We start from the raw sequence: 56,454 nt of genomic DNA on the forward strand, positions 1-56,454 counted from the left end.
GGTCGAACACAAGAAAGACGTGGTGATCCTGCTCGACTCCATCACCCGTCTGGCTCGCGCCTACAACACCGTGATCCCGAGCTCCGGCAAGGTACTGACCGGTGGTGTCGATGCCCACGCCCTGGAGAAACCGAAACGTTTCTTCGGCGCCGCACGGAACATCGAAGAAGGCGGCTCGCTGACCATTATCGCCACCGCGCTGGTTGAAACCGGCTCGAAGATGGACGAAGTGATCTACGAGGAATTCAAAGGCACGGGCAACATGGAACTGCCTCTGGATCGCCGCATCGCTGAAAAACGCGTTTTCCCGGCCATCAACATCAACCGTTCCGGCACTCGCCGCGAAGAGTTGCTGACCGCCGACGACGAGTTGCAGCGCATGTGGATCCTGCGCAAGCTGCTGCACCCGATGGACGAAATCGCTGCCATCGAGTTCCTGGTCGACAAGCTGAAAACGACCAAGACCAACGACGAGTTCTTCTTGTCGATGAAGCGCAAGTAAGACGGTTTTCCAACCGCTAAAAATGGCGTCCTTCGGGGCGCCATTTTTTTTGCAAAAAAAAAGGGAGGTTTACGACTAGGGTTGGTCTGTAAACAAACGAAATGGGTCGACGAGCCCAGAACTTTAATCTGACTGGCATTTTCTGTTTATGAGCACACTTGCTTATCGAAGGGATATCGACGGCTTGCGGGCAATCGCCGTGATCGCGGTGGTGTTGTTCCATTTTGGCGTTCCTGGCTTTACCGGCGGCTTTGTCGGTGTTGATGTTTTCTTCGTGATTTCCGGTTACCTGATCACTTCGATCATCTGGAACCAGCGTCAGGCCGGGCGTTTCAGCTTTGTCGATTTCTGGGCGCGACGTGCCCGGCGGATCCTGCCAGCGCTGTTTGTGATGATTCTTGCGGTGCTGGCGGTGGGCTGGTTCCTGTTGGCGCCCAAGGACTATGAAGAGCTGGGGCGCTCGGTGCGCTACCAGGTGATGTTCGTCTCTAACATCTTGTTCATGCGCCAGGATGGTTATTTCGATGTGGCTTCCGACCTCAAGCCGTTGCTGCATACCTGGTCGCTGGCGGTTGAAGAGCAGTTCTACATTGTCTTCCCGCTGCTGCTGACGGTGCTGTCGAGCCGCCTCAAACACTGGCGGCTGGCATTGTTCGGTGTGCTGCTGGTGTCGTTCGGGCTTAGCGTCTGGGCCGTGGCGCACCACCCGGAAAAAGCTTTTTTCCTGTTACCGATGCGCGCCTGGGAGCTGTTGGCCGGCGCCATGTTGGCGGTTGCGCCCAGAAGCCACTGGCGCCTCACCACGGCCGGAGCCCAGGCTGTCAGCCTGTTCGGCTTCGGGCTGATTCTGTTGGCGGTGTTTGCCTACGACAACAGCACGCCATTCCCCGGTGCTGCGGCGCTGTTGCCGACCCTCGGCGTGGTCGTGCTGATCTGGGCCAACGGCCATCGGCAGACGCTGATCGGTGGGTTGCTGGCCAGTCGTGTGCTGGTGGGCCTCGGGTTGATTTCCTATTCCTGGTACCTGTGGCATTGGCCGGTGTTTGTGTTCGCCAGTTATGCCAGCGTCGATGAGTCGGGGCCGGTGGAGATTGCAGGGCTGATTCTGCTCACGCTGGTGCTCGGTTATCTGTCGTGGCGCTTCGTCGAGACGCCGTTCCGCGAGCGCCGGTTGTTGGCGGGACGTCGGCAGATCCTGATGGCGGCCGGTTGCGGTGTGCTGGTGCTCGGCCTGGCCGGCCAGGCATTGCGCTGGACCGATGGCTTGCCTTCGCGCTTGTCGGATGAGACGTTGCAGTACGCCAAGGGCAAGGAATGGCGGCCGGAACTGATGAAGTGCCTGGCCAACGACAAGACCCCTGACGACAAGCTGTTTTGTCACTACGGAACGTCAGCGCCGACGGCCCCAAAAGCCCTGGTCTGGGGCGACAGCCATGCCACGGCGCTGATCCCGGTCTTCGACGATGGCGCGCAACAGCATGGGGTCAGCGTGATTCTCGCCAGTTCCCCGGGCTGCATTCCGGTCGAAGGGCTTGAGCACGATCAGCAATGTGCCCGGTTCAATCGCCGGGTCGAGAAGGCGTTGAAGCCCCAGTCGGTGGCCGATGTGGTGCTGGTCGCGCGTTGGAGCCTGTACCTCTATGGCGATGTGAAGGGCGATCTGGGTCATGCGCTGCGTGATTCCCATGGCCGATATGAGCGTCCCGTCGCCGAGCAGCGTCTGGCTGACGGCTTGCAGGCGACGATTCGGCAACTGCGCGCAGGTGGGCATCGCGTCTGGCTGGTCAAGGAAGCACCGCTGCAACAGTTCAGCCCGCCCTATCGCCTGACGCGCCTGGCCATGTTGCATCGCCCGACCGATGACGTCGGTTTGGCAGTGACCGAGCACTTCAAGCGCCAGGCCTTTATCAGCCAACTGTTCGCTCAACTGGCCGCTGCCAATCCAGGGGTGACCGTGGTGGATCCGGCGCCGCTGCTGTGTGATGACGCGGGGCTGTGCCGGGTCGAACTCGACGGGCATTCGCTGTATACCGACGACAATCACCTGTCGGAGATTGGCGCACGGCTCGTGGCGCCGGTGCTTGAGCCACTGTTCAAGCGCTTGCAGGCCCAAGCCACAGTCGGCAATGGCAACGTGAATGCGGCGAAGTAAGCAGCGATAAGCTGCCAGCGGCCGGCAGAGCAGGTAGGATGTACGCCTATTTTACGGGTGCCATCATCAATGAAATTCAAGGATCTTCGGGATTTCGTGCAGCAGCTTGAGCAGCGCGGAGAGTTGAAACGCATCCATGTCCCTGTCTCTCCAGTGCTGGAGATGACCGAGGTGTGTGATCGCACGCTGCGGGCCAAGGGCCCGGCGTTGCTGTTCGAGAACCCGACCGGCTACGACATCCCGGTCCTCGGCAACCTGTTCGGCACTCCCGAGCGGGTGGCCATGGGCATGGGCGCCGAAGCGGTCAGCGAGCTGCGCGAAATCGGCAAGTTGCTGGCGTTCCTCAAGGAACCCGAGCCGCCGAAGGGCTTGAAAGATGCCTGGTCCAAGCTGCCGATCTTCCGCAAGATCATCGCCATGGCGCCGAAAGTCGTCAAAGACGCGGTGTGCCAGGAAGTGGTCATCGAAGGCGACGACGTCGATCTGGCGATGCTGCCCGTGCAGACTTGCTGGCCTGGCGACGTCGGCCCGCTGATCACCTGGGGCCTGACCGTCACCAAAGGCCCGAACAAGGACCGCCAGAACCTCGGCATCTATCGTCAGCAAGTGATCGGCCGCAACAAGGTCATCATGCGTTGGCTGAGTCACCGTGGCGGCGCGTTGGACTATCGCGAGTGGTGCGAAAAGCATCCCGGCCAGCCGTTTCCGGTGTCCGTGGCCCTCGGTGCTGACCCGGCGACCATCCTCGGCGCCGTGACACCAGTGCCGGACAGCCTGTCCGAATACGCTTTCGCCGGTCTGCTGCGCGGTAACCGCACCGAACTGGTGAAGTGCCGTGGCAACGACCTGCAAGTGCCGGCCACTGCCGAAATCATCCTCGAAGGCGTGATCCACCCGGGCGAAATGGCCGACGAAGGTCCGTACGGCGATCACACCGGTTATTACAACGAAGTCGACAGCTTCCCGGTGTTCACCGTCGAGCGCATTACCCACCGGATCAAACCGATCTACCACAGCACCTACACCGGCCGTCCACCGGATGAACCGGCGATTCTCGGTGTGGCGCTGAACGAAGTGTTCGTGCCGATCCTGCAGAAGCAATTTCCGGAGATCACCGACTTCTACCTGCCGCCCGAAGGCTGCTCGTACCGCATGGCCATCGTGACCATGAAGAAGTCGTATCCGGGGCATGCCAAGCGGGTAATGCTCGGTGTCTGGTCGTTTTTGCGACAGTTCATGTACACCAAGTTCGTTATCGTCACTGACGACGATATCAACGCGCGAGACTGGAACGACGTGGTCTGGGCCATCACCACGCGCATGGACCCCAAGCGCGACACGGTGATAATCGACAACACGCCGATCGATTATCTCGACTTCGCCTCGCCGGTGTCCGGCCTGGGGTCGAAGATGGGGCTCGATGCCACGCATAAATGGCCCGGCGAAACCACTCGCGAGTGGGGCCGGGTGATCGTCAAGGATGAAGCCGTGACCAAACGGATCGATGCCATCTGGAATCAGTTAGGAATAGATTGATGCGTGTAACCTTGCAGCCCTCCGGAGCAGTGCTTGAGATATTGCCCGGCGAGCGGATTCTCGATGGCGCGCGGCGGCTGGGCTATGAATGCCCGCAAAGCTGCCGCAACGGCAATTGCCACGTCTGCGCGGCGTTGCTGGTGGAAGGCCGGGTCGAACAGGCCGGCCATGTGCGTGACCACGGCGAGTTCTACACTTGCATAGCAGAGCCGCTGGAAGACTGCATCGTGCTGTGGGATGGCGTGCTCGCGCTGGGAGAACTGCCGGTGCGCAGCTTGTCGTGTCAGGTCATTGAATGCAGGGACGTTGGCGGGGATACCTTTCGGGTTCACCTGCGGGCACCGGCCGGCAAGCCACCGCGCTATCACGCCGGTCAGTATTTGATGATCGAGCGTGAGAACGGTGAGAAATCTGCGTTTTCCCTGGCCTCGGCACCGCATGCCGGGCGCGACCTGGAAATCCATGTGCTGGCGCGCGAAAGCAGTGCGCTGAGCCTGATCGACCAGTTGCAACGCAACGCCATGGTGCGCATCGAAATGCCCTTCGGCGACACCCACTTGGCCGAGTTGCCGGACGGACCATTGGTGCTGATCGCCGCCGGCACCGGCATGGGCCAGATCCACAGTCTGATCGAGCATTGCCGCGCCACCGGTTTCAAGCATCCGGTGCATCTGTATTGGGGCGTGCGCCGTCCCGAAGACTTTTATGAAATCGAACATTGGGACGAATGGCTGAAACTGCCCAATCTGTTCCTGCATAAAGTCGTCAGCGATCAATGCGGTTGGGAAGGGCGCTGCGGCATGCTGCATGAGGCGGTGTGCGAGGACTTTGCTGATCTGAAGTCGCTGCATGTCTACGCCAGCGGCTCACCGGCCATGGTCTACGGCACGCTGGATGCGTTGGTCGAGGCGGGGATGGATGCGCATCAAATGCGCGCTGATGTGTTTGCGTACGCGCCGCGATCTTGATCCGCGGTCTGATCGTTATAACTCCCTATATAGCCGATCGGTATTTATAGATTTATATAAATACCGGTAGGTTATATGCCATGTAGGCAATTATTTAAGAACTGTGCCATGGCACTTAAATTGCCTTAAAACATATGTGCCTTATTGTTACAGCGGTGCGTTCTATTAAGTAATTCTTTATCCGCGGGGAGCTGAACGCTATTCGCCATGAGCGCCATTGAATCTGCTTTTCTGAACCTGGCTTATCCTCCGCGGCTCGATCTTGGGCCGCAGCTTACGCACGAACAATTGCTCAGCTCGATGCAATCGACCATGGCGCGCCACAAGGGTGGGCCGGTCTGGCTGTTCGCCTACGGGTCACTGATCTGGCGTCCTGAATGCCCGGCGGTGGAGCGTGTTCGCGGTCGAGTGCACGGCTATCATCGCGGTTTGTACCTGTGGTCCCACGAACATCGCGGCACGCCGGAAGTGCCGGGCCTGGTGTTTGGCCTGGATCGCGGCGGCTCTTGCAGCGGTTTCGCTTATCGCCTTCCCGAAGAACAACTCGAAGCGTCGCTCTATGCCTTGTGGCAGCGCGAAATGCCATTCCCGTCTTATCGCCCACACTGGCTCAACTGCCGTCTCGAAGACGGAAGCCAGGTTCAGGCGTTGGGATTCGTTTTGGAGCGGCACCTGCCCAGCTATGCCGGCAACTTGCCGGATCACGTGCTGAGCCAGGTATTCGAAAGCGCTTGCGGGCGTTACGGCACCACTCGCGATTACGTCGAGCAGACCGCCAACGCCCTGCGTAGCCACGCCATGCCAGACAAGAATCTGGAGGCGCGGCTCAAGCGTTGCAAATCAAAAGACGATCAGGCGATCGCCTCGCGGCTTTGACTGGCGACGTTCTTGTGACCCAGCGTGGGTGCCAGGAACGCCATCGCCAGCAGGCAGGCGACAACCAGCAGGATGAAGCCGCCATCCCAGCCGAAATAGTCCACGGTGTAACCCATCAGCGCACTGGCCGCGACTGAACCACCCAGGTAACCGAACAGACCGGTAAAGCCCGCGGCGGTACCGGCGGCTTTCTTCGGCACCAATTCCAGCGCTTGCAAACCCACCAGCATTACCGGGCCGTAGATCAGGAAGCCGATCGCGAAGAGCGAGATCATGTCGATCATCGGGTTGCCCGGCGGATTCAGCCAATACACGATGGTCGCAACGGTCACCAACGCCATGAACACCATGCCGGTCAGGCCGCGATTGCCTCGGAAGATCTTGTCCGACATCCAGCCGCACAACAACGTGCCGGGAATGCCTGCCCACTCGTACAGAAAGTAAGCCCACGAAGTCTTGTCGAAGTCGAAGTGCTTGACCTCCTTGAGGTAGGTCGGTGCCCAGTCCAGGATGCCGTAGCGCAACAGGTAGACGAAGACGTTGGCCAAGGCGATGAACCAGAGCATTTTGTTGCGCAGCACGTATTTGACGAAGATGTCCTTGGCGCTGAATTCTTCTTCGTGGCTGGCGTCGTAGCCTTCCGGGTAATCGTTCTTGTACTTCTCGATCGGCGGCAGGCCGGTCGATTGCGGGGTGTCGCGCATCACAATGAAGGCAAACACGGCGACCAGCAGCGCCACGGCGGCCGGTACGTAGAACTTGCTGTGCCAGTCGTTGAACCAGCCCATGCCGAGAATCGCCAACGGGCCGATCAAGCCGCCGCCAACGTTATGCGCGGTGTTCCAGACCGATACCACGCCACCGCGTTCTTTCTGCGACCACCAGTGCACCATGGTCCGCCCGCTCGGTGGCCAGCCCATGCCTTGCGCCCAGCCGTTGATGAACAACAGGATGAACATCATGGTCACGCTGGACGTCGCCCACGGTGCGAAACCGAAAACGAACATCACCCCGGCAGACACCACCAGGCCAAAGGGCAGGAAGTAACGCGGGTTGGAACGGTCGGACACGATGCCCATCAGGAACTTGGACAGACCGTAGGCAATCGCAATCGCCGACATCGCCACACCCAGTTGACCCTTTGTATAGCCTTGGGCAATCAGGTCCGGGAACGCCAGGGTGAAGTTCTTGCGCAGCAGGTAGTAACCCGCATAGCCAATGAAAATCCCGGCGAAGATCTGCCAGCGAAGGCGTCGGTAGGTGCTGTCTATTTTTTCTTCAGGCAATGGAGCCTGATGTGCGGCAGGACGAAAGAAAGCAAACATTCAAGAGCTCCAGATTTCTTGTTTTGACTGCGGATGCGAATGTTACAGTTTCGTTACCGAAAATAGCACCGGTTCGCATTGGCAAAACAGCGGAAATGTTGGAGATCGCGTGTTCCTTTATGAACATGTCGCTCAGATATAAGTGAAGGACGGTGTGGGAAAGGTTACCGATAGGGCTTCGTGCGGCTGGCGCCTCGAAATAGCACGGCTTTTGCGGAAACGTCCTTCATATAAAGAAGAAGCGATCCAGCCAGTAGTGTCTACCGGCCAGATCGCTTCATCAGGTTCAGCGAACCTGCAACACCACTTTCCCGACCGCTTTGCGCTGGCCAAGATCATTGATCGCCTGCGCCGCATTGCTCAGCGGATACACCTGCGACACCAGCGGCTTCAACTTGCCTTCGGCAAACCAGCCAAACAATTGCTGGAAGTTCGCCGCGTTGTCCTGGGGTTGGCGCTGGGCAAACGAGCCCCAGAACACGCCGACCACCGCTGCGCCTTTGAGCAGGGCGAGGTTGACCGGGAATTCGGGGATGCGTCCGCTGGCGAAACCCACTACCAGCAAGCGGCCGTTCCAGGCGATGGCGCGTACGGCTTGGTCGAACAGGTCGCCGCCGACCGGATCGTAGATCACGTCGGCGCCCTGGCCGTCGGTCAGGCGTTTGATTTCGTCCTTGAGACTGGTTTCGCTGTAGTTGATCAGTTCATCGGCGCCGGCGGCCTTGGCCACGGCGAGTTTTTCCGCGCTGCTGGCGGCGGCGATCACCCGGGCGCCCATGGCTTTGCCGATTTCCACGGCGGCCAGGCCGACACCGCCGGATGCGCCGAGCACCAGCAGGGTTTCGCCCGGTTGCAGGTTGGCGCGTTGCTTGAGGGCGTGCATCGAGGTGCCGTAGGTCATGCTGAATGCAGCGGCGGTGTTGAAGTCCATCGACGGCGGGATCGGCAGCACGTTGTAGCCCGGCACGGCGACCTGTTCGGCGAAGCTGCCCCAACCGGTCAGGGCCATGACCCGGTCGCCAACCTTGAGGTGGCTGACCTTTTCGCCCACGGCACTGACCACACCCGCCGCTTCACCGCCCGGGGAAAACGGGAAGGGCGGCTTGAACTGGTATTTGCCCTCGATGATCAGCGTGTCCGGGAAGTTGACCCCGGCGGCGTGCACGTCCAGCAGGATTTCGTTCTTCTTCGCGACAGGACTGGCGACGTCTTCCAGCACCAGCGATTCGGCGGGGCCGAAGGCTTTGCATAGCACGGCTTTCATCAGGGCTATTCCTTTGGGAGTGATGGCCGATAAGTGTAGGTGTGTGAATCGTTGGGTCAACGAGCATGCCCGGCCCTGATAACCAGCCATAAGCTTGTGCTTGCGCGTCGGGTCGATATGCTAGGCCGCAAACCGGATAAGGAGCGAATTGTGAAAGCGTGGATCATGTTGATGCTGGCCCTGTCTCTGCCCATGGCAGCGATGGCCGAAGAAGCCGCCAAAGAAGGCGAAGCCCCGAAAGTCAGCTACCTGACCCTGAGCCCGCCATTCGTGGGGAACTATGGGTTGGACGGCACGCCGAAGCTGAAGGTGTTCAAGGCTGACGTGGCGTTGCGCGTGACCGGTGAAGAAGCGACCAAACTGGTGAAGGCCAATGAGCCGTTGATTCGCAATCAACTGGTGGCGTTGTTCACCCAGCAAACCACCGAGGCGATGAACACCGTCGAGGGCAAGGAAAAGCTGCGTCAGGAAGCGTTGAAGCAAACCCAGCAAGTGATGAATGACGAAACGGGTAAGCCGGTGGTTGAGGATCTGTTGTTTAACAACTTGATCATTCAGTAAGACATTCGTCGTCCGGGCCGGCCTCTTCGCGAGCAGGCCCGCTCCCACAGGCATCTCCAGTGAACGCGGATCCATTGTGGGAGCGAGCCTGCTCGCGAATGTTGTAGTCGCAATAAAGCTCAAGGTTTCAGCGCAATCACCGCCGCCCACTGCTCGGCGGTCACCGGCATCACCGACAACCGCGACCCTTTCTGCACCAGTGGCATCTCAGCCAGCACCGTCTGCTGCTTCAGATAATCCAGCTTCAACACCCTGGAAAACGTCTCGACATGCGCGACATCAATCGCGCTCCAGGCGTTTTTATCGGCAGTAGCCTTCGGATCGTAGTAATGACTCTCAGGCTCCAGCGCCGTCGGGTCTGGATAGGCCGCTTCAACTATTTTGCCGATCCCGGCAATTCCTGGCTCCGGGCAGCTGGAGTGATAGAAGAAGAACTCGTCACCCACCGCCATCGCCCGCAGGAAATTACGTGCCTGATAGTTGCGAACCCCGTCCCAGCGCGCTTTGCCTAGCTTCGCAAGGTCGTTGATCGAGAGCTCGTCGGGCTCGGATTTCATCAGCCAATAAGCCATGGTTTTTGCTCCTTGCGAGGTGAGTGGGCAAGTTGTCGGGCAATTTTATGACAAACCGACAGTCGGTTGACGCCAGTGTTTGCGTGTCGGTTCACGTTGTCGCAAAATGCCGGCCTTCTAAGCTTGACGCTGCTGCACGGCCTACAACGGAAACCGCTGCTGTCATCGTGTTGATGTGCCTTTGGGGGGCAATCGATGAAACGCAAACCGGATTTACTATGGATTTTGGTTATTTTGTTCGGCCTCGGCGTCGTGACCACCGGCTATGCCCAAAGCTTGTGGAGCAACAAGACGGATGCGCCGATCGAAATCGCGCAGCAACAACAGCCGTCTGCCTTCAAGCGCTGAACCTGTCTTCCGGACGCCGCTGATTCCAGTGGCGTCAGCCTGCGAAATACCACGCCTTGTCGGTCACCGTTCCTTGCAACGGCACATCCCAGCTCGCTTGAGCCAATCGTTCGACCTTCTGACATTCATGGGCCAGCCCCAATAGCGTCGGCTTGCGCCAGGTTTTGCGCCGCGCCAGATACGCCAGGCTGCGGTCGTAGAAACCACCGCCCATGCCCAGGCGTCCACCGACATCGTCAAAACCCACCAATGGCAACAGCACCAGATCGAGCGCCCAGACTTTGCGTTGTCGGGCGACGTTGTGCCGTGGTTCGAGAATGCGGAAGCGGTTGGGTTTGAGTTTTTCGCCGGGGCGAATTCGCTGGAACACCATTTTGGTTCGTGGCCAGGCGCTGAGCACCGGAAGATAAGTCGCCTTGCCCCGGCGTTGCGCGGCACGCAGCAACACCCGCGGATCGATTTCACCGTCAGTGGGCAGATACAGAGAGATATGTTTTGCGCGGCGAAACTGTGGGTGCTGGGCCAATTGCTTATATAGCCCGCGAGCGGCCTGGCGCTGCTGACTGGGTGTCAGTGCGCGGCGGGCCTTGCGCAGCATGCGTCGAAGTTGCGGGCGGGGAAGCAGCGCAGGTTCGGTCATGAATTCAGCTTCGGCAGGACGAATACGTAAAGCGTACTCGTAAAAAAGCCGATGCCGGTATTTAAACCGGCATCGGACTGGAATCAGGCTCCCCGGATGAACCGCTGCTGACTTAGCCCTTGAACCCGAAAGTTCAAGGTGGAAGATGCAGTAGGCTTTAAGGCTTTCCGTCTAGCGGACATGCACACCAGCCCAACGTGCAGCCTCCAGGGTAGTGCGAATCGGCTCAGGGACGTGGTCAACTGGCAAGCACCCCAGGGAGTGACGCGAGTATACCCCAAGCGGTTTCGCGTTTCAGCCCTTGGTGACGTCCGGATCGGTTGCGAGCACCAGATCGACGCGATCGAGCAGGTCGCGAACCTGCTCACGGGTCGAACCGCTGGCCTGTACGTCCGGGCGTTCTTCCTTGTGCAGCAGGTCATGGGTGATGTTCAGCGCGGCCATCACGGCGATACGGTCGGCGCCGATGACTTTGCCGCTGCTGCGGATTTCGCGCATCTTGCCGTCCAGGTAACGGGCGGCACTCACCAGGTTGCTGCGCTCTTCCTGGGGGCAGATGATCGAATATTCTTTGTCGAGGATCTGCACGGTAACGCTATTGCTTGAACTCATGAGTACTTGCTCCAGGGCTTTGAGGCGCGAAATCATCGATTCGACCTTACGCCGGGCGATTTCGTTTTTTTCAATGAGGTGCGCGCGTTCCTCGCGCCAGGTTTTTTCCTGCGCTAATAGGAGTCCGTTTTGGCTCTTTAGTTGCTCGACTCGGCTAATTAGCAGCTCAAGTCTTGCCATCAGCGCTTGCAGATCGGTGTCTTCCATTGTGTCCACTGAATTTGTGTCTGATGGGGGAAAGCTGCGGGACAGCCTTTAATAGTCTTGGCGAGTCTGTCGATGTAGGATACAAGGCCTTCATTCTAGACATAGCGCCGTCTGGCGCCTAGCTGCCCATGCCCATTCAGAATTCCCCGTACCAAGCCTTCTCCACCCTGCTGACTTCCAGCGGTCATAACGTCTCGCCTGCCGAACTGCATGGCCTGTTGCTCGGCCGCAGTTGCGCCGGTGCCGGCTTCGAAGCCGACAGCTGGCTGTCCGACGCTGGCGAGCTGCTCGAAGGCGAACCGCAAGATAACGTTCGCAACGCCTTGATCGGCCTGCAAGAGATGGTCAAGGGCGAGCTGACCGGCGACGACATGACCGTCGTTCTGCTGCTGCCAACCGACGATGCGCCGCTGGCCGATCGCGCTGCTGCACTGGGCCAATGGTGCCAGGGCTTCCTCGCTGGCTTCGGTCTGACCTATCGCGACAACGCGCTGAGCACTGAAGCGACCGAGGTCCTGCAAGACCTGGCCGCCATCGCCCAGGTGCAAGACGCCCTGGAAGAGTCCGACGACGGCGAAAGCGACTACATGGAAGTCATGGAGTATCTGCGCGTCGCGCCGCTGCTGCTGTTCACCGAAACCAAGAAACCTGCCGAGCCGGCCGCTGCCAAACCGTCGTTGCATTAATCGCCTGCCAGGGAAAGCCATCTGCCCATGATTCATATCCCGAAATCGGAATACAGTCGTCGCCGCAAGGCCTTGATGGCGCAGATGGAACCCAACAGCATCGCGATCCTGCCCGCCGCCGCGGTGGCGATCCGCAACCGCGACGTCGAGCACGTTTACCGTCAGGACAGCGACTTCCAGTACCTCAGCGGTTTCCCCGAGCCTCAAGCCGTCATCGTTTTGATGCCCGGCCGTGAGCACGGCGAATACCTGCTGTTTTGCCGCGAACGCAACGCCGAACGCGAGCTGTGGGACGGCCTTCGCGCCGGCCAGGAAGGCGCGATCCGCGACTTCGGCGCCGACGACGCGTTCCCCATTACCGACATCGACGACATCCTGCCGGGCCTGATCGAAGGGCGCGACCGGGTGTATTCGGCCATGGGCAGCAACCCTGAATTTGACCGGCACCTGATGGACTGGATCAACGTGATCCGCTCTAAAGCGCACCTCGGCGCCCAGCCGCCGAACGAATTCGTTGCCCTGGATCATCTGCTGCACGACATGCGCCTGTATAAATCGGCGGCAGAAGTGAAGGTGATGCGCGAAGCCGCACGGATTTCCGCCCAGGCGCATATCCGCGCGATGCAGGCCAGCCGCGCCGGGTTGCATGAGTTCAGCCTGGAAGCCGAGCTTGATTACGAGTTCCGCAAGGGTGGGGCGAAGATGCCGGCGTATGGCTCGATCGTTGCCTCGGGGCGCAACAGCTGCATCCTGCATTACCAGCAGAATGACGCGGTGCTCAAGGACGGCGACCTGGTGTTGATTGATGCCGGTTGCGAAATCGATTGCTACGCCAGCGATATCACTCGCACCTGGCCGGTCAACGGCAAGTATTCAGCCGAGCAGAAGGCGATCTACGAGTTGGTGCTGGCCTCGCAAGAAGCGGCGTTCGCCGAGATCGCACCGAACAAACACTGGAATCAGGCACACGAAGCCACGGTCCGGGTGATTACTACCGGGTTGGTGAAACTGGGCCTGTTGCAGGGCGACGTCGACGAGTTGATCGCCAGCGAAGCCTATAAAGCGTTTTACATGCACCGCGCCGGCCACTGGCTGGGCATGGATGTGCACGACGTCGGCGAGTACAAGGTCGGCGGCGAATGGCGCGTGCTGGAAGTCGGCATGGCGCTGACGGTGGAGCCGGGGATCTACATCTCCCCCGACAACCCGAACGTGGCGAAGAAATGGCGCGGCATTGGCGTGCGCATTGAGGACGACGTGGTAGTGACCAAGACCGGTTGTGAAATCCTGACGAAAGGCGTGCCGAAAACGGTCGCCGAGATCGAGGCCTTGATGGCGCAAGCACGGACACAAGCGGCATGAGTCGAGTCAATCTGGCAATCATCGGTGGCGGCCTGGTCGGCGCGAGTCTGGCGTTGGCCTTGCAGGCCGGGGCCAAGGCGCGCGGCTGGAAGATCGTGCTGATCGAACCGTTCGCCCCCGGTGACAGCTATCAGCCGAGCTACGACGCGCGTTCTTCGGCGCTGTCCTATGGCGCCAAGCAGATCTATCAACGGTTGGGCGTGTGGCAGGAAATCTCCCGTCGCGCCGAGCCGATCAAGCAGATTCATGTCTCCGACCGTGGGCGTTTTTCCACGGCTAGACTGTCGGCGATGGAAGAGGGCGTTCCGGCTCTCGGTTATGTGGTGGAAAACGCCTGGCTTGGCCAATGCCTCTGGCAAGGCCTGGACAAGGACGTGGTCAGTTGGCGTTGCCCGGCTGAAGTCACGCGCATGGAACCGCTGACCGATGGCTATCGCCTGACCCTCAATGACGAAACCACGCTGGAATGCGACCTCGCGGTGCTCGCCGATGGCGGCCGTTCCGGTCTGCGCGAGCAACTGGGGATCGGCATCAAGACGCGCCCGTACAACCAGAGCGCGCTGATCGCCAATATCACTCCGAGCGAAGCCCATAACGGCATGGCGTTCGAGCGCTTCACCGATGACGGCCCGATGGCGTTGTTGCCGCTGCCGGACAATCGCTGCGCCCTGGTCTGGACCCGTCTGGGCATGGACGCGCAACGGCTGGCGGCCCTCGATGAAAAGAGCTTCCTCAGCGAGTTGCAGGGCGTGTTCGGTTATCGCCTCGGCACGTTGAAACAGGTCGGCGCGCGGCATTTGTACCCGCTGACCTTGATCGAGGCCGAAGAGCAGGTGCGTCCGCATCTGGCGATTCTCGGCAACGCCGCTCACAGCTTGCATCCGATTGCGGGGCAGGGGTTCAACCTGTCCTTGCGCGATGCCCAGGCCTTGGCCGATGCGTTGCTGGCCAGCGAAACCTCGCCCGGCGACTTTGCGACGTTGCAGGCTTATCGCGAGCGCCAGCGCATGGATCAGAACCTGACCGTGGGCTTCTCCGATCAGGTCACGCGCCTGTTCGGCAGCACCCAGCCGCTGGTGTCCCTGGGCCGTAATATCGGCCTGCTCGGCCTCGATCTGTTGCCGCCGGCCAAGCGCTGGTTCGCCCGGCAGGCCATGGGTTTGGGTACTCGCCCGGATGCTTAAGTGGCTGACTGCAAAATTCGGCAAGGCGCGGTTGATGCGCTGGGTCATGACGTTCTACCCGCCGTACCTCGGCGCCGGTGTCCGAGTGCAGCACATCAGCGATGACTTCCGGGACATCAAAGTGTCCATGGGTTTGGGCTGGTACAACCGCAATTACGTGGGCACCCAGTTCGGTGGCAGCCTGTATTCGATGGTCGATCCGTTCTACATGCTGATGCTGATGGAAAACCTCGGGCACCGTTACATCGTCTGGGACAAAGCCGCCGACATCGATTTCATTGCGCCGGGCAAAGGCCCGGTGTTCGCCCGCTTCAATATCGACGAGATCTTGCTCGACGAGATCCGCCGGCAGACGGCGAGTGGCGAAAAATACCTGCCGCAGTTGCAGGTCGATATTCACGACGGCGCCGGCACCTTGGTGGCGCGGGTCGAAAAAACCCTTTACGTGCGGCTCAAGCCGCAAGCGAGACAGGCTTAAAGCATGGAAATGCGCGCAGATCTGCTGATTGTCGGGGCCGGAATGGTCGGTAGCGCTCTGGCGCTGGCGTTACAGGACAGCGGGCTGGAAGTCCTGCTGCTGGACGGCAGCCCCATGAGCGTCAAACCCTTCGATGCCCAAGCGACATTCGAGCCGCGAGTCAGCGCCTTGTCGGCCGCCAGCCAGCGCATTCTTGAGCGCCTCTGCGTGTGGGACGGCATCGCCAGCCGGCGCAGCAGCCCCTACACCGATATGCACGTCTGGGATGGCAGCGGCACCGGGCAAATCCATTTTTCGGCGGCCAGTGTGCACGCCGACGTATTGGGCCATATCGTCGAAAACCGCGTGGTGCAGGACGCCTTGCTCGACCGCTTGCACGACTGTGACCTCGGAATGCTGGCCAATGCGCGCCTGGAGCAGATGCGCCGCTCCGGCGATGACTGGCTGCTGACCCTGGCCGATGGCCGCACCTTGCGCGCGCCGTTGGTGATCGCGGCGGACGGCGCCAACTCGGCGGTGCGACGCCTGACCGGCGTCGCGACCCGTGAATGGGACTACATGCATCACGCGATCGTGACCAGCGTGCGCAGCTCCAAACCGCATCAGATGACCGCTTGGCAGCGGTTTACCGATAACGGGCCACTGGCGTTTCTGCCGCTGGAACGGGACGGTCAGCAGGATTGGTGTTCGATCGTCTGGTCGACCACGCCGAGTGAAGCCGAACGCCTGATGGCGCTGGATGACCAAGGTTTCTGCCGTGAGCTGGAGCGGGCCTTCGAGGGGCGTTTGGGTACAGTGCTCAGCGCTGATCCGCGTGTGTGCGTGCCGTTGCGTCAACGGCATGCTAAGCGCTATGTGGCAGAAGGCCTGGCGCTGATCGGCGATGCGGCGCACACCATCCACCCGTTGGCCGGGCAGGGCGTGAACCTCGGTTTCCTCGATGCGGCGGTGCTGGCTGAAGTGTTGCTGCAAGCGGCGGAACGCGGCGAGCGTTTGGCGGATGTGAAAGTCCTCAGCCGTTACGAGCGTCGGCGCATGCCGCACAACCTGGCGCTGATGGCGGCGATGGAAGGTTTCGAGCGCCTGTTCCAGGCCGATCCGCTGCCGGTGCGCTGGTTGCGCAATGCCGGGTTGAAGATCGTCGAGCAGTTGCCGGAGGCCAAGGCGTTGTTTGTGCGTGAAGCGCTGGGGTTGACCGGGGATTTGCCGGCGCTGGCCAAGGCTTGAGATTTTCGCTGGGGCTGATGGCCTCTTCGCGGGCAAGCCTCGCTCCTACAGGGTTGAGGTGATCTGTAGGAGCGAGGCTTGCCCGCGAAGGCGTCAGAACATCGAACGCACATCTCAACCTGTGCAACATCTGGTAACTCACCCGCAAACTGTTCGATTGAGCTGGCAAATGTGAGTCCTTATCATTTGGCCTCATTTTTCAATCGAGACCGCTCCCATGTTGGCACCGAAGCGTCTATTGACCGCGCTGGCCCTGACCCTGATCGGCAGCATCGCCGCCCAGGCCGCCGACGAGGTGGTGGTTTACTCCTCACGCATCGACGAGCTGATCAAGCCAGTCTTCGATGCCTACACCGCGAAAACCGGTGTGCAGGTGAAGTTCATCACCGACAAGGAAGCGCCGCTGATGCAGCGCATCAAGGCCGAGGGCGAAAACGCCACCGCCGACCTGCTGCTCACCGTCGATGCCGGCAACCTCTGGCAGGCCGAGCAGATGGGCATTCTCCAGCCGTTCACTTCCAAGACCATCGACGCCAACATTCCTTTGCAATATCGCGCCGCGTCCCACGCCTGGACCGGCCTCAGCCTGCGTGCGCGGACCATCGCCTATTCCACTGATCGCGTGAAACCCGGCGAACTGACTACTTATGAAGGGCTGGCCGACAAGCAATGGGAAGGTCGCCTGTGCCTGCGCACGGCGAAGAAGGTCTACAACCAGTCGCTGACCGCCACCATGATCGAAGTCCACGGCGCCGATAAAACCGAGAAGATCCTCAAGGGCTGGGTGAGTAACCTCTCCACCGACGTGTTCTCCGATGACATCGCGGTGCTGGAAGCGATCAACGCCGGGCAGTGCGACGTCGGCATCGTCAACACCTACTACTACGGTCGACTGCACAAACAGAAACCGGACCTGGCGGTGAAGCTGTTCTGGCCGAACCAGGGCGACCGTGGCGTGCACGTCAATCTGTCGGGCATCGGCCTGACCAAACATGCGCCGCACCCGGAAGCGGCCAAGGCCTTGGTTGAGTGGATGACCACGCCGGAAGCGCAGAAGATCTTCGCCGATGTGAACCAGGAATTCCCGGCCAACCCGGCGGTACAGCCTTCGGCGGAAGTGGCGAGCTGGGGCAAGTTTGTCGCCGATACCTTGCCGGTGGAAATTGCCGGCAAGCGTCAGGCCGAAGCGATCCGCATGATGGATCGCGCTGGCTGGAACTGAAGATCAAAAGATCGCAGCCTCGTTTCACTCGACAGCTCCTACATTGGGATCGCGTAACCCTGTAGGAGCTGTCGAGTGAAACGAGGCTGCGATCTTTTTGCGGTGTACATACACTTCTGCTGATTCACCCCTGAGAGCTTTTCCTTGGCCCACCCCGCCCAACGCCGCTGGTACCCCCTGGTCTTCGCCATCGCCGCGCTGGTCCTGCTGCCGCTGAGCGTGCTGTTTTTCTCTTGGCAAACCATCGATCAACAAATCTGGTCCCACCTCTGGGACACGCAGATGCCACGGCTGTTGGGCAACACCCTGACCCTGGTGCTCGGCGTCGGTGTCGGTGTGACGCTGTTGGGCGTGAGCCTGGCCTGGCTTACCAGCCTCTGTGAATTCCCCGGTCGGCGCTGGCTGGATTGGGCGTTGATGCTGCCGTTCGCGATTCCCGCCTACGTGCTGGCGTTCGTCTTCGTCGGCCTGCTGGATTTCGCCGGTCCCGTGCAAACCCTGATGCGCGAATGGTTCGGCACCGGGCTGCGCTTGCCGCGAGTGCGATCCACCGGCGGCGTGATTCTCGTGCTGGTGCTGGTGTTCTACCCCTACGTTTACCTGTTGGCGCGCACCGCGTTCCTCGCTCAGGGCAAAGGCCTGATGGAAGCCGCCCGAGTCCTCGGACAATCGCCATGGCAAGCGTTCTGGCGTGTCGCATTGCCCATGGCGCGCCCGGCCATCGGTGCCGGTGTGGCGCTCGCGTTGATGGAAACCCTGGCGGATTTCGGTGCGGTGTCGGTGTTCAACTTCGACACCTTCACCACCGCGATCTACAAAACCTGGTACGGCTTCTTCAGCCTCTCGACCGCCGCGCAACTGGCCAGCCTGTTGCTGCTGGTGGTGATGGTCGTGTTGTACGGCGAGCGCCGCGCCCGGGGCGCCAATCGGGCGAGCAACGAGCGGCCGCGGGTCAAGGCGCTGTATCACCTGCGCGGCTTCAAGGCGTTGGCGGCGATGAGTTGGTGCGGGCTGGTGTTCGCCTGCGCCTTCGTGATTCCGATGCTGCAACTGCTCGTTTGGTTCTGGCAGCGCGGGCGCTTCGATCTGGATGAGCGTTACGCCGGACTGATCGTCCACACCCTGTACCTTGGCGGTATGGCCGCGCTGATCACCGTCAGCGTCGCCTTGCTGCTGGCGTTTGCCCGACGCCTGGCGCCGACCCGGGCGATCCGTTCCGGCGTCAGCCTGGCCAACCTCGGCTACGCCTTGCCCGGTTCGGTGCTGGCGGTGTCGATCATGCTGGCGTTCAGTTATCTGGATCGCGAATTGGTGATCCCGCTGTCGGGCTGGCTCGGCGGTGCGGGCAAGCCGTTGTTGCTGGGCAGCCTGTCGGCGCTGATATTGGCCTATCTGGTGCGTTTCATTGCGGTGGCTTATGGGCCGCTGGAAAGCAGTCTGGCGCGAATACGGCCTTCTTTGCCCGAAGCGGCACGTAGCCTTGGGGTCAGTGGGCCACGACTGTTTTTCAAAGTGTATCTGCCGCTTTTGCTGCCCGGCACGTTGAGCGCGGCGTTGCTGGTGTTCGTCGATGTGCTCAAGGAAATGCCCGCGACCCTGCTGATGCGCCCGTTTGGCTGGGACACGCTGGCAGTTCGCATCTTTGAAATGACCAGCGAAGGAGAGTGGGCGAGGGCGTCGTTGCCGGCGCTGACCCTGGTTTTGGTCGGACTGTTACCGGTCATCGGATTGATTCGACGTTCGGCGCATCGAAACGCCTAGGTGCCAGTCCTACACCTTGCGGCTACAATGCGCGGCATTCGGTGCGGTCCGTCTGACAGATCAGGTAGCTGAAATCGGCTGTAGGCCTTCTATTTCAAGGCTTTCAACCCATGCAGTGCTTGCCCGCACCTTCGCCACGCCCGGAAGGAGAAACCCATGGGACAGCGTACGCCTCTGTATGACCTTCATCTCGCCCTCGGCGCGAAGATGGTCGATTTTGGCGGTTGGGATATGCCACTGCATTACGGCTCGCAGGTCGAGGAACACCATCAGGTGCGCCGCGATTGCGGGGTTTTCGATGTATCCCACATGACCGTGATCGATGTCGACGGCCCCCAGGCCAAGGCCTGGCTCCAGCATTTGCTGGCCAATGACGTCGAACGCCTGCACAGCCCCGGCCGTGCCTTGTACAGCACCATGCTCAACGAGCGCGGCGGCATCGTCGACGACATGCTTGTCTACCGTCTCGAAGAAGGCTATCGGCTGGTGGTCAACGCCTCCACCCGGGATCAGGATCTGGCCTGGATGCAGGCTCATCTCGACGGCTTCGATGTGCACCTGCTTGAGCGCTCCGAGTTGGCGATGCTGGCCATTCAAGGTCCCCACGCGCGGCACAAGATCGCCGAGCTGGTCACGCAGTCCCGTGGCAATCTCATCCAGATACTCAAACCTTTCGAAGGTCAGTTCGACGGTGACTGGTTTATCGCGCGCACCGGTTACACCGGCGAAGATGGCCTGGAAATCGTGTTGCCGGCCAATCAGGCTCCGGGTTTCTTCAACGACCTGGTGGGCGCGGGCATTTCGCCCATTGGTCTTGGCGCCCGGGATACCTTGCGCGTCGAAGCCGGGATGAACCTCTACGGTCAGGACATTCATCAAGATGTCTCACCGTTGGCCTCCAATATGGCCTGGAGCATTGCCTGGGAACCGGCCACGCGCCAGTTCATCGGGCGCGCAGCCCTCGAAGCCGAGAAGGCCAACGGCGTGCAGCACAAACTGGTCGGCCTGGTGCTTGAGGAACGTGGGGTTTTGCGCGCTCATCAAGTCGTCCGTATCGCCAATGTTGGCGAAGGGGAGATCACCAGTGGTAGTTTCTCTCCTACGCTTAGCAAGTCGATTGCACTGGCGCGCGTGCCGATGGCGACCGCCGACCGCGCAGAAGTGGAAATCCGTGGCAAGTGGTACCCGGTCCGAGTGGTCAAACCGACCTTCGTACGCCATGGCAAAACCTTGATCTAAACCTTTTCTGGCGGGCAACGACCGCTGACATTTTTCTTGAGGACACAGAACATGAGCGATATCCCTGCCGACCTGCGTTTTGCCGAAAGTCACGAATGGGCGCGTCTGGAAGCCGATGGCACGGTCACCGTGGGCATCAGCGATCACGCTCAGGAAGCCTTGGGCGACGTGGTGTTCGTTGAACTGACCGAAGTCGGCAAAGTGTTTGCTGCCGGCGATCAATCCGGTGTGGTTGAGTCGGTTAAAGCCGCCTCCGATATCTACTCGCCGATTGGCGGTGAAGTGATCGCGATCAATGAAGACCTGAGCGGTTCGCCTGAAGCGCTGAACACCGACCCGTACGGTGCCTGGATCTTCAAACTCAAGCCAAGCAACCCGGCTGAGCTGGACAAGCTGCTGGATGCGGCGGGCTACAAAGCCGCTATCGGCGAGTAACCTCCCCCCTGCAAAATCCATGTGGGAGCGAGCCTGCTCGCGAAAGCGCAGTATCAGTCGATGTAGATGTTGACTGACACACCGCCTTCGCGAGCAGGCTCGCTCCCACAGGTGTTTATAGCTTCAGCACCGATTTGACCGCCGCCACCGACCGCTCGACATCCGTCTTGGTCATGCTGGTAAACATCGGCAGCGAAACAATCAGGCGACCGACCCGTTCGGCCACTGGGAACATGCCTTCCTTGAAACCGCGCTCGCGGTAAAGACTCAGCAGGTGGATCGGCGGGTAGTGATAGCCGATGCCGACGCCCAGTGCCTGCATCTGCTCCATGAACGTAGCCCGCGCCGGTTGGCCGTCCTTACGTTCAGGCAGCACCAGTTGGAACAAGTGCCAGTTACTGTTCTCGAAATCCGCCGGCGGCAATTGCGCGCCGTACTGCGCTTCGAAATCCGCACCGAAACACGCGAAATAGTGCCGCGCCAGCTCACGCCGATGAGCCGTGATCGCCTCGATATGCGCAAACTGCCCCAGGCCAATCGCCGCCGCGACATCGGTCATGTTGAACTTGCCGCCCAGCACATCCACGTCCAGACCATCAAAACCGTTGCGGGTGACACCCTGCAGACGATACTTCTCCGCCAGCCGCACTTCTTCAGGCGTGTTCAGCACCAGGCAACCGCCCTCAGAAGAGGTGACGTTCTTGTTCGCCTGGAAACTGAACGACACGAATTCGCCGGTGGCGCCGATGCGCTGGCCATTCCAGCTCGAACCCAAAGCTTGGGCGGCATCTTCGACAATCCGCAAACCGTGCTTTTTGGCGATCGCATACAGCCGGTTCATATCCACCGGCAACCCGGCGAGGTACACCGGAATGATCGCCTTGCTGCGCGGCGTGATCGCGGCTTCCAGTTGATCCAGATCGATATTGCGGGTTACCGGGTCGATATCGGCAAACACTGGCGTGGCGCCGACTTCCAGAATCACGTTGGCGGTGGCAACCCAGGAAATCGGCGTGGTGATCACCTCATCGCCCGGTCCGATTCCGGCAATGCGCAGGGCGATTTCCATGGTGCAGGTGCCGGAATTGAAGGTGCGCACCGGACGCCCGCCGAAGAATTCCGAGAGTTGCGCTTCAAACGCCTGGACCTTGGGACCGCTGGTGATCCAGCCCGAACGCAGCACGTCGCCGACCGCGGCAATCGTGGCTTCATCGATGACGGGTTTGGAGAACGGCAGAAATGGCAGTTGGCTCATAAACGATAGACACCCGATAGCGGACGTTAAATAGGCGCCGAACATGATGCTCGGGATTGAGCGAAGCCGCCACGCCATCCGCTCGGGTATCGGCTGCTATGCTGGTTTGACCGTGTTGCATCGACGTTGAGCGCCAGTCAAGAGAGAGCCCGTCATGTCCCAGTTGCCGTCCCTGAGCCAGTTACGCGATCCGAATGCCTTCCTGCGCCGCCACTTGGGCCCCGATGCCGCCGAACAGCAGGCGATGCTCGACAGCCTTGGCCTTGGCAGTCGGGTCGAGCTGATCGAACAGACCGTGCCGCCAGGTATTCGCCTCAATCGCGAACTGGACCTTCCGCCAGCCCTCGACGAAGAAGCTGCACTGGCCAAGCTGCGCGGCTATGCCGAACAGAACCAGGTCTGGACCAGCCTGATCGGCATGGGCTACCACGGCACCCTCACGCCAACCGTCATCCTGCGCAACGTGCTGGAAAATCCCGGTTGGTACACCGCGTACACGCCTTATCAGCCGGAGATTGCCCAGGGCCGGCTCGAAGCGCTGCTCAACTTCCAGCAACTGACCATCGACCTCACGGGCCTTGAACTGGCCAATGCCTCGTTGCTGGATGAAGCCACGGCCGCAGCGGAAGCCATGGCCCTGGCCAAGCGAGTCGCCAAGTCCAAGAGCAATCTGTTTTTCGTCGATGAGAATTGCCATCCGCAGACCATTTCTGTGGTCCAGACCCGGGCCGACGGCTTCGGTTTCGAGCTGATCATCGACACTGTGGATAACTTGAAACAGCACCAGGTGTTCGGCGCGTTGCTGCAGTACCCCGACACCCACGGCGAGATTCGCGATCTGCGGCCATTGATCGATCACCTGCATTCGCAGCAAGCGCTGGCCTGCGTCGCGACTGATCTGTTGAGCCTGTTGTTACTGACGCCACCGGGGGAATTGGGTGCTGACGTGGTGTTCGGTTCATCCCAGCGTTTCGGTGTGCCCATGGGTTACGGTGGACCTCACGCGGCTTTTTTTGCCAGCCGCGATGAGTACAAACGGGCGATTCCGGGGCGGATCATCGGCGTGTCGAAAGATGCGCGCGGCAACGTCGCCCTGCGCATGGCCCTGCAAACCCGCGAGCAACATATCCGCCGGGAGAAGGCCAACTCGAACATCTGCACCGCCCAAGTGTTGCTGGCCAATATCGCCAGTTTCTACGCGGTGTACCACGGCCCGGAAGGGCTGAAACGGATTGCCCAGCGCGTGCATCGGCTGACCTGCATCCTCGCCGCCGGCCTCGAACGCCACGGCATTACGCGTCTCAACAAGCAGTTCTTCGACACCCTGACCCTTGAAGTCGGCGGCGCGCAAACCGCGATCATCGAAAGCGCCCAGGCCGCGCAGATCAATTTACGCATTCTCGGGCGTGGGCAACTGGGCTTGAGCCTGGATGAAACCTGCGACGAAACCACCGTGGCGAAATTGTTCGATGTGTTCCTCGGTGCCGATCATGGGATGAACGTCGACGAACTCGACGCCGAAACCCTGGTTTCCGGCATACCAGACGGCTTGCTGCGCACCACGCCTTACCTGCGTCACCCGGTATTCAGCGCCCATCACAGCGAAACCGAGATGCTGCGTTACCTCAAACAACTGGAGAACAAGGACCTGGCGCTGAACCAGTCGATGATCCCGCTGGGCTCCTGCACCATGAAACTCAATGCCACCAGCGAGATGATCCCGATCACCTGGCCACAATTCGCCAACCTGCATCCGTTCGTGCCGAAAGAGCAGGCCGTGGGTTACGCGTTGATGATTGAAGAGCTGGAGCGCTGGCTCTGCGCGATTACCGGTTTTGATGCGATCTGCATGCAGCCGAACTCCGGCGCCCAGGGCGAATACGCCGGGCTGTTGGCGATCCGCAAATATCACGAGAGCCGCCACGAAGGTGCGCGGGATATTTGTCTGATTCCTTCCTCGGCCCACGGCACCAACCCGGCGTCGGCGCAAATGGCCGGGATGCGCGTGGTGATCGTTGAGTGTGACGAGGCGGGCAACGTCGATCTGGAGGACTTGAAGGACAAAGCTTCGGCGGCGGGGGACAAACTCGCCTGCCTGATGGCGACTTATCCTTCGACCCACGGTGTGTACGAGGAAGGTATCAGCGAAATCTGTGAAGTTATCCACAGCCATGGCGGCCAAGTGTACATGGATGGCGCCAACCTGAATGCTCAGGTGGGTTTGGCGCGGCCGGCGGACATCGGCGCCGACGTGTCGCACATGAACCTGCACAAAACTTTCTGCATTCCCCACGGCGGTGGCGGGCCGGGCATGGGGCCGATTGGCGTGCGTGCGCATCTGGCGCCATTCGTGGCCAATCATCCCGTGGTGCCGATCGATGGCCCGCAACCGCAGAACGGCGCTGTCAGTGCCGCGCCCTGGGGCAGTGCGAGCATTTTGCCGATCAGCTGGATGTACATCGCCATGATGGGGCCGCAACTGGCGGACGCCAGCGAGGTGGCGATTCTGGCGGCGAATTACCTCGCGCAGCATTTGTCCGGCGCCTTTCCGGTGCTCTATACCGGGCGTAACGAGCGGGTGGCCCACGAATGCATCCTCGATCTGCGGCCGCTCAAAGTGCTGACTGGCATCAGCGAAGAGGACGTGGCCAAGCGCCTGATGGATTACGGTTTCCATGCGCCGACCATGTCGTTCCCGGTGCCGGGGACGTTGATGGTCGAACCGACCGAGAGCGAAACCAAGGCTGAGCTGGACCGTTTTATTGGGGCGATGCTGAGTATTCGCGCGGAAATCACCGAAGTGCAAAACGGTAACTGGGACCCCGAGGACAACCCGCTGAAACGCGCGCCGCACACCCTGGCCGACATCACCGGGGTGTGGGAGCGGCCGTACAGCATCGAGCAAGCGGTGACGCCGGATGCGCACACCAAGGCGCATAAATATTGGCCGGCGGTGAACCGCGTGGATAACGTCTACGGCGACCGCAACCTGTTTTGCGCGTGTGTGCCGGTGGATGATTACCGCTGACAACCCCGTCCTACAGATTTATGCAGGCAAAAAAAATGCCGCTCATATGAGCGGCATTTTTGTTCAGCAAAAAGCTTATTCCGAAGCGACGGCATTCTTCGCCAGGATCGCATTCGCCAGTTCCATGTCCGTGGCTTGCAGGCCCGGGTTGTCGGCGCGGACTTTCTGCATCGCGGCTTCCAGGTAAGGACCGCGGATGCCGCCGTCACTGGCGACGAAGCTGCCGGCATCATCCTGCGCCGCGACGATCAGTTTGTGATCCTTAAACGTCAGGTAGGTCGAACCGGTGGTTGCACCGGATGAAATGACGTTACGCCAAAAGCTGTCGGCCATCGCTGAACCAACGGGCAGGGACAGCAAGGCAAGGGTAGCGACAGCAAGTTTGAGACGCATGATGGAGACTCCACTGGGGGTTAACTACGGGGTTGGATCGTCATTTACCCAATCGAGTTCCGTGACCGCTCAGTCAGCCGATTCCACCAGCAGAATTGCGCCTTGCTGACTGACCACGCGAACGCGGCTACCCAGCGCGGTGTCTGGCCCGCGAGCCATCCACACACCATCGGCGACTTTGATCTTGCCGCGACCATCGACAATCGCTCATGCACCACAAAGGTTTTGCCGATCAGTACAAGCTCTGAGCCAATTATCTACTTCTGCTCGCTCTGCGGCGTCACCCGCAACACCTCCTCAATCGTTGTCAGCCCCGCCGCTACTTTCTGCGCGCCGGAGAGTCGCAAGCTGCGCATGCCTTCCTTGAACGCCTGGCGCCGAATCGCCAGTAGGTCCGTATCCGGGGTGATCAGCGCCTTGACGCTGTCGGTCAGTTGCATGATTTCGTAGACCCCGGCGCGGCCGCGGTAGCCGGTGTCGCGGCATTCCAGGCAGCCGATGGCGCGGTGGGCATTGTTGGGGAGCGGTGCTTGCCAGGGTCGGGTCAGGGTTTGCCAGTCCTCTTCGCCCAAGGTCAACGGAGCCTTGCAGTGCGGGCACAAGGTGCGGACCAGACGCTGGGCCATGACCCCGAGCACCGTGGCTTTGATCAGGTAATGCGGCACGCCGAGTTCCAGCAAACGGCTGATGGCGCTCGGCGCATCGTTGGTGTGCAGGGTCGAAAGTACCAAGTGACCGGTGAGCGCGGCCTGGATCGCCATTTCGGCGGTTTCGAGGTCGCGGATCTCGCCGATCATGATGATGTCCGGGTCTTGCCGCATCAACGCGCGCACCCCGGCGGCGAAGGTCAGGTCGATGTTGTGCTGGACCTGCATCTGATTGAAGGCCGGCTCGACCATTTCGATCGGGTCCTCGATGGTGCAGAGGTTGACCTCCGGCGTCGCCAGTTTTTTCAGGGTGGTATAGAGCGTGGTGGTCTTGCCCGAACCGGTCGGCCCGGTGACCAGGATGATGCCGTTGGGCTGGCGGGTCATGTCTTGCCAGCGGCGCAGGTCATCGGCGGAGAAACCCAGTTGATCGAAGTCCTTGAGCAATACTTCGGGGTCGAAGATCCGCATGACCATTTTTTCGCCAAACGCGGTGGGCAAGGTCGACAGCCGCAGTTCGACTTCGCCGCCATCCGGGGTCTTGGTCTTGACCCGGCCGTCCTGGGGTTTGCGTTTTTCCGCGACGTTCATCCGGCCCAGGCTTTTCAGGCGACTGACGATGGCCATGGTCACCTGGGGCGGGAATTGATAGACGTTGTGCAACACGCCGTCGATGCGAAACCGCACGGTGCCTTGCTCGCGGCGCGGTTCGATGTGGATATCACTGGCCCGCTGCTGGAATGCGTACTGGAACAGCCAGTCGACGATGTTGACGATGTGCGCGTCGTTGGCGTCCGGCTCCTGGTCGCTGGCACCGAGGTTGAGCAGTTGTTCGAAGTTGCCCAGGGTGCTGGTCTGTTGATCGGCATTGGTCGCGCCGGTGACCGATTTGGCCAGGCGAAAAAACTCCACGCTGAAGCGCTGGATGTCCGCCGGGTTGGCCACAACGCGCTTGATCGGCAGCTTCAATACGTGGGTCAGATCGGCTTCCCAACCCGTGACGTAAGGCTGGGCGCTGGCCACGGTCACGGCGTCGCGGTCGATGGAGACGGCGAGAATCTTGTGGCGCTGGGCGAAGGCGTAGGACATCAACGGCGTGATGGCCGCGACGTTGATCTTCAGCGGATCGATGCGCAAATAAGGCTGGCCGGCCTGCTGCGACAGCCACAGGGTCAGGCTTTCCAGGTCCAGGTGTTTGCCGGGGCGGCTGAGGTCGTCGAGGTGCTGACTGGCAATAAACTCCAATGGGTGCAACTGGCCATTGGCGGCGTGCCGGCGTCGGGCGTTGAGCGCGAGTTCGGCGGAATCCTGGTTGATAAAGCCTTGGGCGACCAGCTCTCGCAGTAAATCATTGAGATCCAGCCAGCGGTCCTGTGTGGCAAGTTGAACGGACATGCGGGTTCCTTTTGAACAATCCTGCAAACAGCGATCTAGACCGCAGTGTGCAAAGGATAGTCGCGGAGCCGCTGACCGTTGGGCCACTACCCGACGAAGCCGTTTCCAGTTCCTTCAGCCGGCCGCTTGAGCCTGCCCGTCCCACGCCGCATCAGCGCTTTGCAGGTTCACCGAGCAGACGCTGATCAGGTTACGAAGTTTTTCCGCGATCACTTCGGCGCGGTGCCAGCTCAGGCCGTCGATCACGATGTCGATCGACAGCAGATCGTCCATGCGCTGCACGTTGACCTGCTCCGGAGTCAGGAACTGCAAGGCAAACAGGTTGAGTGCGCGGCACAGTAAATCCGGTTCGGCCTCGGCCAGCAGTTGGTATTGCACGCGACAATGGGCGTTGCTGACGTTCCACACATCGGCGCGGGTTGCTGGGGTATTCACGGCTTCTAAATGCGGCATGCTCAGTCTCCAAAATCACTGGAGGAATTTTTACATTCGGTGCCGGGCATTTCTTGGCTATGATCGAGCGTATTGGCGATTTATCGAATCGTTTGATTCAACAAGTGATCATTCAAGGGTTTTTCTATGCACGCCGAGCTGGATGGCTACGACCGCAAGATTCTCGCGTTGCTGCAAGAGGACGCTTCGCTTTCCAGCGCGCAGATCGCCGAACAGGTCGGGCTGTCGCAGTCGCCGTGCTGGCGGCGGATTCAGCGGATGAAGGAGGAGGGGATCATTCGCGGGCAGGTGACGTTGCTCGATCGCAAGAAAATCGGTCTCAACACGCAGATTTTTGCCGAGATCAAACTCAACGCCCACGGGCGTTCGAACTTCACTGAGTTCACCGAGGCGATTCGCGGCTTTCCCGAGGTGCTGGAGTGTTATGTGCTGATGGGGTCGGTGGATTTTTTGCTGCGGATTGTGACGGCGGACATCGAGGCTTATGAGCGGTTTTTCTTCGAGAAGCTGTCGATGGTGCCGGGGATTCAGGAGGTGAATTCGATTGTGGCGTTGTCGGAGATCAAGTCCACGACGAGTTTGCCGGTGATGCGCTGATCATTGTGACAGAGGGCTTTTGTGGCGAGGGGGCTTGCCCCCGTTGGAGTCCGAAGGACTCCCAAAACCAGCCAACGCGTTGAGTCAGATATAACGCGTTGGCTGATTTACGACTGCTTCGCAGCCGAACGGGGGCAAGCCCCCTCGCCACAGGGCATTACATGCGCAGCAACATTTTCCAGGCACGATTCTGATACACGGCGATCGCCTGCTGCTTACGCGCATCCAGGGCTTCGTCGGTGATCGGCTCGTTGGCCAGTTGCGCCAGTTTATTCAGTTCACCGTACAGGCGATCCATTTCCGGGATGTCCAGCACGCCACGGGCGTGGTGCATCCAGGCCTGGATGCGTTCGATGCGCGGCAGTTGCTCGGCCAAGTCTTCCGGCTGTTGCTGATAACGCTGCAATTGCAGGGACGTGGCTTCTTCGCCCAGCAGGCGCGGCAACCAGTTGGCCAATTGTGCAGCGCCCTGGCGATTGCCACGCACGTTGCGATCGGCAGCCCAAGTGCGCGCCAGCAACCAGCGCGACGTGTTCAGCGAGAACAAGCCCCAACGCGGGTCTTCCAGTTCTTCGAGGAACTGTTCCGGCGCGGCTTTGCGCACGTCTTCATCGTCCAGACCGGCTTGTACCAGCGGGCGCCAGTCTTCCAGCAAAGCATCCAGCGCAATGCGCAGGTCGTGAGTCGACTGACGCGGTGCGGCTTGGCCGAGGCTGCTCAGCAGCGCGCGCAGTTCACCGAGGTTTTCGACCCAGTCCTGCAGCAAACGCCAGTGACCATTGAAGCGATACTGTTCAGCCAGACGCTGGCTGCTGCCCAGCAAGTGCCAGCTCAGCGCGGCGAAAGCGTCGTCCAGCGGCATCTCGGCGGTGATCTGCGGCGCCGGCAGGCTCAACGAGTAGCTGTTGGCGTCGTACAAGCGATAACCGCGCTCGGCCTTGCTGATGTCACATGGCATCAGGGGCAGGGTCGCGGCCAATTCGGCGGCCAGTTCCAGCAGCGCGGCGGGTTCGCCTTCGCGCAGTTCCAGTTCCAGCTCGCAGATTTCTTCTTTCTGCTTGCCGACCACGACGTGGCCGAAGTCCAGCGCGGCTTCGATGACCACTTTGGTCTTGCCACGGCCCCAAGCGATTTCCGCGCGCTCGCGCACGAAATCGGTGGTGAAGATGGCTTTCAGGGTTTTCTTGTCCAGCTCGGCCAGCTCTTCAGGCCAGCATTCGCCGTCGAGTTTCTTCACGTCGAGCTTGGCTTTGGGCAGGTTCCAGTCGTATTCGTTACGCTCGGACAGACCGGCAACGCTCTGGCCGCGGGTCTTGAGGGTCTGGATCACTTCCTCGCCATCGCGGCGCAGGCGCAGGGCAACCTTGGCGCGGGCCAGGTCGCGCTCAGGCGTGTCGAAGTATTGGTTCATCAACTCACGGCGTTCCCAGCCACTTTTGTTGCGTTTTTTCAGGAGCGGGTGCTCGCGCAGGGCGGCGAGGGTTTCGCGGCTGACGCGGAGTTTGATTTCGGTTTCTTTCTGCATGGCCGGAAAATCCAGGATCGGGAGCGCAGCCGGGGGAATGTGTGGCTGCCAAGGTCGTGCAGTGTACAGGAGTGAACGTTCCTACGTGCCGCGGCGGTTTATTCCTGTCGCCGGATGGTTCTATGATGGACCTCAATTCGGGAGTTGGAGTCAGCGATGCCTTTGCCGTCCATGAAAGATCAGTTCGCTGCGCTGATCGCTGCGCCGTCCGTCAGCTGTACCCAGCCGAGCCTGGATCAGACCAACCGGCCGGTGATCGATCTGCTGGCAACCTGGCTCGGTGATCTGGGTTTTGCCTGCGATATCCAGCAGGTCAGCCCCGGCAAATTCAACCTGCTCGCCAGTTTCGGTTCCGGCCCTGGCGGCCTGGTGCTGGCCGGGCACAGCGACACCGTGCCGTTCGATGGTGCGTTGTGGCAGACCGATCCCTTGAAGCTGACCGAAGTTGACGGCCGCTGGGTCGGTCTCGGCAGTTGCGACATGAAGGGGTTTTTCGCCCTGGCCATCGAAGCGGTCATCCCGTTGCTCGACCAGCCGTTCAAGCAACCGTTGCTGATCCTCGCCACTTGCGATGAAGAAAGCTCGATGTCCGGGGCTCGCGCCTTGGCCGAAGCCGGACGTCCGCTGGGCCGGGCGGCGGTGATCGGTGAGCCAACCGGGCTCAAGCCGATCCGCATGCACAAAGGCATCATGATGGAGCGCATCGACATCCTTGGTCAGAGCGGCCATTCCTCAGACCCGCGCCTGGGCCACAGCGCCCTCGAAGCGATGCACGATGCCATCGGCGAACTGCGCGGTTTGCGTCTGTTGTGGCAGCGCGAATTCCGCAATCCGCAATTCGGCGTGCCGACCCCGACGATGAATTTTGGCTGCATTCATGGCGGCGATAATCCCAATCGCATCTGCGGCCAGTGTTCGCTGGAATTCGACCTGCGACCGCTGCCGGGGATGGACCCGAAAGTCCTGCGTGCGGAAATTCTGGCGAGGCTCAAACCGGTTGCCGAACGGCATCAGGTGAAGATCGATTACGCGCCGCTGTTCCCTGAAGTGCCACCGTTCGAGCAGGCCGAGGACGCCGAATTGGTCCGGGTCGCGGAAAAGCTCACCGGTCATCGCGCCGAAGCAGTGGCGTTCGGCACAGAAGCGCCTTATCTTCAGCGCCTTGGCTGCGAAACACTGGTGCTCGGCCCGGGCGATATCGCCTGCGCTCACCAACCGGGGGAATACCTCGAAATGTCACGTTTGCAGCCTACCGTGCATCTATTACGTCAATTGATTGAACATTACTGCCTGACGCCGGCCCAAACACACCTGTAGGAGCTGAGCTTGCTCGCGATGGCGGCATTACATTCAACATCACTGTTGGCTGTTACACCGCTATCGCGAGCAAGCTCAGCTCCTACAGAAACCTGTAAATTGCCAGTGTCCCAACCCGTATTCATGAGGAGAGCTCGCGTGTCGCCAAGCCTGTTCCGACGATAACCACCAGCCCGTTGTGCGTTTTATGGTTCACCCATTTTTTGGCTGCTATTTATTACAGGCCCAGGTTCATGCCCGAATACGTTAATTGGCTTCGTCACGCTTCTCCTTATATCAATGCCCACCGCGACTGCACGTTCGTGGTCATGCTGCCCGGCGACGGTGTGGAGCATCCGAACTTCGGCAATATCGTCCACGACCTGGTGCTGCTGCACAGCCTGGGTGTGCGACTGGTGCTGGTTCACGGTTCCCGTCCGCAAATTGAAACCCGCCTCGCTGCGCGCGGCCTGATCCCGCATTACCACCACGGCATGCGCATCACCGATGCTGCGACCCTGGAGTGTGTGATCGACGCGGTCGGCCACCTGCGCATCGCCATCGAAGCGCGGTTGTCCATGGACATGGCCTCGTCGCCGATGCAGGGCTCGCGTCTGCGGGTGGCCAGCGGCAACCTGGTGACGGCGCGGCCGATTGGCGTGCTTGAAGGCGTCGACTATCACCACACCGGCGAAGTGCGCCGGGTCGACCGCAAGGGCATCAATCGCCTGCTGGACGAGCGCTCCATTGTGCTGCTGTCGCCGCTGGGCTACTCGCCGACCGGTGAGATTTTCAACCTCGCCTGCGAAGACGTCGCCACCCGCGCGGCCATCGACCTGGGCGCGGACAAATTGCTGCTGTTCGGCGCCGACCTGGGCTTGATCGATGAAAACGGTCGTCTGGTCCGCGAGTTGCGTCCGCAACAAGTGCCGGCACATCTGCAACGCCTGGGCAGCAACTATCAGGGCGAACTGCTGGATGCGGCGGCTGAGGCCTGTCGTGGCGGCGTGGCGCGTAGCCACATCGTCAGCTACGCCGAAGACGGCGCGCTGCTGACCGAACTGTTCACCCGCGATGGTGGCGGTACGCTGGTGGCCCAGGAACAATTCGAACTGGTGCGTGAAGCGGCGATTGAAGACGTCGGCGGTTTGCTGGATTTGATCAGCCCGCTGGAAGAGCAGGGGATTCTGGTACGCCGTTCCCGGGAAGTGCTGGAGCGCGAGATCGAGCAGTTCAGCGTGGTCGAACGTGAAGGCATGATCATCGCCTGCGCGGCGCTGTATCAGATTGCCGATTCGGATGCCGGGGAGTTGGCCTGTCTGGCAGTGAACCCGGAATATCGCCATGGCGGTCGCGGCGATGAATTGCTTGAGCGCATTGAAACCCGTGCCCGTGCCCAGGGGCTGAAGACCTTGTTCGTGCTGACGACCCGGACGGCGCACTGGTTCCGCGAGCGTGGATTCGAGCCAAGCAGCGTCGAGCGCCTGCCGTCGGCGCGGGCGTCGCTGTACAACTATCAGCGTAATTCGAAGATCTTCGAAAAAACCCTCTGATAACCCCGCCCCCCCCTGTAGGAGCGAGGCTTGCCCGCGAAGAGGCCATCATGGCTGACATAAATGTTGACCATGAAGACGCCTTCGCGGGCAAGCCTCGCTCCTACAGGTGGTGATGATCGTTCCCACGCTCTGCGTGGGAATGCCTCTACGGACGCTCCGCGTTCGGATTCGGATGGAACGCGGAGCGTTCCGGGCTGCATTCCCACGCAGAGCGTGGGAACGATCATTAGTCCTGCACGAACTTCGCGCTCACATACGGCGAGTAATCCGGCAGCACCGTTTCTACCTTGCCTTGCTCCTTCAAGAACTTCGCCGTCTCGCCGATGGCTTTAGCCGTGCCGCCGTCGAGCAGTGCGGTGGTCTGTTGGGCCTTGGCGTCCGGGAAGGTCGAGCCGGCCAGTAACTCTGGTACATCGACGGCGTTGGCACCGGTCAGTTTGGCGATTTTCTGTACAGGCACCGAGTCGGCGGTCCAGCTGTCTTTATGGGCGGCGTAGTCGGCGAAGGAGTCCAGAGTGACCTTGGCGAATTTGGCCACCACCTCTGGATGCTTCTCGGCGTAATCCTTGCGGGCAACCCAGACTTCAAAGGTCGGCGCGCCCCATTGGCCAACCTGTGCGGCATCGGTCAAGGTCTTGCCAGTCTTGCGAATTTCACCCAGGGCCGGCGACCAGACAAACGCTCCGTCTATGTCGCCGCGCTTCCAGGCGGCAGCGATTTCGGCTGGTTGCAGGTTCACCACTTTGACTTTCGAGGCATCCAGGCCCCAGTGCTTCAGCGCGCCAAGCAGGCTGTAATGGGAGGTCGAAACGAAGGGCGTGGCGATGGTCTTGCCGATCAGATCTTCCGGTTTGTCGATGCCGCTGCCGTTACGCACGACCAAGGCTTCGGCGGCGTTGATCTGGGCAGACACGATGAAAGCCACGATCGGCAGGTTGCGCGAAGCGGCTGCGGCGAGAGGACTGGACCCGAGGTTGCCAATCTGCACGTCGCCGGAGGCAATGGCGGTGACGACTTCCGGGCCGCTGTTGAAGCGGCGCCAGTCGATTTTCTGGCCAATGGTTTTCTCGTAGACGCCATCGGCCTGGGGCACTTTGCTTGGGTCAATACCGGTCTGATAGCCCACCGTGAGGTTGGCCGCCTGAGCACCAAAAGAAAATAAAACCGATACACAAACTGTAACAATTTGACTGGATAGTGCGCGTTTGGCCATGATGGCGTCGCCTTTTCGATAGGGATTGACGTATGTAAGATGCGTCAAAGCTAATCGATCTAAAAAAAGGCTAACAAATACCATTTAGTAATTAGTTTATTAGCCGATACCGGATGTCTCGGTACGGTTTTGCGGTGCTGGGCTATATTCCATTGCGGTATGAAAAAGAATGAAATAATTCTTTTTGGGTTTATGAGGAATTCATTACCCTGCAGGGACCAAATCACGGTGATTAGACCTTGGTCGTAGACACACAAGGTTACGATTGACTTGTCAGTCACGGTCTGGCGCTAATCGCGCATCTTAGGAGCCAGGGCATTCGACCCGGGACCAGGAACACAAGAATTAGAAAAGAGAGGAGCGAAACATGAATAAGTCCACCTTGGCCCTGGCTGTGGCCGTAGGGGTTTTGGCGCAGCAGGCAGGCGCCGCGGGGTTCATCGAAGACAGCAAGGCTACCTTGGGTCTGCGTAACTACTACATCAACACTGATAACCGTGACGGCACCGGTCCGAACAAAAACGAAGAATGGGGCCAAGGCTTCGATCTGCGTTTCATCTCCGGTTACACCCAAGGCACCGTCGGTTTCGGTATCGATGCGATCGGCCTGCTGGGCGTGAAGCTGGATTCGGGCGGCGGCACCAACGGCGCCACGGCTACTTCCTACGGCGGCACTGTGTTCCCGAGCAAGTCCAACGGCGAAGCGGTTGATGACTTCTCCAGCCTGGGCCTGACGGCTAAAGCCAAGATCTCCCAGACCGAGCTGAAGCTGGGTACCTTGCAGCCTAAGAACCCGGTTATCGTGACCAACGATGGTCGTCTGCTGCCACAAACCTGGCAGGGTGGCCAGATCACTTCCGGCGACATCAAGGACCTGACTCTGGTCGGTGGCCAGATTGAAGCCGTGAAAGGTCGTAACTCCAGCAACAATGAACAGCTGAGCATCGGCGGCGCCAACACTCGTGGCACTGCGTTCCGTGACAGCAACAAGTTCATCTACGCCGGTGGTGACTACAAAATCACCAAAGACCTGACTGCCCAGTACTACTACGGCAACCTGGAAGACTTCTACAAGCAACACTTCCTGGGTCTGGTTCACAACTGGGCAATCGGCCCGGGCGTATTGAAGTCCGACCTGCGCTACTTCAACAGCTCTGATGACGGTAAAAACGGCACTGATTCGGCCTATTACAGTTCCGGTAACTACACCGGTTTCCGTAACGGCCGTGGTGAAGTCTCCAACAACCTGTACAGCGGCCTGTTCCTGTACTCCGTTGCGGGTCACACCTTCGGTGGCGGTTACCAGGTCAGCAACGGTAGCAGCGACTTCCCTTGGCTGAACCAGGGTGACGGTTCGTCCAACTACACCATCACCGACATGCAGATCCAGAAGTTTGGTCGTGCCGGCGAGAAAACCTGGCAAGCACGCTACTCGTATGACTTCGCCAAAGTCGGTGTACCAGGCCTGACCGCGGGTGCCGTTTACCTCAAAGGTGACAGCATTGACACCGTGGGCACCAATGGTCGTGAGAGCGCTTCGAATCGTTCCGAGTGGGAGCGTGACTTCACCCTGGCTTACGTCGTACCAGAAGGTCCGCTGAAAAACGTTGGCTTCATGTGGAAAAACGCTACATGGCGCACCGACCTGCCGAACACACGTTCGCAGGACGAAAACCGTCTGATCGTCAGCTACTCGATCCCGCTGTTGTAATAGCGCGCTCCAGTAAGCCTGCGTAAATAAAGCCCCGCCCGGCACCTCGCCGGGCGGGGCTTTTGCGTTTTCAAGGCGGAGTCACCCCCGTAATCCCGCCCTGAAATTGCCCCTCTTTTGCAGCTACTCAAGGCCTTCTCGAACCTTGTGGGCGATGTTCGTCGCGATGGCCGGGCAGGTCCAGTGAACAGATCTTTAATATTCACTTATGATCTAAATAAATCGATATTTATTCTTTTTAATTCAATCGGAATGCAGGCACAGTTGAGCTCAACAAGCACTCACCAGGAGCAGCACCATGAGCCTCAGACTTGGCGATATCGCCCCCGATTTCGAACAGGATTCCAGCGCCGGCACCATCCGTTTCCACGAATGGCTCGGCGATAGCTGGGGCGTGCTGTTTTCCCACCCGGCGGACTTCACTCCGGTGTGCACCACCGAACTGGGCTTCACCGCCAAGCTCAAGGATGAATTTTCCAACCGTGGCGTCAAAGCCATCGCCCTGTCGGTTGACCCGGTGGACTCGCACCACAAGTGGATCGAGGACATCAACGAAACCCAGAACACCCTCGTCAACTTCCCGATCCTGGCCGATGCCGATCGCAAGGTCTCGGACCTCTACGACCTGATTCACCCGAACGCCAACGACACGCTGACCGTGCGCTCGCTGTTCGTGATCGACCCGAACAAGAAGGTTCGGCTGACCATCACCTACCCGGCGAGCACCGGTCGCAACTTCCATGAAATCCTGCGGGTGATCGACTCGCTGCAGCTCACCGACAACTACAAAGTGGCCACCCCGGCCAACTGGCAGGACGGTGATGAAGTGGTGATCGTGCCGTCGCTCAAGGACGAAGACGAAATCAAGAAACGCTTTCCGAAGGGTTATCGCGCGGTGAAGCCTTACCTGCGCCTGACCCCACAGCCGAACCGCTAATTTGAAATACCGCCCCTGTAGGAGCGAGGCTTGCCCGCGAAGAGGCCATCACGTCTGACGCCAATGTTGGCCATGACAACGCCTTCGCGGGCAAGCCTCGCTCCTACAAGGGCGGTGAAACGCATCCACAAAGCAGGGGAATTTCAGGCCGTTACGACGGCCTATTTTTTTGCCCGGAATAAGGTATTCCGTATAGACCTACAAAGAATAACCAAATGAATAAATATGATTTATGGATATATAAATCACCTGTTAAGGTCACTCCATCGAAGCGAGATCGCGCACTGCGAATCGCCCATAACGCTCAAGGAATCACCTGAATGCTGGTCGTCTCACTCGGTGGCAGCCCCAGCCAACGCTCTCGTTCCGGGGTGCTGCTGGAGCGTTCTCAACGCTGGTTGCAAGAACAAGGAGTGGAAGTGGTGAGTTACCAGGTACGGGACTTCCCGGCCGAAGACTTGCTGCACGCACGTTTTGACAGCCCGAAGGTGATCGACCTGTTGCAACAGATTGAAAACGCCGATGGCCTGCTGATTGCCACGCCGGTCTACAAGGCATCGTTCTCCGGTGCGTTGAAAACCGTACTGGACTTGCTGCCCGAGCGCGCCCTGGCCCACAAAGTTGTATTGCCCATGGCCACCGGCGGCAGCATCGCCCACATGCTGGCGGTGGATTACGCACTCAAACCGGTGCTGTCGGCACTCAAGGCCCAGGAAATGCTCCACGGGATCTTCGCCGTGGACAGCCAGATCGCTTACGGCGAAGGCAGTGCCCAGGCGCAATTGGCGCCGGAGCTGGAACAACGACTGAATGAATCGCTGGAACTGTTTTTCAGCGCCATGGCGCGACGGCCCAAGCCGATCGATCCGCACCTGTTGAACGAACGTTTGTTGAGTGCGCGCTGGAGCATTTAAGCCAGCACTCAAACCACATCTGAATTTGAAGTACTCACCTTACTCAGCCGCCAACGGCCAAGCAGGTGCAGCCAAAACCCAACAGCAAATAGGAGAGCGCTATGCGCACTGTCATTTTGCGTCGTGGTCTGGTCGCTCTGTTTGTGGCGGCTGTGTCCTTCGGCGTTATTTCTCAAGCACAAGCCGAGACTTTGCGCATCGGCTACCAAAAGTACGGCACCCTGGTGCTGCTCAAGGCCAAAGGCACGTTGGAAAAACGCCTCGCCGCCCAAGGCGTGGACGTGCAATGGACTGAATTCCCCGGCGGCCCACAGCTGCTCGAAGGCCTGAACGTCGGCTCGATCGACTTCGGCGTCACCGGCGAGACTCCGCCGGTCTTCGCTCAGGCCGCCGGCGCCGATCTGCTTTACGTCGCTTACGAACCACCAGCGCCGCACAGCGAAGCGATCCTGGTGCCGAAGGACTCGACGATCAAATCCGTCGCGGACCTCAAGGGCAAGAAAGTCGTCCTGAACAAAGGCTCCAACGTGCACTATCTGTTGGTGCGTGCACTGGAAGATGCGGGCCTCAAATACACCGACATCCAGACCGTATTCCTGCCGCCCGCCGATGCCCGCGCCGCATTCGAGCGTGGCAGTGTCGATGCCTGGGTAATCTGGGACCCGTACCAGGCTGCCGCCGAACAACAACTGCAAGCGCGCACCCTGCGTGATGGCCAAGGCATCGTCGACAACCATCAGTTCTACCTGGCGACCAAGCCTTACGCGCAGAAAAATCCCGAGGTGATCAAGACCCTCGTCGAAGAAGTGCGTGCAGTCGGCGAATGGTCCAAGGCCAACCCTGAAGACGTGACCAAGCAGGTTTCGCCACTGCTCGGCTTGCCAGCGGACATCACCCTGACCTCGGTAAAACGCCAGGGTTACGGTGCGCTGTTCCTCACGCCTGAAGTGGTCGCCGCGCAACAGAAAATCGCCGACAGCTTCTACCAGCTCAAGCTGATTCCGAAGCCGCTCAGCATCAAAGACGTGATCTGGACGCCACCGGCGGCCGTTGCCAAAGCGCAGTAATTCGAATCCCCAAGGAGACCACTCCATGAGCCTCAATATTTTCTGGTTCCTGCCTACCCACGGCGACGGCCATTACCTTGGCACCGCCGAAGGCGCTCGCGCCGTTGACCACGGTTACCTGCAACAGATTGCCCAGGCAGCGGATCGCCTGGGTTTCGGCGGGGTGTTGATCCCCACCGGCCGCTCCTGCGAAGACTCGTGGCTGGTGGCCGCGTCGCTGATCCCGGTAACCCAGCGTCTGAAATTCCTCGTTGCCCTGCGCCCCGGGATCATTTCCCCGACGGTCGCGGCGCGGCAGGCGGCGACCCTGGATCGTTTGTCCGGCGGTCGTGCGTTGTTCAACCTGGTAACCGGCGGTGATCCGGATGAATTGGCCGGCGACGGTTTGTTCCTCAGCCACGAAGAGCGTTATCAAGCCTCGGTGGAATTCACCCGCATCTGGCGCCGCGTGCTGGAAGGCGAAACCGTCGATTACGACGGCCAGCACATCAGCGTGAAAGGCGCGAAGTTGCTCTATCCGCCGATCCAGCAACCGCGTCCGCCGTTGTACTTCGGTGGCTCGTCGGAGGCCGCTCAAGATTTGGCCGCCGAACAGGTGGAAATGGTCCTGACCTGGGGCGAACCACCGGCCGCCGTCGCCGAGAAAATTGCACAAGTACGCGCCAAAGCCGCGAAGCTCGGTCGTACCGTGCGCTTCGGCATTCGCTTGCATGTGATCGTGCGTGAAACCAACGAGGAAGCATGGGCAGCGGCGGATCGACTGATCTCCCACGTGGACGATGAAACCATCGCCCGGGCCCAGGCTTCGCTGTCGCGTTTCGACTCGGTCGGCCAGCAACGCATGGCCGCGCTGCACGGCGGCAGTCGCGACAATCTGGAAGTCAGCCCTAACCTGTGGGCCGGTGTCGGCCTGGTGCGTGGCGGTGCCGGTACGGCGCTGGTAGGCGACGGCCCGACCGTGGCCGCGCGCATGAAGGAATACGCGGACTTGGGCATCGACACGTTTATCTTCTCCGGTTATCCACACCTGGAAGAGGCGTATCGCGTCGCCGAATTGCTGTTCCCGCACATTGATGTGCAGCGTCCGGAACAGCCTCAAGGCGCGAACTTCGTCAGTCCGTTCGGCGAGATGGTGGCCAACGACATTCTTCCCAAAGCCGCGTCCCAGAGCTGAGGCGCCGCCATGAAAAGAATTATCCACAACCTCGCGCCTTGGGCGTTGCCGGTGTTGTTGCTGGCGGTGTGGCAGTTGTCGGTGTCGGCGGGCTGGTTGTCGACACGGATTCTGCCGGCACCGATTGCGGTGATCGAGGCCGGCGTGAGCCTGGTACGCAGCGGCGAAATCTGGACTCACCTGGCCATCAGCGGCTGGCGTGCGGCGCTGGGTTTCTCCATCGGCGGCGGTATCGGTCTGGTACTGGGTTTCATCACCGGCCTGTCGAAATGGGGCGAACGCCTGCTCGACAGTTCGGTGCAAATGATCCGTAACGTGCCGCACCTGGCGCTGATCCCACTGGTGATCCTGTGGTTCGGCATCGATGAGTCGGCGAAGATTTTCCTGGTGGCGCTGGGCACATTGTTCCCGATCTACCTGAATACTTATCACGGCATCCGCAACGTCGATCCGGCACTGGTGGAGATGGCGCGCAGTTATGGCTTGTCCGGTTTCAGCCTGTTTCGCCAAGTGATCCTGCCAGGTGCGTTGCCTTCGATTCTGGTCGGTGTGCGCTTCGCCCTGGGCTTTATGTGGCTGACGCTGATCGTGGCCGAAACCATTTCCGCCAGCTCCGGCATCGGCTACCTGGCGATGAATGCCCGGGAGTTCTTGCAGACCGACGTGGTGGTGCTGGCGATTCTGTTGTACGCGGTGCTCGGCAAACTGGCCGACCTCGCGGCCCGTGGACTTGAACGGGTATGGCTGCGCTGGCATCCGGCTTATCAAGTTGCCAAGGGAGGTGCCGCATGACCGCTCAACCTCCACGCCTGCTGCGCGGAATTCCGCTGGCGGTGCGCAAGCTGCAAAAGACTTTCGGTACGCGGCAAGTGCTGCGCGAGATCGACCTGCACATTCCGGCCGGCCAGTTTGTTGCTGTGGTCGGCCGTAGCGGCTGCGGCAAAAGTACCTTGCTGCGCTTGCTCGCCGGTCTCGACAAACCCACGGGTGGTGAATTGCTCGCCGGTTCAGCGCCGCTGAGCGATGCCCGGGAAGACACGCGATTGATGTTCCAGGAAGCGCGTCTGCTGCCGTGGAAAAAGGTCATCGACAACGTCGGCCTCGGTCTCAAGGGTAACTGGCGGCCACAAGCCCTGGAAGCGCTGGAGTCGGTGGGCCTGGCAGATCGCGCCAATGAGTGGCCAGCCGCGCTGTCCGGTGGGCAGAAGCAACGTGTGGCCCTGGCCCGCGCGCTGATCCACCAACCGCGCTTGCTGCTGCTGGACGAACCCCTGGGCGCCCTGGATGCCCTGACCCGAATTGAAATGCAGCAACTGATCGAACGGCTCTGGCAAAAGCACGGCTTCACCGTGTTGCTGGTGACCCACGACGTCAGCGAAGCGGTGGCGATTGCCGATCGGGTGATCCTGATCGAAGACGGCGAAGTCGGCCTCGACCTGCAAGTGGAACTGCCGCGCCCTCGGGTTCGCGGCTCCCATCGGCTGGCGGCGCTGGAAACTGAAGTCCTCAATCGCGTGCTGTCACTGCCCGGCCAACCGCCGGAACCGGAACCCGTTTCACCATTGCCTACGCAACTGCGTTGGGCTCAATAGAAGCAGCGGCAAGTTGTAAGCTTCAAGCGGCAAGAGGAAGCAGAGCGCTTTTACTTGCGGCTTGTAGCTTGGAGCTTGCGGCTCATTTCGACCTCCAGGAGAAATCGTATGACTATCAAAGCCATCAACGTTCGTAACCAGTTCAAAGGCTCGATCAAGGAAATCGTGCTGGGTGACGTGCTGTCGGAAATCGACGTTCAGACCGCATCCGGCATCGTGACTTCAGTGATCACCACCCGTTCGGTGAAAGAGCTGGAACTGGTGGTCGGCAGCGAAGTGATCGCCTTCGTGAAATCCACCGAGGTGTCGATCGCCAAGTTGTAAGGGCGTGCATGACGAACAACCCCGGAGGGTGTGAGCCCTTCGGGGTTTTTAATGCGCGTGAGTCGGTGAGTTCAGCGGTGCGGCCTTCGCGAGCAGGCTCGCTCCCACATTTGGAATGCGTTCCCCTGTGGGAGCGAGCCTGCTCGCGAAGAGGTCATTGAAGCCAGTGAAGTAATCAGGCCGAAAGTGCGCGCTTGGGCAGGTAGGGCGGTAGATAAAGTCCCAGATACGCATCAAACACCCGCATTCCTTCCTCTGCCATGCGCGGCGTGATCTGCCCGTGCTGCTGCACCGAGCGCGCATAGACGCGGTCGCCCAATTCCATGGCCAGTGCAAACACATCAACGTCCATCGGCAGCCTTGGCAGTTCGAAGTGATGGTCGAACAACGTGTGCATCAGGTCGCCCAGTTCGAGGTCGTGTTGACGGTCGGCCTGGGTCACTTCGGTCAGTCCGTGTTGCGCGAGGATCAACTGGCGGGCGGCGGCGTCTTCGTCATAGATATCGAGCATGCGTTGCTCGACCAGCCGCGACAGGTCGCGCCAGTCGCGGAGCGCGTCGTGATCGATGGGTTCTTGCAGGCAGGCGCGGAACGCGGCGTGGACGTCCGCCGTCAGCCCTTCGAGCAGGGCCGGGACGCTGGCGAAGAAGTGGTAGACCGAGGACGGCGGGATTTCCGCGCGCTCGGCGACGCTGTAGATCGACAGGCTGGCCACGCCCTCGGCGGCCAGCAGCGTACGGGCGGCATCGAGGATCGAATCGATCCGCGCCTGACTGCGTGCGCGGGGTTTGCGGATAGGGGCGGGGCGCGTCATTTGAGTCTCCTGCGGGGCAGGGGGCATTGTACGAGCAGGGTTTGATGTTGTCTTGTCGGACGCCTTCGCGGGCAAGCCTCGCTCCTACGGGTTGTGCGCCAATTTGAAAATCGCGCACAACCCGTAGGAGCGAGGCTTGCCCGCGAACCGCCGCAGGCGGCCATAAAAAAACGCCGCAAGCTGTGAGGCCTGCGGCGTTTCTTTTTACCGCAACCGCTTAAACGGTATGCAGATACCAGTTGTACTCAAGGTCGGAGATGGAGTGTTCGAACTCTTCCAGCTCACTCTCCTTGCAGGCCACGAAGATATCGATGTATTTCGGATCGATGTACTTGGCCATGACTTCGCTGTCGTCCAGCTCACGCAATGCATCGCGCAGGTTGTTCGGCAGGCTTTGCTCGTTCTGCTCGTAGGAGTTGCCTTCTACGGGCGCGCCCGGCTCGATCTTGTTGGTCAGGCCGTGATGCACGCCTGCCAGGACCGAAGCCATCAGCAGGTACGGGTTGGCGTCGGCACCGGCTACACGATGCTCGATACGCACGGCATCGGAGGAACCGGTCGGGACGCGAATCGCCACGGTACGGTTGTCCAGGCCCCAGCACGGCGAGTTCGGCACGTAGAACTGTGCGCCGAAACGACGGTACGAGTTGACGTTCGGGCAGAGGAAAGCCATCTGCGCCGGCAGGGTCTCGAGCACACCGCCGATCGCGTGACGCAGTGCGGCGTTCTGCTCGGGATCCTCGCTGGCAAAAATATTCTTGCCGTCGCGGTCGAGAATCGAAATGTGGACATGCAGCCCGTTACCCGCCTGGCCTGGGTAAGGCTTGGCCATGAAGGTGGTGTCCATTTCATGGTCGTAGGCGATGTTCTTGATCAGGCGCTTGAGCAGTACTGCGTAGTCGCAAGCCTTGATCGGGTCGGCCACGTGGTGCAGGTTCACTTCGAACTGCGCCGGGGCACTTTCCTTGACGATGGCGTCGGCCGGGATGCCTTGCTCTTTCGCACCTTCCAGAATGTCCTGGAGGCAGTCGACGTATTCGTCGAGATCGTCGATCAGGTAGACCTGTGTCGAATGCGGACGTTTGCCGGAGATCGGCGAGCGTGGCGGTTGTGGGCGGCCGTTCACGTTCTCCTGGTCGATCAGGTAGAACTCAAGTTCGAATGCGGCGCAGATGGTCAGGCCCATCTCGTCAAACTTGGTAACAACTTGACGCAGCACTTCACGGGGATCCGCGAAGAAAGGTTCACCTTCGAGTTCGTGCATGGTCATTAACAGTTGCGCGGTAGGGCGCTTCTGCCAAGGCTCATTGCAGAGGGTGTCGGGGATTGGATAGCAGATTCGGTCAGCATCGCCGATGTCCAGGCCCAGGCCGGTGCTTTCCACCGTCGAGCCATTGATATCCAGAGCAAATAGAGAGGCCGGCAGGTTGATGCCTTTCTCGTAAACCTTGTGGAGACTGGTGCGTTCAATGCGCTTGCCGCGCACCACTCCATTCATATCCGCAATCAGAAGGTCAAAGTTCAGAACCTCAGGATGTTCCTTAAGGAACGCGTTCGCTTCGTTAAGCTGAACGGCACGCGGGGGTACCGACATGATGCAACACCTTTGTTGTTAAAAATATCAATCATTGATCTCTTCGGATTCCAGTCAACCCGAACGGCATGCCGAAGTCAAGCGAGGCCTTTTTTGCCCTAAAAAAGCGCTCGCGAGGCTTTTTTGAGGCACTTTGGGGCGTTTTTATGCCTTTGAGCACTTTGGCGCCCGCGAGTTTAAGCGGGCCGTGTTGTATTTTTTACGGGGGTGTTGTGTAAAAAAATGAACAAGGCTAAGCTCGATTCAAACCCATAACAGCAATAATACCGGGGTGCTTCATGTCTCGCCTGCCGTTAATCGGCGTCGCCGTCTGCTCTGGGCAGAACGGTCTGCATGCTTATCACATCAGTGGCGATCGTTGCGTTCACGCCAAGGCTCATATTGCCAAAGGCGTGCCGTCGACTCTTCCTTCCCCGGTGGCCTCGCTGTCCCCGTCCGATATTCTGGACGGTCTGCACGACATTCTCTTTACTGACCTTACTCCCAATATAGAACCGTTTCACTTCAGCGGCCCGACCAATGCGTCAGGCCCTGCTCATGATTCTGCACGCCCGACTACGCTCTCCCTGACCCACGGCATGGTCGCGGCGAGTGTTTGTGCGCGGCCCTTGCAATGGCAATCTGTAACACGCGACGCCGACGCGTCAAACAACGCCTGACTTATCAGAGTCAGGAAACTCAGCCCAGAGGCATTTATGAGTAACAACCTCGACCAGCTCACCGATTGGTTGAAAGACCACAAGATCACAGAAGTCGAATGCATGATCGCCGACTTGACCGGGATCACCCGGGGCAAGATTTCGCCGACCAACAAGTTCATCGCCGAAAAAGGCATGCGCCTGCCCGAGAGCGTTCTGTTGCAGACCGTGACCGGCGACTATGTCGAAGACGACATCTATTACGAACTGCTCGACCCGGCCGACATCGACATGATCTGCCGTCCGGACTCGAACGCGGTGTTCCTGGTGCCTTGGTCCATCGAGCCGACCGCCCAGGTGATCCACGACACCTACGACAAGCAAGGCAACCCGATCGAGCTGTCGCCGCGCAACGTGCTCAAGAAGGTCCTGAAACTCTATGCCGACAAGGGCTGGCAGCCGATCGTGGCGCCGGAAATGGAGTTTTACCTGACCAAGCGCTGCGAAGACCCGGACTTCCCGCTGCAACCGCCGATTGGCCGTTCCGGTCGCCCGGAAACCGGTCGCCAGTCGTTCTCGATTGAAGCGGCGAACGAATTCGACCCGTTGTTCGAAGACGTCTACGACTGGTGCGAGTTGCAGGAGCTGGACCTCGACACGCTGATCCACGAGGACGGCACGGCGCAGATGGAAATCAACTTCCGTCACGGCGATGCCCTGTCCCTGGCCGACCAGATCCTGGTGTTCAAACGCACCATGCGCGAAGCCGCGCTCAAGCACGACGTGGCGGCGACCTTCATGGCCAAGCCCATGACCGGCGAGCCGGGCAGTGCGATGCATATCCACCAGAGCATCATCGACCTCGAGACCGGCAAGAACGTCTTCTCTAATGAAGACGGGACCATGAGCCAGTTGTTCCTGCACCACATCGGTGGCCTGCAGAAACTCATTCCCGAATTGCTGCCGCTGTTCGCACCGAACGTCAACTCGTTCCGCCGCTTCCTGCCGGATACCTCGGCGCCAGTGAACGTGGAGTGGGGCGAAGAGAACCGCACCGTGGGCCTGCGCGTACCGGATGCCGGGCCGCAAAACCGTCGGGTGGAAAACCGCCTGCCGGGCGCCGACGCCAACCCGTACCTTGCGATTGCCGCGAGCCTGCTCTGCGGCTACATCGGCATGGTCGAAGGCTTGAACCCGAGTGCGCCGGTGGTAGGTCGTGGCTATGAACGCCGCAACCTGCGCCTGCCACTGACCATCGAAGACGCGCTGGATCGCATGGAAAACAGCGCGACCATCGAGAAATACCTGGGCAAGAAATTCATCACTGGCTACGTCGCGGTCAAGCGGGCCGAGCATGAAAACTTCAAGCGCGTGATCAGTTCGTGGGAGCGGGAATTCCTGCTCTTCGCCGTCTGATACGCCGGGCGCCGCTGCACTTGGCGGCGCCCTCTACTGGAATCTTAGGAGAATTCGCATGACCAGCAACAACCCGCAAACCCGTGAATGGCAAGCCCTGAGCAGCGATCACCACCTGGCCCCGTTCAGCGACTTCAAACAGCTTAAAGAGAAAGGCCCGCGCATCATCACCAGCGCCAAGGGCGTTTACCTCTGGGACAGCGAAGGCAACAAGATCCTCGACGGCATGGCTGGCCTGTGGTGCGTAGCGATCGGTTACGGTCGTGATGAACTGGCTGACGCCGCCGCCAAACAGATGCGCGAACTGCCTTATTACAACCTGTTCTTCCAGACCGCTCACCCACCGGTATTGGAACTGGCCAAAGCCATTTCCGACATCGCGCCTGAAGGCATGAACCATGTGTTCTTCACCGGTTCCGGCTCCGAAGGCAACGACACCATGCTGCGTATGGTCCGCCACTACTGGGCGATCAAGGGCCAGCCGAACAAGAAAGTCATCATCAGCCGCAAGAACGGTTATCACGGTTCCACCGTGGCCGGCGCGAGCCTGGGCGGCATGACTTATATGCACGAACAAGGCGACTTGCCGATCCCGGGCATCGTCCACATCGCCCAGCCGTACTGGTTCGGTGAAGGCGGCGACATGAGCCCGGAAGAGTTCGGTATCTGGGCCGCCAATCAGCTGGAAGAGAAGATTCTGGAAGTCGGCGTGGACAACGTCGGTGCTTTTATTGCCGAGCCGATCCAGGGTGCCGGTGGCGTGATCGTGCCGCCCGACAGCTACTGGCCGCGCATCAAGGAAATCCTCGCCAAGTACGACATCCTGTTCGTGGCGGACGAAGTGATCTGCGGTTTCGGCCGTACCGGTGAGTGGTTCGGTAGCGATCACTACGACCTCAAGCCCGACATGATGACCATCGCCAAAGGCCTGACGTCCGGCTACATCCCGATGGGTGGGCTGATCGTGCGTGACGACGTGGTGGCGGTGCTCAACGAGGGTGGCGATTTCAACCACGGCTTCACCTATTCCGGGCACCCGGTGGCGGCTGCGGTGGCGCTGGAAAACATCCGCATCCTGCGCGAAGAAAAAATTATCGAGCGCGTCCATGCCGAAACGGCACCCTATTTGCAAAAGCGTCTACGGGAACTGAGCGATCACCCGTTGGTGGGGGAAGTGCGCGGTGTAGGCATGTTGGGGGCCATCGAACTGGTCCAGGACAAGGCCACTCGCAAACGTTACGAAGGCAAGGGCGTCGGCATGATTTGCCGCACCTTCTGCTTCGACAACGGCCTGATCATGCGTGCCGTGGGCGACACCATGATCATTTCCCCGCCACTGGTGATTACACCGGCGGAAATCGATGAGTTGGTGACCAAGGCACGCAAGTGCCTGGACCTGACCCTGAGTGCGTTGCAGGGCTAAGTGCTAGGCTCTGGGCGAGGTGTGCGGTCGACACTTCGCCCAGTGCAAATAAAGGAGGGGTCTTTCCTTGAAAGCCTGCCTCGGAACTTGCCAGACTACCGGTTGTTCGGATGCCCAGTAACAGGCCGCTGAGCTCGTGGTTAAAAAGAAAAATTGGAGCATTACCCACATGAAGGCATTAGGTATGAAGATAGCTGGCAAGACCCTCCTCGCCATGTCCCTGATGGGCGTGATGGCGGGTGCAGTACAGGCCGATGACAAGGTGCTGCACGTGTACAACTGGTCCGACTACATTGCACCGGACACCATCGCGAACTTCGAGAAAGAGTCCGGGATCAAGGTGGTGTACGACGTTTTCGACAGCAACGAAACCCTGGAAGCCAAGTTGCTGGCAGGCAAGTCCGGCTACGACGTGGTCGTGCCGTCGAACAACTTCCTCGCCAAGCAGATCAAGGCCGGTGTTTACCAGGAGCTGGACAAGTCCAAGCTGTCCAACTACGGCAACCTGAACAAATCGCTGCTTAAAGCGGTTTCCGTCAGCGACCCGGACAACAAACATGCCTTCCCTTACATGTGGGGCTCGATCGGCATCGGCTACAACCCGGAGAAAGTCAAAGCCGCGTTGGGCGTCGACACCATCGATTCCTGGGACACCCTGTTCAAGCCTGAAAACATCGCCAAGCTCAAGGGCTGCGGTGTGAGCTTCCTCGATTCGCCGACCGAAATGATTCCGGTAGCGCTGCATTACCTGGGCCTGCCAACCGACAGCCAGAAGAAAGACGACATCAAGAAAGCCGAGGAACTGTTCCTCAAGATTCGTCCTTCTGTGACCTACTTCCACTCGTCCAAGTACATCTCCGACCTGGCCAACGGCAACATCTGCGTAGCGGTTGGCTACTCGGGTGACGTGCAACAAGCCAAGTCCCGCGCTGCCGAAGCCGGTGACAAGGTCAAAGTCAGCTACGCCATTCCGAAAGAAGGCGCTGGCAGCTTCTACGACATGGTCGCGATTCCGAAAGATGCGGAAAACGTCGACGGTGCCTACAAGTTCATGAACTACCTGTTGCAGCCGAAAGTGATGGCCGACATCACCAACGCCGTGCGTTTCCCTAACGGTAACGCCGAAGCGACCCAGTTCGTGAGCAAGGACATCACCTCGGACCCGGGCATCTACCCGACGGCCGATGTGCAGGCCAAGTTGTATGCGATCGCCGATTTGCCGGCGGCCACCCAGCGTGACCTGACTCGCAGCTGGACCAAGATCAAATCCGGTAAGTAAGTAGTAAACCCTGTAGCAGCTGCCGCAGGCTGCGTTCAACTGCGAAGCAGTTGTGCTCTTGAAAACGCGGGAAGGTCCTCCGGACCTTAACGCAGCCTTCGGCAGCTGCTACAGGTATCTGCATAAAAGTTTTGCTGGAATGGTTTATCGAGGGTAAGTTGCGCGCCGGTTTTGTTGCCAGGCAGCTACGGCTGTCATGTCACGCGGGGCAACTTGGGCCCAACTAATTTTAGAGGACCTCCACTTGCCTATTTTTTCTTTGTTGCGCAATGCCATGCTGGTCGGCGCGGGGCTGACACTTGCTGTCAGCGTCCAGGCGGCCCCCACTGTGCATATTTATAACTGGTCGGACTACATCGGTTCGACCACCCTGGCCGACTTCCAGAAAGAAACCGGCATCAAGCCGGTGTACGACGTGTTCGACTCCAACGAAACCCTGGAAGGCAAGTTGCTGGCGGGGCGTACGGGGTATGACGTGGTCGTGCCGTCCAACCACTTCCTTGGCAAGCAGATCAAGGCCGGCGCGTTCCAGAAGCTCGACCGCAAGTTGCTGACTAACTACGCCAACCTCGACCCGGTGCTGCTCAAGCGCCTGGAACAGAACGATCCGGGCAACCAGTACGCCGTGCCGTATCTGTGGGGCACTAACGGCATCGGCTACAACGTCGACAAGATCAAGGAAGTGCTTGGCGTCGACAAGATTGATTCCTGGGCTGCGGTATTCGAGCCGGAGAACATCAAGAAGCTGCACAGCTGCGGCGTAGCGTTCCTCGATTCCGCCGATGAAATGATGCCAACGGTCCTCAACTACATGGGCCTGAATGCCAACAGCACCAACCCCGAAGACTACAAAAAGGCCGAAGCCAAGTTGCTCGCGGTGCGGCCTTACGTGACGTACTTCCACTCGTCCAAATACATCGCGGACCTGGCCAACGGCGACATCTGCATCGCGATCGGCTTCTCTGGCGATATGTTCCAGGCCAAGGCCCGCGCCGCTGAAGCGGGCAAAGGAATGAACATTGCCTACACGATTCCGAAAGAGGGCGGCGCGCTCTGGTTCGACATGCTGGCGATCCCCAAGGATGCGGCCAACGTCAAGGAAGCCCACGCCTTTATCAACTACCTGCTCAAACCCGAGGTGATTGCACAGGTCAGTGATTCCGTTGGTTATGCGAACCCGAACCCCGGCTCGGACAAATTGATGGAACAGTCCATCCGCACCGACGCCTCGGTTTATCCACCGCAAGCCGTCCTCGACAAGACCTATGTGTCGGTCGAGTTACCACCGAATATTCAACGTTTGATGACCCGCAGCTGGACCAAGGTCAAGTCGGGTAAATAGCTTCAAAGGCTCAAACTATCCAAGGTTGGCTCACCTTGAGCGAACTGCACTCTTTTTTTCTGGGAGTTTCGTAAATGGCAGTTGCCTCCGGCGCCTATAAGAAAGCCCTCGAGGGCGACCAATCACCGAAACAGGTGTTGGTCAAAATCGACCGGGTCACGAAGAAGTTCGACGAGACGATTGCCGTGGACGATGTGTCCCTGGAAATCAAGAAGGGCGAGATCTTCGCCCTGCTCGGCGGTTCGGGATCGGGCAAATCCACCTTGCTGCGGATGCTGGCAGGTTTCGAACGGCCCACGGAGGGGCGCATTTACCTCGACGGCGTCGACATCACCGAGATGCCGCCGTACGAGCGACCGATCAACATGATGTTCCAGTCCTACGCCCTGTTCCCGCACATGACCGTGGCGCAGAACATCGCCTTCGGCCTCAAGCAGGACAAGATCCCGGCCTCGGAAGTCGATGCCCGCGTGACCGAAATGCTCAAGCTGGTGCAGATGAGCCAGTACGCCAAGCGCAAGCCGCACCAGTTGTCCGGTGGTCAGCGTCAGCGTGTGGCCCTGGCGCGTTCGCTGGCCAAGCGCCCGAAGCTGTTGCTGCTAGACGAACCGATGGGTGCACTGGATAAAAAACTGCGTTCGCAAATGCAGCTGGAGCTGGTCGAGATCATCGAGCGTGTCGGCGTAACCTGCGTCATGGTGACCCACGACCAGGAAGAGGCCATGACCATGGCCGAGCGCATCGCGATCATGCACCTGGGCTGGATCGCCCAGATCGGCAGCCCGATCGACATCTACGAAACCCCGACCAGCCGCCTGGTCTGCGAATTCATTGGCAACGTCAACATCTTCGAAGGTGAAGTGATCGACGACGCCGAAGGCCACGCGACCATCACCTGCAAAGACCTCGACCGGCAGATCTACGTCGGCCACGGCATCAGCACCTCGGTGCAGGACAAGTCCGTTACCTACGCGATCCGTCCGGAAAAACTGCTGGTCACCGCCGAAATGCCGACCTGCGAATACAACTGGTCCAGCGGCAAGGTGCACGACATCGCCTACCTCGGCGGGCATTCGGTGTTCTACGTCGAATTGCCGAGCGGCAAACTGGTGCAGTCCTTCGTCGCCAACGCCGAGCGCCGTGGCCAGCGTCCGACCTGGGGCGATCAGGTCTATGTATGGTGGGAAGACGACAGCGGCGTGGTACTTCGCTCATGAACATGCGCAAATTCAAACGCCGCCTCAATCGAATAATTCCCGGTGGCCGCCAACTGGTCATCGGGGTTCCGTTCATCTGGCTGTTCATGTTCTTCATGCTGCCGTTCTTCATCGTCTTGAAGATCAGCTTCGCCGAAGCCGACGTGGCTATCCCGCCGTACACCGAGATCTACAGTTTCATCGACCAGAAGCTCCAGGTGCTGCTGAACCTGGGCAACTACGCGATGCTCGGCGACGACGAGTTGTACATCGCCGCCTACCTCGGCTCGCTGAAGATGGCGCTGATCAGCACCGTGCTTTGCCTGCTGATCGGCTACCCGATGGCCTACGCCATCGCCAGCGCCCGTAAAGAGCTGCAAACGGTGCTGGTGCTGTTGATCATGATGCCGACCTGGACCGCGATCCTGATCCGCGTTTACGCGTGGATGGGCATCCTCAGCAACAACGGCCTGCTCAACGGTTTCCTGATGACCATGGGCTGGATCGACGAACCGCTGCAGATCCTCAACACCAACCTCGCGGTCTATATTGGTGTTGTTTACTCCTATCTGCCGTTCATGATCCTGCCGCTCTACGCCAACCTGGTGAAGCACGACAACAGCCTGCTGGAAGCCGCGTCCGACCTGGGCTCGAGCACCTTCAACAGCTTCTGGAAGATCACTATTCCGCTGTCCAAGAACGGCATCGTCGCCGGCTGCATGCTGGTGTTCATTCCGGTGGTGGGCGAGTTCGTGATCCCGGAACTGCTCGGCGGTCCGGAAACCCTGATGATCGGTAAAGTGCTGTGGCAAGAGTTCTTCAACAACCGTGACTGGCCGGTGGCGTCTGCCCTGGCGGTGGTGATGCTGGCGATCCTGATTGTGCCGATCATCCTGTTCAACCGCAGTCAGGCCAAGGAAATGGAGGGCAAAGAATGAAGAACTTCCGTTTCTCTAGCCTGATGCTGGTGCTGGGTCTGCTGTTCATCTACGCGCCGATGCTGATCCTGGTGATCTACTCGTTCAACGCCTCGAAACTGGTAACGGTGTGGGGCGGCTGGTCGATCAAGTGGTACGTCGGCCTGCTCGACAACACCCAACTGATGGGCTCGGTGGTGCGTTCGCTGGAAATCGCCTGCTACACCGCGATTGCGGCGGTAGCGCTGGGGACCTTGGCGGCGTTCGTGCTGACCCGGATTACTCGCTTCAAGGGCCGCACGCTGTTCGGTGGTCTCGTCACCGCGCCGCTGGTAATGCCCGAAGTGATCACCGGTCTGTCGCTGCTGCTGCTGTTCGTGGCGATGGCGCAGATGATCGGTTGGCCCCAGGAGCGTGGCATCGTCACTATCTGGATCGCCCACACCACGTTCTGTGCGGCGTATGTGGCGGTGGTGGTCTCGGCGCGCTTGCGTGAGCTGGACCTGTCCATCGAAGAAGCAGCCATGGACCTTGGCGCGCGGCCGTGGAAGGTGTTCTTCCTGATCACCATTCCAATGATCGCGCCATCGCTGGCGGCGGGCGGGATGATGTCCTTCGCGTTGTCGCTGGATGACTTGGTATTGGCGAGCTTCGTATCCGGCCCGGGTTCGACGACCCTGCCGATGGAAGTGTTCTCGGCGGTGCGCCTGGGTGTGAAGCCTGAGATCAATGCGGTGGCCAGTCTAATTCTGCTGGCGGTGTCGATCGTGACCTTCCTGGTCTGGTTCTTCAGCCGGCGCGCCGAAGAAAGCCGCAAGCGTGCGATTCAGCAAGCCATCGAAGAAAGCGCTGCCGACTCCTGGAAGCAACCGGACGTGCGCCGGGCGCAACAGGCGCCGGAAGCGGCTTGAAGTGTCGGGTTGGCCACAAACACGTGGCCAACCCAAATCCCCTGTGGGAGCGAGCTTGCTCGCGATAGCGGACTGTCATTCAACACTTACGTTGAATGTTAAGTCCTCATCGCGAGCAAGCTCGCTCCCACAGTTGTTTTAGGCAATCCAGGGGGATTTGCGGATGATCTCGACGAAGTTCATCGGCTTGAACCCTGGCTCGCTGTCCACCAGCACATCGGCATTCACCGTGCCGAACGTGGTGTCCGGCTTGTGCTTGAAGCCATTGGCGAACGCACACAGGATGCATTCCTTGAACCCTTCGCCACGCGGGTGGGCATGCACCACGGCTTCGCGCTGCGCAGTCGGGAACGCCGCGTAATCGATGCCCAGCACATCCATCTCAACGCCAGCGGTAACCAGCGCCACATTCGGCCGCAGGTGTTGCGGCACGCCCGGCGTGGTGTGCAAAGCAATCGACAACCACACTTGTTCGATATCGTCGTCGCTCAACCCGTAAGGCTTGAGAAACGCTTTTGCAGCGTTGGCACTGTCGACTTCAAAACGCTCGTTGTCGCTGCGCTGACCTTCGACCAGACCCAGGTCGTGGAACATCGCGCCGACGTAGAGCAATTCCGGGTTGTAGGCCAGTTGCTTGCGTTCACCGCTCAACGCGCCAAACAGGAACACCCGGCGTGAGTGGTGAAACAGCAGGTCGGATTCGACGTCGCGGATGTATTCGGTGGTGGCCTTGGCCAACGCGCTGTCGGGGATTTTGATACCGGCAATGATGCTGCTCATGGTGATTTCCTCGTGGGGAACGCCGTGGCGGCGCTGATGGGTAAAGTCTGTTCCCGCACCCGAAACCGGACAATCGATCCATGGCTGCGATCCCGGCCAATGAGCATACATATCGCGCCAACCTCGCTTGTTGGGCCCGGATTGGCTAGGGTTGGAGGTGATTCCTGAAAAGATCGCAGCCCTGTAGCAGCTGTCGAGCGGAGCGAGGCAGCGTTCGGCGACGAAGTCGTCGTAAACCCTGTGTACGCGGTCTACCTGAAACACCGCATAGTCTGATCTCACGACGGCTTCGCCGCCGAACGCTGCCTCGCTCCGCTCGACAGCTGCTACAAGGGATCGGCTGCCATTCATGCCACTGCCATTGAGGGCGTTTCGAGCCATGCAAAAAACCGTCGCCATCGTGGTGTTTTCCGGTGTGCAGTCCCTGGACGTCACCGGTCCCATGGATGTGTTTTCCGAAGCCAATCGCTTCCTCGCGCCGCAAGATCATTACCGGCTAGAGGTGATCGGCATCGAGCGTGGGGTGATGCCGTGTTCCAACGGTCTGTCGCTGAATGCTCACCTGCATTTCAGCGAAGCACTGGAGGCTTATGACTTGCTGCTGGTGGCCGGCGGACCGCAGTTGCCGTTCCTGAATTTCGGCCCGACGTTCGATGCCTGGCTACGGGATGCCTGCGCGCGGGCGCAGCGCTTTGGTTCGATCTGCAACGGCGCGTTCATGCTGGCCCGGGCCGGATTGCTCGATGGCCGGACCGTCACCACCCATTGGGGCGATGCGACGGCGTTGGCGGCGTTGTGTCCGTCGACGCAGGTCGAGGCGGATCGTTTGTACGTGCAAGACGGCGAGCTCTACACCTCGGCCGGGGTGACGGCAGGAATCGATTTGTCGCTGTATTTGCTGGGGCGCGATTACGGCCCGGAAGTCGCGCTCAGTGTCGCCAAGCGTTTGGTGGTGTTCACTCAGCGTTCGGGCGGGCAATCGCAGTTCAGCCCGTTCCTCACGCCCCACGCCGAACCGACCTCGGCGGTAGCGCTGGTGCAGCTCTACGTGCTCGCCAACCTCACCGGCGACTTGACCCTCGCCGACCTGGCCAACGCCGCCAACATGAGCGCGCGCAACTTTTCCCGGGTGTTCGCCAAGGAAGCCAAAGTCACCCCGGCGGAGTTTGTCGAGCGGGCGCGGGTGGATGCGGCGCGGGTGCTGCTGGAAAGCACGCGGTCGCCGCTGAAAACGGTGGCGTATCAGTGCGGGTTTCGCGATGCCCAGCATATGCGCAGCGTGTTCAACCGCCGGCTGGGAGTGACGCCGCAGCAGTTCAGGCTGAACTTTGCGGCGATGGTTTGAGAAAGCAATAAGTTAAGACATGCACATTGTGGGAGCGAGCCTGCTCGCGAAAGCGGTTTATCAGTCGACATAAAAGTTGATTGATAGGCCGCCTTCGCGAGCAGGCTCGCTCCCACAGGTTTTGCATTTCAGTTTTTCAGACTGTCATACGCCTCCAGCGTGCGCAGCGAGTAGATGTACGCCGCGCCGGCATTCAGCGAAATCGCCGTGGCCAATGTTGCGGCCACTTCTTCGCGGCTGGCGCCGGCCTTGATCGCAGCGTCGGTGTGCGCCGCGATACAACCATCGCAACGGGTGGTGATCGCCACCGCGATGGAAATCAGTTCGCGGGTCTTGGCATCCAGCACCTCGTTTTCCGCAGCGGCTTCGCCGAGGGCCATGTAGGCCTTGACCATTTTCGGGTTGCTCTTGCCCAGTGCGCCAAAGGCTTTCTGGATGGTGGGCAGCAGTTCGGACCAGTTATTGAACATTGCATTAACTCCTGAGCGGGTTGGGTGTACTGTTTCGACACGCTCAGTTTTGTCCTTTGGCGCGGTTCGGGTTTGTCCGATCCGCTCAGTCATTT

General features: G+C 59.9%; 50 protein-coding genes, 1 other RNA gene and 4 pseudogenes. 37 read left to right on the forward strand and 18 right to left on the reverse strand.

Annotated features, from left to right (window positions below; translation table 11 throughout):
- The 5 genes and pseudogenes from rho to ACIOYV_RS30235 all read left to right on the forward strand — a co-directional run.
- Positions 1-502: pseudogene (gene rho, locus ACIOYV_RS30215) on the forward strand (transcription termination factor Rho); the annotation flags it as partial.
- A gap of 148 nt (positions 503-650) precedes the next feature.
- Positions 651-2,654 carry an acyltransferase family protein gene (locus tag ACIOYV_RS30220; protein ID WP_401329739.1) on the forward strand — a complete coding sequence of 668 codons (2,004 nt, stop codon included), beginning with the start codon at positions 651-653 and terminating at the stop codon, positions 2,652-2,654.
- A gap of 69 nt (positions 2,655-2,723) precedes the next feature.
- On the forward strand, positions 2,724-4,190 hold the full coding sequence (ubiD, locus tag ACIOYV_RS30225) for a 4-hydroxy-3-polyprenylbenzoate decarboxylase (protein WP_401329742.1): 1,467 nt from the start codon (positions 2,724-2,726) through the stop codon (positions 4,188-4,190).
- Positions 4,190-5,158, forward strand: coding sequence for a CDP-6-deoxy-delta-3,4-glucoseen reductase (locus ACIOYV_RS30230; RefSeq protein WP_290023282.1), 969 nt, complete (start codon positions 4,190-4,192; stop codon positions 5,156-5,158). The genes ubiD and ACIOYV_RS30230 overlap by 1 nt, the downstream gene beginning before the upstream one ends.
- 207 nt (positions 5,159-5,365) lie before the next feature.
- Positions 5,366-6,034 carry a gamma-glutamylcyclotransferase gene (locus ACIOYV_RS30235; RefSeq protein WP_054044646.1) on the forward strand — a complete coding sequence of 223 codons (669 nt, stop codon included), beginning with the start codon at positions 5,366-5,368 and terminating at the stop codon, positions 6,032-6,034.
- Here ACIOYV_RS30235 and glpT read toward each other — a convergent pair.
- Together glpT and ACIOYV_RS30245 are read right to left on the reverse strand one after the other, a co-directional pair.
- Positions 6,010-7,359, reverse strand: coding sequence for a glycerol-3-phosphate transporter (gene glpT, locus ACIOYV_RS30240; RefSeq protein ID WP_033060633.1), 1,350 nt, complete (start codon positions 7,357-7,359; stop codon positions 6,010-6,012). The two genes, ACIOYV_RS30235 and glpT, sit on opposite strands and share 25 nt — an antisense overlap.
- Before the next feature lie 286 nt (positions 7,360-7,645).
- The gene (locus tag ACIOYV_RS30245) at positions 7,646-8,623 is read right to left on the reverse strand and encodes an NADPH:quinone oxidoreductase family protein (protein WP_401329747.1); all 978 of its coding nucleotides are present in this window, start codon (positions 8,621-8,623) and stop codon (positions 7,646-7,648) included.
- Positions 8,624-8,773: 150 nt separating this feature from the next.
- Here ACIOYV_RS30245 and ACIOYV_RS30250 point away from each other — a divergent pair, with 150 nt between their 5' ends.
- Complete coding sequence (locus tag ACIOYV_RS30250) at positions 8,774-9,184, forward strand: flagellar basal body-associated protein FliL (protein WP_054044634.1); 411 nt, start codon at positions 8,774-8,776, stop codon at positions 9,182-9,184.
- 119 nt (positions 9,185-9,303) lie between these two features.
- Here the strand turns inward: ACIOYV_RS30250 and ACIOYV_RS30255 are convergent, their stop codons facing one another.
- Positions 9,304-9,756, reverse strand: a complete 453-nt coding sequence (locus ACIOYV_RS30255; protein WP_401329750.1) for an EVE domain-containing protein — start codon at positions 9,754-9,756, stop codon at positions 9,304-9,306.
- A 195-nt stretch (positions 9,757-9,951) separates the two neighbouring features.
- Here ACIOYV_RS30255 and ACIOYV_RS30260 point away from each other — a divergent pair, with 195 nt between their 5' ends.
- A complete protein-coding gene (locus ACIOYV_RS30260) occupies positions 9,952-10,104 on the forward strand; it encodes a hypothetical protein (protein ID WP_008024268.1) in 153 nt (50 codons plus the stop codon).
- 34 nt (positions 10,105-10,138) lie between these two features.
- Here the strand turns inward: ACIOYV_RS30260 and ACIOYV_RS30265 are convergent, their stop codons facing one another.
- The 4 genes and pseudogenes from ACIOYV_RS30265 to ACIOYV_RS30280 all read right to left on the reverse strand — a co-directional run.
- Entirely contained in the window at positions 10,139-10,744 is a 606-nt protein-coding gene (locus tag ACIOYV_RS30265; protein WP_054617000.1) for a 5-formyltetrahydrofolate cyclo-ligase, read from the reverse strand.
- Positions 10,745-10,829: 85 nt separating this feature from the next.
- A non-coding RNA gene (ssrS, locus tag ACIOYV_RS30270) (6S RNA) lies at positions 10,830-11,008 on the reverse strand.
- A 30-nt stretch (positions 11,009-11,038) separates the two neighbouring features.
- Positions 11,039-11,356 carry a cell division protein ZapA gene (locus ACIOYV_RS30275; RefSeq protein WP_007942435.1) on the reverse strand — a complete coding sequence of 106 codons (318 nt, stop codon included), beginning with the start codon at positions 11,354-11,356 and terminating at the stop codon, positions 11,039-11,041.
- Between the two features lie 66 nt (positions 11,357-11,422).
- A pseudogene (locus tag ACIOYV_RS30280) lies at positions 11,423-11,563 on the reverse strand (TIGR02449 family protein); the annotation flags it as partial.
- A 128-nt stretch (positions 11,564-11,691) separates the two neighbouring features.
- Here ACIOYV_RS30280 and ACIOYV_RS30285 point away from each other — a divergent pair.
- From ACIOYV_RS30285 to gcvH, 9 genes are all read left to right on the forward strand, one after another.
- Entirely contained in the window at positions 11,692-12,249 is a 558-nt protein-coding gene (locus tag ACIOYV_RS30285; RefSeq protein ID WP_401329755.1) for a YecA family protein, read from the forward strand.
- A 27-nt stretch (positions 12,250-12,276) separates the two neighbouring features.
- Positions 12,277-13,611 carry a Xaa-Pro aminopeptidase gene (gene pepP / locus ACIOYV_RS30290; RefSeq protein ID WP_163910755.1) on the forward strand — a complete coding sequence of 445 codons (1,335 nt, stop codon included), beginning with the start codon at positions 12,277-12,279 and terminating at the stop codon, positions 13,609-13,611.
- Positions 13,608-14,795, forward strand: a complete 1,188-nt coding sequence (gene ubiH / locus ACIOYV_RS30295; RefSeq protein ID WP_163910758.1) for a 2-octaprenyl-6-methoxyphenyl hydroxylase — start codon at positions 13,608-13,610, stop codon at positions 14,793-14,795. The genes pepP and ubiH overlap by 4 nt, the downstream gene beginning before the upstream one ends.
- The gene (locus tag ACIOYV_RS30300; protein WP_401329759.1) at positions 14,788-15,273 is read left to right on the forward strand and encodes a DUF4442 domain-containing protein; all 486 of its coding nucleotides are present in this window, start codon (positions 14,788-14,790) and stop codon (positions 15,271-15,273) included. The genes ubiH and ACIOYV_RS30300 overlap by 8 nt, the downstream gene beginning before the upstream one ends.
- Positions 15,274-15,282: 9 nt before the next feature.
- Positions 15,283-16,500, forward strand: a complete 1,218-nt coding sequence (locus ACIOYV_RS30305; protein WP_401329835.1) for a 2-octaprenyl-3-methyl-6-methoxy-1,4-benzoquinol hydroxylase — start codon at positions 15,283-15,285, stop codon at positions 16,498-16,500.
- Between the two features lie 217 nt (positions 16,501-16,717).
- A complete protein-coding gene (locus tag ACIOYV_RS30310) occupies positions 16,718-17,722 on the forward strand; it encodes an extracellular solute-binding protein (protein WP_401329762.1) in 1,005 nt (334 codons plus the stop codon).
- A 144-nt stretch (positions 17,723-17,866) separates the two neighbouring features.
- Positions 17,867-19,483 carry an ABC transporter permease gene (locus tag ACIOYV_RS30315; protein WP_401329765.1) on the forward strand — a complete coding sequence of 539 codons (1,617 nt, stop codon included), beginning with the start codon at positions 17,867-17,869 and terminating at the stop codon, positions 19,481-19,483.
- Positions 19,484-19,639: 156 nt separating this feature from the next.
- The gene (gene gcvT, locus ACIOYV_RS30320; protein WP_401329767.1) at positions 19,640-20,722 is read left to right on the forward strand and encodes a glycine cleavage system aminomethyltransferase GcvT; all 1,083 of its coding nucleotides are present in this window, start codon (positions 19,640-19,642) and stop codon (positions 20,720-20,722) included.
- Between the two features lie 51 nt (positions 20,723-20,773).
- Positions 20,774-21,157, forward strand: coding sequence for a glycine cleavage system protein GcvH (gcvH, locus tag ACIOYV_RS30325; protein WP_054044613.1), 384 nt, complete (start codon positions 20,774-20,776; stop codon positions 21,155-21,157).
- Between the two features lie 115 nt (positions 21,158-21,272).
- On the opposite strand, the gene ACIOYV_RS30330 is transcribed toward gcvH, so the two are convergent.
- Positions 21,273-22,412, reverse strand: coding sequence for a DegT/DnrJ/EryC1/StrS family aminotransferase (locus ACIOYV_RS30330; RefSeq protein ID WP_401329770.1), 1,140 nt, complete (start codon positions 22,410-22,412; stop codon positions 21,273-21,275).
- Positions 22,413-22,566: 154 nt separating this feature from the next.
- On the opposite strand from ACIOYV_RS30330, the gene gcvP reads away from it, so the two are divergent.
- Positions 22,567-25,440 carry an aminomethyl-transferring glycine dehydrogenase gene (gcvP, locus tag ACIOYV_RS30335; RefSeq protein ID WP_401329773.1) on the forward strand — a complete coding sequence of 958 codons (2,874 nt, stop codon included), beginning with the start codon at positions 22,567-22,569 and terminating at the stop codon, positions 25,438-25,440.
- Positions 25,441-25,515: 75 nt separating this feature from the next.
- On the opposite strand, the gene ACIOYV_RS30340 is transcribed toward gcvP, so the two are convergent.
- The 4 genes and pseudogenes from ACIOYV_RS30340 to ACIOYV_RS30355 all read right to left on the reverse strand — a co-directional run bounded on the left by ACIOYV_RS30340 (position 25,516) and on the right by ACIOYV_RS30355 (position 28,328).
- Positions 25,516-25,836 carry a DUF2388 domain-containing protein gene (locus ACIOYV_RS30340; protein ID WP_169843014.1) on the reverse strand — a complete coding sequence of 107 codons (321 nt, stop codon included), beginning with the start codon at positions 25,834-25,836 and terminating at the stop codon, positions 25,516-25,518.
- A 66-nt stretch (positions 25,837-25,902) separates the two neighbouring features.
- Positions 25,903-26,069 (reverse strand): annotated as a pseudogene (locus ACIOYV_RS30345) (NfeD family protein); the annotation flags it as partial.
- 21 nt (positions 26,070-26,090) lie between these two features.
- Positions 26,091-27,875: a GspE/PulE family protein gene (locus ACIOYV_RS30350; protein ID WP_054044602.1), complete on the reverse strand. Its 1,785-nt coding sequence runs from the start codon at positions 27,873-27,875 to the stop codon at positions 26,091-26,093.
- A gap of 114 nt (positions 27,876-27,989) precedes the next feature.
- Positions 27,990-28,328 (reverse strand): hypothetical protein, encoded by a 339-nt coding sequence (locus ACIOYV_RS30355; RefSeq protein ID WP_290023296.1) that lies wholly within the window; start codon positions 28,326-28,328, stop codon positions 27,990-27,992.
- Between the two features lie 126 nt (positions 28,329-28,454).
- On the opposite strand from ACIOYV_RS30355, the gene ACIOYV_RS30360 reads away from it, so the two are divergent.
- Complete coding sequence (locus ACIOYV_RS30360) at positions 28,455-28,925, forward strand: Lrp/AsnC family transcriptional regulator (RefSeq protein WP_163910783.1); 471 nt, start codon at positions 28,455-28,457, stop codon at positions 28,923-28,925.
- Between the two features lie 157 nt (positions 28,926-29,082).
- Here the strand turns inward: ACIOYV_RS30360 and ACIOYV_RS30365 are convergent, their stop codons facing one another.
- Entirely contained in the window at positions 29,083-30,450 is a 1,368-nt protein-coding gene (locus ACIOYV_RS30365; protein WP_163910785.1) for an inorganic triphosphatase, read from the reverse strand.
- A 156-nt stretch (positions 30,451-30,606) separates the two neighbouring features.
- Between ACIOYV_RS30365 and argE the strand changes: the two genes are divergently transcribed.
- Both argE and argA read left to right on the forward strand, forming a co-directional pair.
- Positions 30,607-31,767, forward strand: coding sequence for an acetylornithine deacetylase (argE, locus tag ACIOYV_RS30370; RefSeq protein ID WP_401329778.1), 1,161 nt, complete (start codon positions 30,607-30,609; stop codon positions 31,765-31,767).
- Between the two features lie 233 nt (positions 31,768-32,000).
- Positions 32,001-33,299, forward strand: coding sequence for an amino-acid N-acetyltransferase (gene argA, locus ACIOYV_RS30375; RefSeq protein ID WP_054044593.1), 1,299 nt, complete (start codon positions 32,001-32,003; stop codon positions 33,297-33,299).
- A gap of 229 nt (positions 33,300-33,528) precedes the next feature.
- On the opposite strand, the gene tauA is transcribed toward argA, so the two are convergent.
- Entirely contained in the window at positions 33,529-34,515 is a 987-nt protein-coding gene (gene tauA, locus ACIOYV_RS30380; protein ID WP_401329782.1) for a taurine ABC transporter substrate-binding protein, read from the reverse strand.
- A 367-nt stretch (positions 34,516-34,882) separates the two neighbouring features.
- On the opposite strand from tauA, the gene ACIOYV_RS30385 reads away from it, so the two are divergent.
- The 8 genes from ACIOYV_RS30385 (at position 34,883) to ACIOYV_RS30420 (ending at position 42,234) form a co-directional block, all read left to right on the forward strand.
- On the forward strand, positions 34,883-36,226 hold the full coding sequence (locus tag ACIOYV_RS30385) for an OprD family porin (RefSeq protein ID WP_163910790.1): 1,344 nt from the start codon (positions 34,883-34,885) through the stop codon (positions 36,224-36,226).
- 298 nt (positions 36,227-36,524) lie between these two features.
- The gene (locus tag ACIOYV_RS30390) at positions 36,525-37,163 is read left to right on the forward strand and encodes a peroxiredoxin (protein WP_054044587.1); all 639 of its coding nucleotides are present in this window, start codon (positions 36,525-36,527) and stop codon (positions 37,161-37,163) included.
- Positions 37,164-37,483: 320 nt separating this feature from the next.
- Positions 37,484-38,077 (forward strand): NADPH-dependent FMN reductase, encoded by a 594-nt coding sequence (ssuE, locus tag ACIOYV_RS30395; protein ID WP_054044585.1) that lies wholly within the window; start codon positions 37,484-37,486, stop codon positions 38,075-38,077.
- A 101-nt stretch (positions 38,078-38,178) separates the two neighbouring features.
- On the forward strand, positions 38,179-39,144 hold the full coding sequence (locus ACIOYV_RS30400; RefSeq protein ID WP_054044583.1) for a sulfonate ABC transporter substrate-binding protein: 966 nt from the start codon (positions 38,179-38,181) through the stop codon (positions 39,142-39,144).
- Positions 39,145-39,169: 25 nt separating this feature from the next.
- Entirely contained in the window at positions 39,170-40,318 is a 1,149-nt protein-coding gene (ssuD, locus tag ACIOYV_RS30405; protein WP_054044581.1) for an FMNH2-dependent alkanesulfonate monooxygenase, read from the forward strand.
- 9 nt (positions 40,319-40,327) lie between these two features.
- Entirely contained in the window at positions 40,328-41,110 is a 783-nt protein-coding gene (gene ssuC, locus ACIOYV_RS30410) for an aliphatic sulfonate ABC transporter permease SsuC (RefSeq protein WP_054044580.1), read from the forward strand.
- Positions 41,107-41,910: an aliphatic sulfonates ABC transporter ATP-binding protein gene (gene ssuB, locus ACIOYV_RS30415; protein ID WP_054044578.1), complete on the forward strand. Its 804-nt coding sequence runs from the start codon at positions 41,107-41,109 to the stop codon at positions 41,908-41,910. Before ssuC ends, ssuB begins: the two co-directional genes overlap by 4 nt.
- Positions 41,911-42,018: 108 nt before the next feature.
- Positions 42,019-42,234 carry a molybdopterin-binding protein gene (locus ACIOYV_RS30420; protein WP_003229256.1) on the forward strand — a complete coding sequence of 72 codons (216 nt, stop codon included), beginning with the start codon at positions 42,019-42,021 and terminating at the stop codon, positions 42,232-42,234.
- Positions 42,235-42,409: 175 nt separating this feature from the next.
- Here ACIOYV_RS30420 and ACIOYV_RS30425 read toward each other — a convergent pair whose 3' ends face one another.
- Positions 42,410-43,048 carry a TetR/AcrR family transcriptional regulator gene (locus ACIOYV_RS30425; RefSeq protein WP_054616984.1) on the reverse strand — a complete coding sequence of 213 codons (639 nt, stop codon included), beginning with the start codon at positions 43,046-43,048 and terminating at the stop codon, positions 42,410-42,412.
- A gap of 217 nt (positions 43,049-43,265) precedes the next feature.
- Complete coding sequence (locus tag ACIOYV_RS30430; RefSeq protein WP_401329790.1) at positions 43,266-44,642, reverse strand: glutamine synthetase family protein; 1,377 nt, start codon at positions 44,640-44,642, stop codon at positions 43,266-43,268.
- Positions 44,643-44,920: 278 nt separating this feature from the next.
- Here ACIOYV_RS30430 and ACIOYV_RS30435 point away from each other — a divergent pair.
- The 8 genes and pseudogenes from ACIOYV_RS30435 to ACIOYV_RS30470 all read left to right on the forward strand — a co-directional run.
- Positions 44,921-45,238: pseudogene (locus ACIOYV_RS30435) on the forward strand (gamma-glutamyl-gamma-aminobutyrate hydrolase family protein); the annotation flags it as partial.
- Positions 45,239-45,337: 99 nt separating this feature from the next.
- Positions 45,338-46,696 (forward strand): glutamine synthetase family protein, encoded by a 1,359-nt coding sequence (locus ACIOYV_RS30440; RefSeq protein ID WP_054616981.1) that lies wholly within the window; start codon positions 45,338-45,340, stop codon positions 46,694-46,696.
- A gap of 58 nt (positions 46,697-46,754) precedes the next feature.
- A complete protein-coding gene (locus tag ACIOYV_RS30445) occupies positions 46,755-48,119 on the forward strand; it encodes an aspartate aminotransferase family protein (protein WP_163910805.1) in 1,365 nt (454 codons plus the stop codon).
- Between the two features lie 184 nt (positions 48,120-48,303).
- The gene (locus ACIOYV_RS30450; RefSeq protein WP_054044566.1) at positions 48,304-49,398 is read left to right on the forward strand and encodes a polyamine ABC transporter substrate-binding protein; all 1,095 of its coding nucleotides are present in this window, start codon (positions 48,304-48,306) and stop codon (positions 49,396-49,398) included.
- A 244-nt stretch (positions 49,399-49,642) separates the two neighbouring features.
- Positions 49,643-50,740 (forward strand): polyamine ABC transporter substrate-binding protein, encoded by a 1,098-nt coding sequence (locus ACIOYV_RS30455; protein ID WP_163910808.1) that lies wholly within the window; start codon positions 49,643-49,645, stop codon positions 50,738-50,740.
- Between the two features lie 74 nt (positions 50,741-50,814).
- A complete protein-coding gene (locus tag ACIOYV_RS30460) occupies positions 50,815-51,957 on the forward strand; it encodes an ABC transporter ATP-binding protein (protein WP_054044563.1) in 1,143 nt (380 codons plus the stop codon).
- Between the two features lie 35 nt (positions 51,958-51,992).
- Positions 51,993-52,874 carry an ABC transporter permease subunit gene (locus ACIOYV_RS30465; protein WP_177331485.1) on the forward strand — a complete coding sequence of 294 codons (882 nt, stop codon included), beginning with the start codon at positions 51,993-51,995 and terminating at the stop codon, positions 52,872-52,874.
- Positions 52,871-53,764 (forward strand): ABC transporter permease subunit, encoded by an 894-nt coding sequence (locus ACIOYV_RS30470; RefSeq protein ID WP_163910811.1) that lies wholly within the window; start codon positions 52,871-52,873, stop codon positions 53,762-53,764. Before ACIOYV_RS30465 ends, ACIOYV_RS30470 begins: the two co-directional genes overlap by 4 nt.
- A 138-nt stretch (positions 53,765-53,902) precedes the next feature.
- Here the strand turns inward: ACIOYV_RS30470 and ACIOYV_RS30475 are convergent, their stop codons facing one another.
- Positions 53,903-54,544, reverse strand: coding sequence for an HD domain-containing protein (locus ACIOYV_RS30475; protein WP_054616980.1), 642 nt, complete (start codon positions 54,542-54,544; stop codon positions 53,903-53,905).
- Positions 54,545-54,923: 379 nt separating this feature from the next.
- Between ACIOYV_RS30475 and ACIOYV_RS30480 the strand changes: the two genes are divergently transcribed.
- On the forward strand, positions 54,924-55,889 hold the full coding sequence (locus tag ACIOYV_RS30480; protein WP_401329797.1) for a GlxA family transcriptional regulator: 966 nt from the start codon (positions 54,924-54,926) through the stop codon (positions 55,887-55,889).
- A gap of 128 nt (positions 55,890-56,017) precedes the next feature.
- Here ACIOYV_RS30480 and ACIOYV_RS30485 read toward each other — a convergent pair whose 3' ends face one another.
- Positions 56,018-56,359, reverse strand: coding sequence for a carboxymuconolactone decarboxylase family protein (locus ACIOYV_RS30485; RefSeq protein ID WP_123404035.1), 342 nt, complete (start codon positions 56,357-56,359; stop codon positions 56,018-56,020).
- Positions 56,360-56,454: the final 95 nt, after the last annotated feature.

This window comes from Pseudomonas sp. NPDC087342 (genome assembly GCF_044744265.1).
Classification (GTDB): Bacteria; Pseudomonadota; Gammaproteobacteria; order Pseudomonadales; family Pseudomonadaceae; genus Aquipseudomonas; species Aquipseudomonas nunensis.

Bases quoted from the DNA above. Each gene is read 5' to 3' on its own strand.
- ACIOYV_RS30400 (WP_054044583.1), top strand. From the start codon at position 38,179: ATGCGCACTGTCATTTTGCGTCGTGGTCTGGTCGCTCTGTTTGTGGCG.
- ACIOYV_RS30275 (WP_007942435.1), bottom strand. From the start codon at position 11,356: ATGAGTTCAAGCAATAGCGTTACCGTGCAGATCCTCGACAAAGAATAT.
- ubiD (WP_401329742.1), top strand. From the start codon at position 2,724: ATGAAATTCAAGGATCTTCGGGATTTCGTGCAGCAGCTTGAGCAGCGC.
- ACIOYV_RS30360 (WP_163910783.1), top strand. From the start codon at position 28,455: ATGCACGCCGAGCTGGATGGCTACGACCGCAAGATTCTCGCGTTGCTG.
- ACIOYV_RS30300 (WP_401329759.1), top strand. From the start codon at position 14,788: ATGCTTAAGTGGCTGACTGCAAAATTCGGCAAGGCGCGGTTGATGCGC.
- ACIOYV_RS30445 (WP_163910805.1), top strand. From the start codon at position 46,755: ATGACCAGCAACAACCCGCAAACCCGTGAATGGCAAGCCCTGAGCAGC.
- ACIOYV_RS30350 (WP_054044602.1), bottom strand. From the start codon at position 27,875: ATGTCCGTTCAACTTGCCACACAGGACCGCTGGCTGGATCTCAATGAT.
- ACIOYV_RS30425 (WP_054616984.1), bottom strand. From the start codon at position 43,048: ATGACGCGCCCCGCCCCTATCCGCAAACCCCGCGCACGCAGTCAGGCG.
- ACIOYV_RS30470 (WP_163910811.1), top strand. From the start codon at position 52,871: ATGAAGAACTTCCGTTTCTCTAGCCTGATGCTGGTGCTGGGTCTGCTG.
- ACIOYV_RS30305 (WP_401329835.1), top strand. From the start codon at position 15,283: ATGCGCGCAGATCTGCTGATTGTCGGGGCCGGAATGGTCGGTAGCGCT.
- ACIOYV_RS30450 (WP_054044566.1), top strand. From the start codon at position 48,304: ATGAAGATAGCTGGCAAGACCCTCCTCGCCATGTCCCTGATGGGCGTG.
- ACIOYV_RS30260 (WP_008024268.1), top strand. From the start codon at position 9,952: ATGAAACGCAAACCGGATTTACTATGGATTTTGGTTATTTTGTTCGGC.
- argA (WP_054044593.1), top strand. From the start codon at position 32,001: ATGCCCGAATACGTTAATTGGCTTCGTCACGCTTCTCCTTATATCAAT.
- ACIOYV_RS30330 (WP_401329770.1), bottom strand. From the start codon at position 22,412: ATGAGCCAACTGCCATTTCTGCCGTTCTCCAAACCCGTCATCGATGAA.
- ACIOYV_RS30475 (WP_054616980.1), bottom strand. From the start codon at position 54,544: ATGAGCAGCATCATTGCCGGTATCAAAATCCCCGACAGCGCGTTGGCC.
- ACIOYV_RS30385 (WP_163910790.1), top strand. From the start codon at position 34,883: ATGAATAAGTCCACCTTGGCCCTGGCTGTGGCCGTAGGGGTTTTGGCG.
- ssuD (WP_054044581.1), top strand. From the start codon at position 39,170: ATGAGCCTCAATATTTTCTGGTTCCTGCCTACCCACGGCGACGGCCAT.
- ACIOYV_RS30355 (WP_290023296.1), bottom strand. From the start codon at position 28,328: ATGCCGCATTTAGAAGCCGTGAATACCCCAGCAACCCGCGCCGATGTG.
- ACIOYV_RS30430 (WP_401329790.1), bottom strand. From the start codon at position 44,642: ATGTCGGTACCCCCGCGTGCCGTTCAGCTTAACGAAGCGAACGCGTTC.
- glpT (WP_033060633.1), bottom strand. From the start codon at position 7,359: ATGTTTGCTTTCTTTCGTCCTGCCGCACATCAGGCTCCATTGCCTGAA.
- ACIOYV_RS30230 (WP_290023282.1), top strand. From the start codon at position 4,190: ATGCGTGTAACCTTGCAGCCCTCCGGAGCAGTGCTTGAGATATTGCCC.
- ACIOYV_RS30245 (WP_401329747.1), bottom strand. From the start codon at position 8,623: ATGAAAGCCGTGCTATGCAAAGCCTTCGGCCCCGCCGAATCGCTGGTG.
- pepP (WP_163910755.1), top strand. From the start codon at position 12,277: ATGATTCATATCCCGAAATCGGAATACAGTCGTCGCCGCAAGGCCTTG.
- argE (WP_401329778.1), top strand. From the start codon at position 30,607: ATGCCTTTGCCGTCCATGAAAGATCAGTTCGCTGCGCTGATCGCTGCG.
- tauA (WP_401329782.1), bottom strand. From the start codon at position 34,515: ATGGCCAAACGCGCACTATCCAGTCAAATTGTTACAGTTTGTGTATCG.
- ACIOYV_RS30480 (WP_401329797.1), top strand. From the start codon at position 54,924: ATGCAAAAAACCGTCGCCATCGTGGTGTTTTCCGGTGTGCAGTCCCTG.
- ACIOYV_RS30255 (WP_401329750.1), bottom strand. From the start codon at position 9,756: ATGGCTTATTGGCTGATGAAATCCGAGCCCGACGAGCTCTCGATCAAC.
- ACIOYV_RS30285 (WP_401329755.1), top strand. From the start codon at position 11,692: ATGCCCATTCAGAATTCCCCGTACCAAGCCTTCTCCACCCTGCTGACT.
- ACIOYV_RS30365 (WP_163910785.1), bottom strand. From the start codon at position 30,450: ATGCAGAAAGAAACCGAAATCAAACTCCGCGTCAGCCGCGAAACCCTC.
- ACIOYV_RS30310 (WP_401329762.1), top strand. From the start codon at position 16,718: ATGTTGGCACCGAAGCGTCTATTGACCGCGCTGGCCCTGACCCTGATC.
- ssuE (WP_054044585.1), top strand. From the start codon at position 37,484: ATGCTGGTCGTCTCACTCGGTGGCAGCCCCAGCCAACGCTCTCGTTCC.
- ACIOYV_RS30265 (WP_054617000.1), bottom strand. From the start codon at position 10,744: ATGACCGAACCTGCGCTGCTTCCCCGCCCGCAACTTCGACGCATGCTG.
- ubiH (WP_163910758.1), top strand. From the start codon at position 13,608: ATGAGTCGAGTCAATCTGGCAATCATCGGTGGCGGCCTGGTCGGCGCG.
- ACIOYV_RS30460 (WP_054044563.1), top strand. From the start codon at position 50,815: ATGGCAGTTGCCTCCGGCGCCTATAAGAAAGCCCTCGAGGGCGACCAA.
- ACIOYV_RS30390 (WP_054044587.1), top strand. From the start codon at position 36,525: ATGAGCCTCAGACTTGGCGATATCGCCCCCGATTTCGAACAGGATTCC.
- ssuB (WP_054044578.1), top strand. From the start codon at position 41,107: ATGACCGCTCAACCTCCACGCCTGCTGCGCGGAATTCCGCTGGCGGTG.
- ACIOYV_RS30220 (WP_401329739.1), top strand. From the start codon at position 651: ATGAGCACACTTGCTTATCGAAGGGATATCGACGGCTTGCGGGCAATC.
- ACIOYV_RS30485 (WP_123404035.1), bottom strand. From the start codon at position 56,359: ATGTTCAATAACTGGTCCGAACTGCTGCCCACCATCCAGAAAGCCTTT.
- ACIOYV_RS30440 (WP_054616981.1), top strand. From the start codon at position 45,338: ATGAGTAACAACCTCGACCAGCTCACCGATTGGTTGAAAGACCACAAG.
- gcvP (WP_401329773.1), top strand. From the start codon at position 22,567: ATGTCCCAGTTGCCGTCCCTGAGCCAGTTACGCGATCCGAATGCCTTC.
- ssuC (WP_054044580.1), top strand. From the start codon at position 40,328: ATGAAAAGAATTATCCACAACCTCGCGCCTTGGGCGTTGCCGGTGTTG.
- ACIOYV_RS30235 (WP_054044646.1), top strand. From the start codon at position 5,366: ATGAGCGCCATTGAATCTGCTTTTCTGAACCTGGCTTATCCTCCGCGG.
- ACIOYV_RS30420 (WP_003229256.1), top strand. From the start codon at position 42,019: ATGACTATCAAAGCCATCAACGTTCGTAACCAGTTCAAAGGCTCGATC.
- gcvH (WP_054044613.1), top strand. From the start codon at position 20,774: ATGAGCGATATCCCTGCCGACCTGCGTTTTGCCGAAAGTCACGAATGG.
- gcvT (WP_401329767.1), top strand. From the start codon at position 19,640: ATGGGACAGCGTACGCCTCTGTATGACCTTCATCTCGCCCTCGGCGCG.